Annotated in this window: 32 protein-coding genes and 2 tRNA genes (1 of these 34 running past the window's edge); 25 read left to right on the plus strand and 9 right to left on the minus strand. The window is 44.0% G+C overall.

What is annotated here, in order from left to right; translation table 11 throughout:
• From tssH to VCHENC03_RS17855, 10 genes are all read left to right on the plus strand, one after another.
• Positions 1-1,135 carry the 3' end of a type VI secretion system ATPase TssH gene (tssH, locus tag VCHENC03_RS17890; protein ID WP_009705306.1) on the plus strand. Its footprint begins 1,430 nt before the window's first position, so the window shows 1,135 of its 2,565 coding nt (coding positions 1,431-2,565); the start codon falls outside the window, past its left edge; its stop codon occupies positions 1,133-1,135.
• A 207-nt stretch (positions 1,136-1,342) separates the two neighbouring features.
• Complete coding sequence (locus VCHENC03_RS17885) at positions 1,343-1,822, plus strand: Hcp family type VI secretion system effector (RefSeq protein ID WP_005426862.1); 480 nt, start codon at positions 1,343-1,345, stop codon at positions 1,820-1,822.
• Between the two features lie 50 nt (positions 1,823-1,872).
• Positions 1,873-3,708, plus strand: coding sequence for a type VI secretion system tip protein TssI/VgrG (tssI, locus tag VCHENC03_RS17880; protein WP_009705307.1), 1,836 nt, complete (start codon positions 1,873-1,875; stop codon positions 3,706-3,708).
• A gap of 12 nt (positions 3,709-3,720) precedes the next feature.
• Positions 3,721-4,011, plus strand: coding sequence for a PAAR domain-containing protein (locus VCHENC03_RS0125535; protein ID WP_032802378.1), 291 nt, complete (start codon positions 3,721-3,723; stop codon positions 4,009-4,011).
• Entirely contained in the window at positions 4,012-4,842 is an 831-nt protein-coding gene (locus VCHENC03_RS17875) for a hypothetical protein (RefSeq protein ID WP_009705308.1), read from the plus strand.
• 8 nt (positions 4,843-4,850) lie between these two features.
• Positions 4,851-9,041: an RHS repeat-associated core domain-containing protein gene (locus VCHENC03_RS17870; RefSeq protein WP_009705309.1), complete on the plus strand. Its 4,191-nt coding sequence runs from the start codon at positions 4,851-4,853 to the stop codon at positions 9,039-9,041.
• The gene (locus VCHENC03_RS0125540) at positions 9,031-9,363 is read left to right on the plus strand and encodes a hypothetical protein (protein WP_032802379.1); all 333 of its coding nucleotides are present in this window, start codon (positions 9,031-9,033) and stop codon (positions 9,361-9,363) included. Before VCHENC03_RS17870 ends, VCHENC03_RS0125540 begins: the two co-directional genes overlap by 11 nt.
• Positions 9,364-9,812: 449 nt before the next feature.
• Positions 9,813-10,106: a hypothetical protein gene (locus VCHENC03_RS17865; protein ID WP_009705310.1), complete on the plus strand. Its 294-nt coding sequence runs from the start codon at positions 9,813-9,815 to the stop codon at positions 10,104-10,106.
• A 195-nt stretch (positions 10,107-10,301) separates the two neighbouring features.
• Positions 10,302-11,438, plus strand: coding sequence for an exonuclease SbcCD subunit D (locus VCHENC03_RS17860; protein WP_009705311.1), 1,137 nt, complete (start codon positions 10,302-10,304; stop codon positions 11,436-11,438).
• 12 nt (positions 11,439-11,450) lie between these two features.
• Positions 11,451-14,507 carry an AAA family ATPase gene (locus VCHENC03_RS17855; RefSeq protein WP_009705312.1) on the plus strand — a complete coding sequence of 1,019 codons (3,057 nt, stop codon included), beginning with the start codon at positions 11,451-11,453 and terminating at the stop codon, positions 14,505-14,507.
• Between the two features lie 86 nt (positions 14,508-14,593).
• Here the strand turns inward: VCHENC03_RS17855 and VCHENC03_RS0125545 are convergent, their stop codons facing one another.
• Entirely contained in the window at positions 14,594-14,974 is a 381-nt protein-coding gene (locus tag VCHENC03_RS0125545) for a cystatin domain-containing protein (protein WP_032802381.1), read from the minus strand.
• Between the two features lie 375 nt (positions 14,975-15,349).
• Here VCHENC03_RS0125545 and VCHENC03_RS17850 point away from each other — a divergent pair, with 375 nt between their 5' ends.
• The 7 genes from VCHENC03_RS17850 (at position 15,350) to VCHENC03_RS17820 (ending at position 20,403) form a co-directional block, all read left to right on the plus strand.
• Positions 15,350-17,035, plus strand: coding sequence for an immunoglobulin-like domain-containing protein (locus VCHENC03_RS17850; protein WP_009705313.1), 1,686 nt, complete (start codon positions 15,350-15,352; stop codon positions 17,033-17,035).
• Positions 17,036-17,225: 190 nt separating this feature from the next.
• Entirely contained in the window at positions 17,226-17,768 is a 543-nt protein-coding gene (locus VCHENC03_RS17845; RefSeq protein ID WP_009705314.1) for a (d)CMP kinase, read from the plus strand.
• A gap of 117 nt (positions 17,769-17,885) precedes the next feature.
• Positions 17,886-18,131 carry a hypothetical protein gene (locus VCHENC03_RS17840; protein WP_009705315.1) on the plus strand — a complete coding sequence of 82 codons (246 nt, stop codon included), beginning with the start codon at positions 17,886-17,888 and terminating at the stop codon, positions 18,129-18,131.
• A gap of 70 nt (positions 18,132-18,201) precedes the next feature.
• Positions 18,202-18,855 (plus strand): amino-acid racemase, encoded by a 654-nt coding sequence (locus VCHENC03_RS17835; RefSeq protein WP_032802382.1) that lies wholly within the window; start codon positions 18,202-18,204, stop codon positions 18,853-18,855.
• Positions 18,842-19,270: a hypothetical protein gene (locus VCHENC03_RS17830; RefSeq protein ID WP_009705317.1), complete on the plus strand. Its 429-nt coding sequence runs from the start codon at positions 18,842-18,844 to the stop codon at positions 19,268-19,270. Before VCHENC03_RS17835 ends, VCHENC03_RS17830 begins: the two co-directional genes overlap by 14 nt.
• Before the next feature lie 27 nt (positions 19,271-19,297).
• Positions 19,298-19,825, plus strand: coding sequence for a histidine phosphatase family protein (locus VCHENC03_RS17825; RefSeq protein ID WP_009705318.1), 528 nt, complete (start codon positions 19,298-19,300; stop codon positions 19,823-19,825).
• A gap of 56 nt (positions 19,826-19,881) precedes the next feature.
• Positions 19,882-20,403: a lipocalin family protein gene (locus VCHENC03_RS17820; protein WP_009705319.1), complete on the plus strand. Its 522-nt coding sequence runs from the start codon at positions 19,882-19,884 to the stop codon at positions 20,401-20,403.
• Positions 20,404-20,420: 17 nt separating this feature from the next.
• On the opposite strand, the gene VCHENC03_RS17815 is transcribed toward VCHENC03_RS17820, so the two are convergent.
• Positions 20,421-21,200: an AraC family transcriptional regulator gene (locus tag VCHENC03_RS17815; RefSeq protein ID WP_009705320.1), complete on the minus strand. Its 780-nt coding sequence runs from the start codon at positions 21,198-21,200 to the stop codon at positions 20,421-20,423.
• 128 nt (positions 21,201-21,328) lie between these two features.
• Between VCHENC03_RS17815 and VCHENC03_RS17810 the strand changes: the two genes are divergently transcribed.
• The gene (locus tag VCHENC03_RS17810; protein ID WP_009705321.1) at positions 21,329-22,450 is read left to right on the plus strand and encodes a multidrug effflux MFS transporter; all 1,122 of its coding nucleotides are present in this window, start codon (positions 21,329-21,331) and stop codon (positions 22,448-22,450) included.
• 112 nt (positions 22,451-22,562) lie between these two features.
• On the opposite strand, the gene VCHENC03_RS17805 is transcribed toward VCHENC03_RS17810, so the two are convergent.
• From VCHENC03_RS17805 to VCHENC03_RS17785, 5 genes are all read right to left on the minus strand, one after another.
• Entirely contained in the window at positions 22,563-23,558 is a 996-nt protein-coding gene (locus VCHENC03_RS17805) for a succinylglutamate desuccinylase/aspartoacylase family protein (RefSeq protein ID WP_009705322.1), read from the minus strand.
• Positions 23,559-23,704: 146 nt separating this feature from the next.
• Positions 23,705-25,237: a putative basic amino acid antiporter YfcC gene (gene yfcC, locus VCHENC03_RS17800; protein ID WP_083481817.1), complete on the minus strand. Its 1,533-nt coding sequence runs from the start codon at positions 25,235-25,237 to the stop codon at positions 23,705-23,707.
• Between the two features lie 218 nt (positions 25,238-25,455).
• Positions 25,456-25,782 carry a c-type cytochrome gene (locus VCHENC03_RS17795; protein WP_009705324.1) on the minus strand — a complete coding sequence of 109 codons (327 nt, stop codon included), beginning with the start codon at positions 25,780-25,782 and terminating at the stop codon, positions 25,456-25,458.
• A gap of 78 nt (positions 25,783-25,860) precedes the next feature.
• Positions 25,861-26,865, minus strand: coding sequence for a low-specificity L-threonine aldolase (ltaE, locus tag VCHENC03_RS17790; protein WP_009705325.1), 1,005 nt, complete (start codon positions 26,863-26,865; stop codon positions 25,861-25,863).
• A gap of 24 nt (positions 26,866-26,889) precedes the next feature.
• The gene (locus tag VCHENC03_RS17785) at positions 26,890-27,405 is read right to left on the minus strand and encodes an NUDIX hydrolase (protein ID WP_009705326.1); all 516 of its coding nucleotides are present in this window, start codon (positions 27,403-27,405) and stop codon (positions 26,890-26,892) included.
• Between the two features lie 271 nt (positions 27,406-27,676).
• Between VCHENC03_RS17785 and VCHENC03_RS17780 the strand changes: the two genes are divergently transcribed.
• The 6 genes from VCHENC03_RS17780 (at position 27,677) to VCHENC03_RS17755 (ending at position 38,124) form a co-directional block, all read left to right on the plus strand.
• Positions 27,677-29,338, plus strand: coding sequence for an ATPase RavA domain-containing protein (locus VCHENC03_RS17780; RefSeq protein WP_009696114.1), 1,662 nt, complete (start codon positions 27,677-27,679; stop codon positions 29,336-29,338).
• A gap of 9 nt (positions 29,339-29,347) precedes the next feature.
• Positions 29,348-30,802, plus strand: a complete 1,455-nt coding sequence (viaA, locus tag VCHENC03_RS17775) for an ATPase RavA stimulator ViaA (RefSeq protein ID WP_009705328.1) — start codon at positions 29,348-29,350, stop codon at positions 30,800-30,802.
• A gap of 234 nt (positions 30,803-31,036) precedes the next feature.
• Positions 31,037-31,110: transfer RNA gene (locus VCHENC03_RS17770), tRNA-Cys, on the plus strand.
• Between the two features lie 218 nt (positions 31,111-31,328).
• On the plus strand, positions 31,329-32,231 hold the full coding sequence (locus tag VCHENC03_RS17765; protein WP_009705329.1) for a LysR family transcriptional regulator: 903 nt from the start codon (positions 31,329-31,331) through the stop codon (positions 32,229-32,231).
• A 447-nt stretch (positions 32,232-32,678) separates the two neighbouring features.
• Positions 32,679-34,385: a D-lactate dehydrogenase gene (gene dld / locus VCHENC03_RS17760; protein WP_009705330.1), complete on the plus strand. Its 1,707-nt coding sequence runs from the start codon at positions 32,679-32,681 to the stop codon at positions 34,383-34,385.
• Between the two features lie 913 nt (positions 34,386-35,298).
• Complete coding sequence (locus VCHENC03_RS17755) at positions 35,299-38,124, plus strand: NEW3 domain-containing protein (RefSeq protein WP_032802410.1); 2,826 nt, start codon at positions 35,299-35,301, stop codon at positions 38,122-38,124.
• An 81-nt stretch (positions 38,125-38,205) separates the two neighbouring features.
• Here VCHENC03_RS17755 and VCHENC03_RS17750 read toward each other — a convergent pair whose 3' ends face one another.
• A complete protein-coding gene (locus VCHENC03_RS17750) occupies positions 38,206-38,988 on the minus strand; it encodes a DsbA family protein (RefSeq protein WP_009705332.1) in 783 nt (260 codons plus the stop codon).
• A gap of 83 nt (positions 38,989-39,071) precedes the next feature.
• Entirely contained in the window at positions 39,072-41,435 is a 2,364-nt protein-coding gene (locus tag VCHENC03_RS17745; RefSeq protein WP_009705333.1) for a DUF7507 domain-containing protein, read from the minus strand.
• Positions 41,436-42,038: 603 nt separating this feature from the next.
• Between VCHENC03_RS17745 and VCHENC03_RS17740 the strand changes: the two genes are divergently transcribed.
• Positions 42,039-42,125 (plus strand) — tRNA-Leu (locus VCHENC03_RS17740).
• Positions 42,126-42,285: the final 160 nt, after the last annotated feature.

The following is a 42,285-nucleotide window of genomic DNA, read 5'->3' on the forward strand; positions in this document are numbered from 1 at the left end:
AACGTGGGTTGAACAAGCGATAGCGTTACGCGAAAAAATTGCTCTAGAACCATTAAGTGAAGATAAGAAAAAATTAATGGAAATCGAAAGCGACTTAAACGCGAGTGCGCAGCCTTTAGTGTTTTCCCATGTTAGCGAGGCTCTGATTGCTGAAGTGATATCAGACTGGACAGGGATTCCACTAGGCAAACTGCAAGATGATGAAATAAAAGCCGTTTTAAATCTAAAAGAAAGTTTAATCGAGAGGGTTGTTGGTCAAGACCACGCGCTAGAAATCATGTCTGAGGTGATCAAAACGGCGAGTGCGCAATTGACTGATGAATCCAAGCCAAACGGTGTGTTCCTATTAACTGGTCCAAGTGGTGTGGGTAAAACGGAATCTGCGTTAGCGATTGCGGAAAAAGTGTATGGTAGTGAGGACAACGTTACCACAATCAACATGTCGGAGTTCAAAGAAGAACACAAGGTCTCATTGTTGTTAGGTTCTCCTCCAGGATACGTGGGTTATGGTGAAGGTGGTGTATTAACCGAAGCCGTCAGACGTAAGCCGTATAGTGTAATACTGCTGGATGAAATGGAAAAAGCACACCCAGGAGTTCAAGATATTTTCTACCAAGTCTTTGATAAAGGGATAATTAAGGACGGCGAAGGCAGAGACATCGATTTTAAAAATACGATTATCATCATGACGGCGAATACAGGGACGGATACCACCATGTCACTGTTCGATGACCCAGAACTTGCTCCTGATCCAAGTACACTAAAAGGCGCACTACACGATGACTTACTAAACGACTTTAAGCCCGCCTTTTTGGGAAGAGTGAATGTCCTTCCGTATGTGCCTTTGGATAAGGAAGTACTGGCCCAAATTACACGCCTCAAGCTGAAAAAAGTGTCAGACAGGATCGAAAAACACTATTCGGCTGAACTTCATTTCAGTGACGCCCTTATAACCGACATAGTGAATAGCAGTAACGAGTCTGGGAGTGGGGCAAGAGTCGTGCAAACAACCATTGAAAATACGCTATTACCGAAGGTTTCTCATGAAATATTGAACGCTATTCTTAATGGTAAGACATTTGAAATAATTAATGTCGAAGGTTCTGTTAATTCATTAAATGTCTCACTTGTTTAACACTTTTTCTAAAGTGAAAATTATTTGAGAGTCGCTTCATAATAAACATTTTTGATCAGAAATAGCGCTTAATTAAATTCTTAATTAGAGATATAAAAGAGCGTATTTAAAATGAAGTTTTTGATACATCAATCATTAATTATCAAAATAGAATAGATAATTAAAACATTAAGCAATATGTCATTAATAATGCTATAGGAGATTAGCATGCAGTCTAACACGTATCTTAAATATGCAGATATTAAAGGTGAAGCAACTGCTGAGCAGTACAAGGATCTAATTACACTACTATCTGTAGATTGGAGTGTTGGTCGTGAAATTTCATCATTCACTGGTACTGCTATGGACCGTGAAGCAAGTGCAACACGTCTATACGACCTGACAATCACTAAGCTTCAAGACCGCGCGTCACCGGATCTATTTAAAGAAGCGACCATTGGTAAAGGTAAACCAGCTGTATTCCACATCACCAAGCAAGGTGAGAAAGTGGAAGAAATCATGAAAATCGAGCTTACAGATGCAATGATTTCAAACTATTCAGTGTCAATTCAAGATGACCGCCCAATTGAAACTATCACTATTTCATACACTGAAATGATGATGACAGTGACACCAACTGACGATAAGAACAACACATCTGCACCATTAGTATATGGCTACAGCGGTGTGAAAGGTCAACAAATGTAATTGAATTGCGGGAAGTCAACGCTTCCCGCTATTTTATAAAGAAGTATCTAATGAAAAAAGCGACACAGAAAAATAACTTTATTCGTATTTCTACACCATTTGGTACAGATGCCATTATTCTAAATTCATTTGAATATAAGGAAAAAGTATCAGATCTTTTTTCATTACATGCGCAAGCTTATTTCAACGGGCAACACAAAGAGCTGAATAATATTATTGGCCAAGAGGTTGTTATCGCTATGGACAATGATCCAAGTGTTAGCTTTCAACCCCGTTACTTTCATGGTGTCGTCTCACGAGCTAAGTTAACAGGCTCTCGGGTGACCACCGCTCATCAAGGTGAAAACTATCGAAATATCGATTTACTTATTGAGCCTAAAGTTCGCTTTGCCGATTATCGAGTCCACTCTCGTATTTTTCAAAACAAAGACATTAAAGAAATTGTGTCGGAAGTATTATCTGAGCATGACGTAAGCTTTAGCCTAAAGCTTACCAAGTCGTACTCTAAATATACTTATAAAGTTCAATATGAGGAATCTGATCTGGCATTTATTGAACGACTTCTGTCTGAAGAAGGGATTGCTTACTGCTTCTCACATACAAATTCAGCACACATACTGGAATTGTTTGATGATCTTAACTTTTACATACCAGGCTCAGAGTTTCTTGTCGAACATACGACGGGAACAGGTCAAGCAAGCCACATTTACTCTTGGAATGAAACGCAAATACTGACGACAAAAGCCGCACACAAGTCCGGCTTTAATATGCTCAAGCCTTTATCACCTCCACAGAATCTAACTAGTGGATCTGCACAACTGTTTTCGGTGCCAAATAGTGAGCACTACGAATACTTAGCTGAAGCAGAAACTGACGATGAGTTTGTGTTGCGAAATACACACGCGATCGAATCACTTCAGCAAGACGTTTATCAATGCAGTGGTGAATCGAGCTGCAGAACATTCGCTGTCGGCAAACTTTTTAAATTTAAAAAGCATGAGGATAAGACTCGAGTAGGAAAAGAGTATGTGCTTTCTTCTGTCGCGCTTTCTGCTGCGGTATTTAACCAAACGGGACAGGGCGGTACGTCGTCACAAGGTGTGAGAGTTTCGTTTCATTGCGTTGACTCAAACACCATTCTGCGCCCAAAAATGCAGAGGTTTAAACCGCAGATTAGAGGTTTGCAAACCGCAATTGTGACAGGAAACAAAGATGGCGAAATCTACGTTGATAAATTTGGCCGAATCAAAGTGCAGTTTCACTGGGATCGTGAAGGTCAATATGATGCGAACAGTTCATGTTGGATTCGAGTCGCTCAAGCGAGTGCCGGCAATGGCTGGGGGAGTGTATTCCATCCAAGAGTCGGACAAGAAGTTATCGTCGATTTTGTAAATGGAGACCCAGATCAGCCAATCGTAACCGGGGCTCTTTATAACGGTACCCAGCTAACACCTTATCAATTACCTGCTCAAGCTTCCCAAAGCGGCTATAAGTCCCGTTCAGTACAAAAAGGTAGCGATAAGTTCAACGAGCTACGTTTTGAAGACAAACCCGGCGAAGAACATGTGTATTTGCATGCTGAGAAACTCTTTCAAATGGTGGTAGAAGACAATGCCGATATTGCTGTAGAGAACAATAAAAGTGAAAGGATTACCAATGATTTCATGCAAGAGGTTGGTAATAACGCAAGTCAGAAAGTAGGCAAAAACCAAGGGGTTGATATCGGTGAAGCACTTGTCGTTAATGCAGGTAAGAGCATTGAAATAAAGGTAGGAGGGGCATCTATACAAATGTCGAGTTCTGGGGAGATCAACATTAAAGGCAACAAGATCTCTATTAATGGTTCAGCCATAGCACTTAAAGCTGGTCAAATTTCTCTTAACTAAAGGTGAGCAGATATGGGTAAACCAGCCGCGGTATTGGGGAGTCACCATGTTTGCCCCAAAAAAACAAACAAAGTCTCTCATGTAGGTGGTCCTGTCGTTGTCGGTTCTCCAAACGTGAAGATTTCAGGTATTCCGGCTGCGCGTCAGGGAGACAAGCTGTCTTGTGTGGGGCCTCCAGACACTATTTCATCCGGGTCTTCGAGCGTCAAAATCAACGGAAAACCTGCGGCTAGGCTGGGAGACTCGACTGCGCATGGCGGTAAAATTGTTGCCGGTAACTCTGCAATATTAATTGGTGGGTAAATGGCGCTATTGTTTCAATCCCAACTTTGTATGCTGGGCGATCAAGCGTTTTCTGTAGAGCAATTGGCAAACAATACGCTAAGGCCATCAGAAAAAAATGAACTGATTCCACAAGCCAGGGAAAGCTCAGCCCTACCTGCCTATGACAGATTAACTCACTATTCGAGAGCACTGTCTGAATGTGGTGTCGAAGGGCAAGTTTATCTTCTGTTACCAAAGCTATCGGACAAGGTTGATCTTCAACGTATTACAACGCTGCTTCTTTCGGTGTTTCAACGAGTAGAACCACAACATTTGGCGTTATATCCGTATGGGAACGCGTCTTTTCTGATGGCACTGAGTCGCATCCAACGATCAGTAAAACAAACTAAACCATTATGGATTGTCGCTTTACATGTTGCCGATGCTAAAGGGGAGCATCACTCATTAGTTGTCGCGCGTTGCTCCGAGCAAAAACAAGGGCTTATATTCAATAAGATCGCAATTGATCTTCAATTCGATAATAACAACACCGCTGTTTCAAATGTCGTTAAGCAACTTGGAAAGTCGTGTGTAGAGAAGCTTGATGAATTGATGTTGTCAGCCGAAGGCAATGAGCCTGTGTGGTTGGATTCAATTCAATTCCTTTCTCCTTGGGTTAATAGAGACACCTCCTATCGGCTAATAGGTACTACGACTGGCCCTTTAGGGGCGAATGGAGGGGTATTGAAGGCGATTTGTGCTTGCCTGCAACCGAAAGAAACACACGATAAAAATTATTCAGGTATTCAGCTTGATATTGAGCGTGGTGGGTATGCTGTCGGCGCTACTTACCGCTGGGGTAGTGAGTAACTTACAAAATGAATATACAAAGGATTGTCAAACTCACATCTTTAAACGGAATCACGTTTTACTTTTCCACGCAGCGACTTAGTACCGGATCGGAACAAAGCTTTGCAACCGCTCGAAGTGCAGAAGCGTTTATTGAGCAATTTCATTTTTCCGATTTAGAGGAGCTCAGTGAAATTGCGTCATGGACAAGCATGAGTGCGACTTTTTCACATGAATTCCAGACAAAGACTAAGTCTGAACTTCTTCAAATTATTGCTCAAGGATTACAAGAAAAAATCTTTTTTGCTATTGAGTTGCCTAAGACTGCGCCAAGCACATTTTATCCATCGGCCAACATACCTTCCCAAGTCATAAACCAAGTGGCGAAGGTTGAGCGTAATAACTCGAACGCTACTCATTCAGGTACCAACACTGTCGCAAGTAATGGTGCTCCTCAAGAAGAAAGTAGCAAAAGGCATGTAAAAGCAGGCGATCCTGTTTCCATGGTCACAGGGGAAGAAAATCTCTCATTGTCTGATGTCGGACTGCCTAATGGATTGGTTTGGTCACGAACGTATCGCTCATCGTTGTGCGATTCTGCTACCACGCTTGGCTTTGGTTGGAGACATATTTTTCAATACGAGCTAACAGACGTATTGGATGAAAAATCCAATGTGACGGGGTGGCTGTTCATCGACGAGATGGGGGACACAATCCTATTTCCTAATGTCGCCAAAGGCGGAATTAGTTACCAAACTTATGTAGGTGCAAGTTGTCAGTATCATCACAGCGGTTATCGATTAGTTACGTTAAGTAATGAAGCTCAAATCAAGTTTTTCTTAAAGAATGAGCAATGGGTTGCCACTGAAATCCGTCTAGGTCATATGAAAACGGTAAACCTCGAATACTCTCGAAACCACCGTATCACCCATATATGCGTCAACCGACAAAACCAGCTTGAGCTCCAATACAATCATCAAGGCCAACTAATAGAGATTAGAAACCCAAAGACTCAACATTTGCAAGCCAAGTATGATTTCGATGTTGATGGGCGATTGATCGCTGCTCAGAATGAAAATGGTTTAATCGAACAATACCAATACGATGACACAAACTTAATTGTTAAACGAACGAGAGCTAGCGGACTTTCTCACTACTTTACATGGTCTGGGCGAGGGCCTGATGCGCAATGCATAAAAAATTGGGCGGATGAAAGTGTTTATGATTACTCGTTTGAGTTTGATGGGAGCGAATCCAAATACCGAAATTCACTTGGACACTGTTGGCACTATAAACACAATGAACAAGGCAAGCTGCTTGAGAGTATAAGCCCTGAATCGAGATGTAGGGCATTTGAGTACGACCCACTCGGTAGATTAGTTTGTACTATCAATGCAGATCAGACATACACCCATCATAGCTACAACCCATTTGGTTTGCTCGAGAAAAACACACACTCGTCGGGGGCTACAGAGGGTTTTGAATATAACGAGTTTGGTCAATGCATTAAGCATCAATTTCCTGACGGTGAAATCGAGTTTAAAGAGTTCAATGCACTTGGTCAGCTCGTAAGGCACCAACACAGTAACGGGCTTCAAGAACGCGCCGTATTTGATAAATATGGCAGACAAGTAGAAAAGAGTGCTGATACTGGATCTCGTACACAATGGTGGTGGAATGACTCGCATCAGCTGTTAGCAAAAAAAGTCGATCAAAGCTTGATTCGCTATAGCTATGACGAGCGCGATCGAGTGAACGGAGTCGCTTACCCACATGGCCTCATAAGCGGATTTGAGCGCAACGAAAGCAACTTACTCACACGACTATACTTCCAAAGCTCAGAAGATGGCACGTCTCGGGAGCATCGCTACCAATATGACGAAGTTGGGCGAGTTAAACAAGTTCATACGCCAAGAGGGACAACCCAAATTGTTTGGGGGAACTTTGCTCAACCAACGGAAATTGTTAAACCAGATCATAGCTCTTTTTCCTTCACGTACGATGCGGAAAGGAACCTGATCTCTATTGAGCGTTCTGACGGTTGCCAATACAAGTTTGCATACACTCCAGATGGCCAGATCAGCCAGACAATTAGCTTCGATCAAGTGCAAACAAACTACACCTATGACCGCGCTGAAAGATTAAGTGAAATCTTGCATTGTAGTGGTCGCATCTCTTTTGAGTATGACGAAGTTGGTTGCATCGCTAGGGTGAAAGCCCATGGTAAAAATCGTAGTGTTGAGGACCATTACCAACACACCTTGGGCGGCAAGTTAATCCGTGCGCATAACCGCTTTTCTAACGTTTCCTATACGTATCTAGGTACAAAATTGGTAAGTGAAGAGCAGGGACGCTTTTCTTTCGTCAATCATTACCAAGATACCGGTTTACTCCGCTCTCAACGTTATGACGACGGCACAGAGGTGCTATATGAGCATGACCAATTTGGCACGGTATGTGGGTTAACTATTCATTCAAACGGCTCTGAACGAGAAGATTCAATTAAGTTTGAATACGATGAATTACAACGTTTATCGATAATCACTTATAGCGCGGGAAAAGAGCGAAGAGACTTCGATGGAATAGGTCGCTTGAAGCGCCAAACATGGACTGGTTTCGAGCGTAAATACCATTTCAACGCACAGCATTTTCTTTCGCTTATCATCGACAGTGAGAAGGGAGCTCAACATTATCAATATGATGAGCTCGGCCACTTAGAAAGAGTAAAGACAGAAACCTCTGAAGAGTCATACGTCTATGACAGTTTTGGCAACTTTAATGACGACAGTGCGCAGCGAAAACATGACCGTCTTATTGAATACCATGGTATCAGGTACGACTACGATGAACTAGGAAACAGAACCAGTAGTCAAGGCAATGGACGAGAGCAGTACTGCACTTACGATGCTAAAGGGCAACTGATTGTTGTCGAAAGCGAAGGGCATTTATGCCAATTTGAATACGATGCGCTAGGTCGAAGAACGAGGAAAATCAGCGAAAATGGGACCACCGAATTTATTTGGCAAGGAAGTCATTTAGTCGGTGAGTATTCTCGCTCGGGTTATCGTTGGTATTTATATCAACCAAACAGTTTTGTTCCGCTTGTACTTATTGAAAATGGCAAGTGTTATTTCTTCCAATGCAATCAAATCGGAACTCCAGAGCGTTTGGTGGACTCGAATGGGCAGGTAGTTTGGCAAGCAACATACGATACCTTTGGATTTGCTCACGTTGAAATCGAGACGGTTAAAAACAACATTCGCTTACAGGGGCAGTACTTCGATATTGAGACTGGTCTGCACTACAACTTAGCACGATACTATGACCCTCAAATAGGTCGATTTATCCAACCCGATCCCCTAGGGCTGCTTGGCGGTACTAACCATTATCAGTTTGCCCCAAATCCAGTTTCTTGGGTCGACCCCTTAGGTTTGTGTGCAAAAGAAGATACGCCTGTTGTTCTTGCGGGACATAATGATAACTCGCCTGAGAAGTCGGTGTATGAAAAATCAGTAACTAATATTACTGGACCAACGATTGAGGAGCTCATCGCAGATCCGACATTACAGGGACTTGAACCAGTCAATATAGATCCAATGTCGATGATGGTCGAAGGTATAGAAGATATGATAGATGCTGGTGAAGCGTTTATTAATAATCCTTCGGTTGCCGGCGCAACAAATATAGCCATCTCTGTAATACCCGGTAGATATGCAGAGGATATTGGAAAAGTATTTGGTGCTGTTAAAAGAATCCCTGAAACACAAGACGTTGGTATGTCGGCTCAAATTTTACAGGCCAGACAACGTCAGCACTCAATGTTAGAAGACAACATTGGCTTCAATATAAGCCCTACATCATGGGATGAGTATCCTAGCATAGGCTTAAACGGCACTTTCATTTCTGATCGCAAAGGTATTACTGATGTCATTGGTGATTTCTCTGGTCATTCTAGTGTGTCTATTGAAAAGTCAAAGATATTCGATTTAGAGAAGGCGTTTGGTCTTGAGAAAGGAGCACTTCAAGAAGGTTTTAAGATAAGACAAGTAGATGGTATCGTTGAACAAATGACGAGAAGTCCCTTGGAAGGCAATCAATATTTTCTTGGTCCAGGTAATCACCTGCCAGGGGGGGCTCCTGAAATGGTAATTAATTCTATCCCTACGGTTGATAATGAGAACGTTAAAACGTTATTAGAGGTATTTGTAAATGATGAGTGATTCAATAATGGCATTTGTTACAAAGGCTGACGGTAAACTGGTTCGCGTTAGTTTGCTGGATGACTCATTCAAAAAAGAACTTATTGGACTTGGGTTTTCTTTTGATAATGACTACGATGAGTACACTTTTCTGACTTCTGGAAATGACGCCAAGGCTGAGTTGTTTCGCAAACTCAGAGACTTGGGAGTAGCTTTTTCTGGTGGTAGAGAATGGTGCCCATCAGACGTATTTGAATATTTGAGACAATTAGAACTATTAAAAGGGGGGTACACAAAGATTAGTTGGACCGCCCCAGGAAATTATCGTTGTACTATTGAGTAGTCCCAAGCGCTCTTTCCACGCTATTTGTGATAACGCGTTCCGGATAGAGTTTCATTTATCTAGACTCGTACTGCAATGAACAGAATTCCTTCAGAATTGGTTGTATTTAATGACTTAGTTGAATTTGACCTTTTAAAATCAGCTTTAGACCTGTCTGACGATTTCGTACAGGTCGAGGTTCAAAATCCATACTCTCCGGTGGGTTTAGAGGAATATTGGTACTTGAGCGGGACTAGTCGTGTTATGTGGCGGTTAGTTAGACCAGATCCTCCGTATAGAGGGATTTGGGCCAAAGTATAGATTTATTCAGAGTTATTATCGTAAAAATTAAAAACAATACATGAAGAAAGTCAATTGAGAAGGTATGTAGGAGCTCTATTTCTTAATTAACCCCTTTTGTTTTCGTTAACTCTCTACTCATTTGAATCAACTTTAATTAGGGGGCCTTTATGAAGCTTTTGCTTGTAAAAAGAAAAGCTAAGAGACTGTGGTTCCTGCTCAAACGATACTCTGAGTCAGATACTACGGCAGCAAAAGCGCAAAGTAGCTTAAGGAAACTGTTAGAGAGTGCGATGTCAGGTGAAATAACATCTCCGCTCCGATGGAGTGATGTTCCATGTGGTTACTTATTTGTGGAAGGGGCTTTAGGAAAGTATAAAGATTTAGAAGAAGCTTATGCTGATTTTAAAGTTGAAGTTACCGGAGGTAATGATCCTTTACTGGAAAAGATAAAAAGACTCTAACTTTGGATGTTTTCATGTCTTGTTGGGTGGCAAGGCATGAAACAATTAAGAGTAATTGGCCAGACACGTGGTTAGAAAGAAAAATTGATTCGTTACAGTAGCTGGTCACACAAACCACATGAAAAGCTTACGAACTCACGATATCCTAGGGGGATAATAAGATAACGCCATATAGATGGCAGAAAGTGAATTCGAATGAAGTTTATCCATACCTCAGATTGGCACCTTGGCCGACAGTTTCATAACGTCTCTTTGCTTGACGATCAGCAAGCAGTTCTTGATCAGTTAATCCAATACATTGAAAACAACCCTGTTGATGCGGTTGTAGTTGCTGGTGATATTTATGACCGTTCTGTCCCACCAACTATCGCAATTGAACTACTTAACAAAGTAGTGAAGCGAATCTGTGGTGAGCTAAATACGCCGATGATTCTGATTTCTGGCAACCATGATGGTGCTGAGCGCTTGGGTTTTGGGTCAGAACAGATGAAAAATGCGGGCCTTCACATTATCAGCAACTTCGAAGACATGCTTAACCCTGTTGTAATCGAAACCGAAAGCGCAGGGCAAGTGGCTTTTTATGGCATGCCTTATAACGATCCTGAGCAAGTCCGTTTTGCCTATCAAGAACCCGTTTCGACCCACGATCAAGCGCACAAGTTACTTGCCGAAAAAATCACTGAGCAGTTCCAACCAGAGCAACGCAACGTGTTAGTCAGCCACTGCTTTGTCGATGGTGCCATTGAGTCTGAATCTGAGCGTCCACTTTCGATTGGTGGTTCTGACCGCGTCAGTCACGAGCATTTCCTCAACTTTGATTATGTGGCGTTGGGGCATTTGCATCAGCCACAGAAAAAAGGCGAAGAATACATTCGTTATTCTGGGTCACTGATGAAATACAGCTTTGGTGAACAAAACCAGAAGAAAGGTTTCACGCTGGTGGAAATCGACCAAAACGGGTTTGTCTCGGCCGAGCATGTTGACCTTGCTGCACCTCATGAGATGCGAATCGTTGAAGGTGAGCTTGAACAAGTGATAGAGCAGGGCAAAACCGATCCGAAAAACGAAGACTACGTGTTGGTACGTTTGATGGATAAGCACGCAATCTTAAACCCAATGGAAAAGCTACGTACTGTTTACCCGAATGTTTTGCACCTAGAAAAACCGGGCATGTTAATTGGTGTCGAGCAGGAGATGGCGCAAGCGAAGTTGGCGAGAAGTGAGATAGACATGTTCCGAGACTTCTTCACGGAAGCGCAAGACAGCCAATTATCGCAAGAACAAGATCAAGCGATCAGTGACATCATCAAACAACTTTCCCAGCAGGCTTAGTAAGGACCAAACATGAAACCCATTAAACTGACAATGCAGGCTTTTGGTCCGTTTGCTCAAACAGAAACGATTGAATTCGACAAGCTGGGAACTAACCCTCTGTTTCTTATCAATGGTCCTACTGGTTCGGGTAAAACCTCAATTCTCGATGCAATTTGTTTTGCGCTTTATGGTGAAACAACGGGTAACGAGCGTCAAGGCATTCAAATGCGTTGCGATATGGCAGCACCAACGTTATTGACCGAAGTGACGTTAGAGTTCTCTTTGCACGGTAAGTCTTATCGAGTGATTCGCTCACCAGAACAAGAAGCACCAAAGGCGCGTGGTGAGGGCATGACGGTGCGTAAGCATACCGCAGCTTTGTATGAGATTACGGACGAAGAAAAGCTCATCACCAGCAAAACAACTCAAGTAAAGACAGAAGTGACCAATATCATTGGCTTGAACGAAACTCAGTTCCGCCAAGTGATGGTGTTGCCACAAGGCAAGTTTCGAGAGCTGTTACTTGCGACATCCAAAGAGCGGGAAGAGATCTTTGGTCAGCTATTCCAAACGGATATCTACAAGAAGATTGAATACGCACTGAAAGACAAAGCGAGTGCTATTAGCAAAGCCAAAGACGAGTTTGACAACCAGATTCGAGGCGCACTGCAGGTAGCTGGTGTTTCTTCAGAAGCAGAGTTGACAGAGCTGCGCGAAGCCTTATCCGTTCAATTTGAATCTGTACAAAAGCAAGAGCAAGAATCTCTGGCGCAATTAAATGCGGTAAAAACGGAACTGCAAAAAGCAGAAGCACTGAGCAATGAGTTCAAAAAGCGCGAGCACGCCGAAGTTGCATTGAAGCAACATTTGGAACAGAGTGATGCTGTCTCATCACGTCAATTGAAGTTAGACAATGCGAAGAAGGCAAGTAAGGTTGAGTTGCCTTATGTCACGTTACAAAACGCCTCAAAGCAAACGCAAGAACTTGAGCAAAAGGTGGCTAAGCTATCTCAAGATCTTACTGTGGCAAATGACGCGGTAAAGTCCAAAGAAGGCGCATTGCAAACCGCGAAAGAACAAGCTGCACAATTGCCAAAACTGACAGAGCAGCAATACCAACTTGAAGGCATGAAAGGAAAGTTGGTCGAAAAGTCAGAGCTAGAGAAAGCCATTAACGCAGGTTTGGCGCAAAAGTCGGAGTTTGAGGCAACGCGTAAGAAATATATCGCTCTGAAAGAGAAGTTAACGCTAGAGGCGCAACAAGGTCAGAAGTCACTGGATCAAGCTCGAGTCGATGTTGCAAGTATTGGCAGTGTAGAGGCTGAGATAAAACAGCAACAACGTTTGATGCAAGACCTACAGAAACTAACTGGCTTAAACCAAGAGCTAGCGAAATTGGATGCATTGACGCCTAGCAAGCAAGCTTTGGTTGACCAAGCAAAAGCGCGATACGTAGAACTTCAACGCTCAGCAGATACACTTGAATTGAGCTGGCACAATGCTCAAGCTGCTTTATTGGCTCAGCGCTTACAAGCCGGTGAAATGTGTCCTGTGTGCGGTAGTGTAGAACACCCTCAACCCGCTCAATTTGTTGGTGAAGAGGTAACAAAAGAGCAAGTTCAGCGCGCTCGAAACACGGAGCGAGAAGGGCAAGTTGCGCTCAACCAATTGAGCAATCAATTGGAGCAGCACAATATCGCAGTCGGACAATACAAGCATCAGATTGAGCAACTATCCGTTGAGCTTGGCCAAAACGCATCAATGGATTTAGGCGCGTTGCAAGCGTCTATGCAGCAGCTCAATGAACGTTTACAGCAATTGTCATCGATTAACTTGGTTCAGCTGGAACAAAGCGTCAATGAGTTAAACCAGCGTTGTGTTACTGGGGAAGGTAAGATCAATGATCTGCAAAACCAGATGGTAGCGAATGAATCGACGATAAAAGTGAACCAAGAGCAACTGACTAAACTGTCTGCTTCGTTAGATGCCAAGTACTCATCTCTTGAAGTTCTTGAGCAAGACATTGTTGCGATTCAAAAACAGATTACGGAGTTGAATACCGCATTCGAGTCTGCACAAAACCATTTACAACAAGCCGTGCTGGCGAAGACCAATATTGAAAGCCAACTGACAACCAATCAACAGTGGTTGAATGAGGCACTAGAACGTTTGAACACAGCCAAAACTGATTGGGCGCAAGCGTTGCAGGCGAGCGCATTCGAGGATGAAGCGCAATTCCTAGCAAGTAAAGTTGATGAAGCCGAGATGCAGGTTTGGCAGCAAGAAATTGATGCGTTCAAACAGACTCAAATCAAGCTAGAACAAACATTGGCAGACTTGAATTCAACGTTGAAAGACTTGGTGTTGCCAGATTTAGAAGAGCGTAACGTTAAGTTAAACAGTATTCAGCAAGGTTATGTTGAAGCGCGCAATCAGCTTGATAGCACACGCTCTTTGTTTGAACGTCTAGAGAAAGTCCGTAATGACATCGCGACGTTACACGACAAGAACACCAAGTTAGAAGACGAATACAAAGTGTTTGGGACCTTGTATGACGTTGCAAGCGGTAAAACGGGTAGCCGTATCAGTTTGCACCGATTTGTCCTTGGTGTGTTATTAGACGACGTGTTGATTCAAGCGTCACAGCGTTTAAGCCTGATGAGCAAAGGCCGTTATATCTTGGCTCGTAAAACTGAAGGCTTCAAAGGTGCGGCAGGGCGAGGCTTGGATTTGGTAGTAGAGGACAGCTACACAGGTAAAACGCGCGATGTTGCGACGTTATCAGGTGGTGAATCTTTCATGGCAGCGTTGGCATTAGCGCTCGGTCTATCTGATGTTGTGCAGTCTTACAGTGGTGGTATTCGCTTGGATACGCTGTTTATTGATGAAGGTTTTGGCAGCTTAGATCCGGAATCATTGGATCTTGCGATTCAAACCTTGGTCGACTTACAACAAACGGGTCGCATGATTGGCGTGATTTCTCACGTATCTGAACTGAAAGAGCAAATGGCGCAGCGTATTGATGTTGAACCGTCGCGACTTGGTTCTACAGTTTCTGTGAAATCTCAGATGGTATTTGATTCTTAATCAATACCTGTAAACGTACATAAGCAAAAGCCCCGTTAGATTACGGTGTAAAACAGCGGGGCTTTTGTTTCTCTGTCTCGAAGCATTTATTGTTCGCAGAAGCGGCCTTCTTTCGGTGATTGCGTAATCGCATACTCACCATCAAGGTTGCGGTAAACAACCGTGTTCCAAACTGAGCCATCATTCAATTCAAACTCTATCGCGTAGTTCACACCACTCACAATTTGTGCATGAACGGACAAGATCTGTTTAAACGAAGAGAGAGTTTCCATTTTGTTTAGGACAAAGGCCATTGCCTTTTGAGCGTCTGGGGTAGCATCGAATTCGTTCCACCCACCTGGCATATTTCCTTGTGTACTACATACATCTGCCGAGGTTGTTGGCTGTGTCGCTTCATCTTGAGTTTTTTGCTGACATCCGACAAGCAAAACCAAGATTGCGCAAGCTGACACTGTTTTTAATTTCATAAAAATAACCTCTATTTATGTAAGCCCGCATTATATAAGTTGGCATTCCAGCCCAATGTCTACGTTGTGCAAACTTTTTATATGAACAGGGTTAAATCCTGATTAAATCGTTGCGAGTGACCTCCAAAAAATAGATTTTGGTTAACTTTTTGCGTGATTTTGATAGTAAGTCACGCTTGAGAGCGAACGCTAATTTCCTATTCATTTTGCGTCGTGAATTAAGATCACAATTATAAAATAGACATGGAAAACATAACTTTGCACGTGTATCTGTTTTCTCAATACGGCCATATAATCCAATCAAAATTCATTAGGCACCAATAGAAAGTGCTGAATGATTGTTGTGATGAAGCAAAATGGATGAGAGGTAACACGATGAAGCAAAAAGCGCTATATCTAGCAGTAGCATTGGGTTTGAGTGGTCTTTCAAACGTAGCATCCGCTAATGAAATGGTGAATCCAGATGGTGGTGTCGTAGTTGGTTATTGGCATAACTGGTGCGATGGGGCTGGTTACAAGGGCGGCAATGCACCGTGTGTGACACTGGATGAAGTTGATCCTATGTACAATGTGGTTAACGTCTCCTTTATGAAGGTGTTTAATACCAGTGAAGGCCGTATTCCAACCTTTAAGCTCGATCCAAATATTGGTCTTTCAGAACAACAATTTATTGATCAAATTGGCGGATTAAACCAACAAGGACGCGCCGTTCTTATTGCGCTTGGTGGTGCAGATGCACACGTTGAGCTGAAAACTGGCGATGAGCAAGCATTCGCTCAAGAGATCATCCGTCTGACTGATAAGTTCGGCTTTGATGGTCTGGATATCGACTTAGAGCAATCTGCAGTAACCGCGTCAGACAACCAAACCGTAATCCCGGCTGCACTTCGCCTTGTCAAAGAACACTACCAACAGCAGGGGAAAAACTTCTTAATTACGATGGCGCCTGAGTTTCCATACCTAACAGAAGGTGGCAAATACGTTCCTTATATTACGGGGTTAGAAGGGTACTACGATTGGATCAACCCTCAATTTTACAACCAAGGTGGTGACGGTATCTGGGTTGAAGGTGTGGGTTGGATTGCGCAAAACAATGATGCGCTAAAACAAGAGTTCATTTACTACATTTCAGACTCTCTATCGAACGGTACACGCGGTTTCCACAAAATTCCGCATGACAAATTGGTGTTTGGTATTCCATCTAACATTGATGCAGCGGCAACGGGCTTTGTACAAGACCCTCAAGATCTTTACGATGCGTTTGACCAACTTAAAGCGCAAGGGCAGGCACTTCGTGGCGTAATGACATGGTCGGTGAACTGGGATATGGGCACAGACAAGAATGGTCAGGCGTACGGTGAAAAATTCGTGAAGGATTACGGTCCGTTTATCCATGGCCAGACTCCACCACCGCCAAGTGAAGGCGAACCGGTGTTCAGCGGTATCAGTGATGTTCGCGTACATCACGGTAGTTCATTTGATCCGTATGCAGGTGTTACCGCGTCTGACAAAGAAGATGGCGACCTAACTAACAGCATTACTGTTGAAGGTTCCGTTGATGTGAACACCGTTGGCACATATGTTTTGGTTTACAGTGTAAAAGACAGCGACAACAATGAAACCAAGCAAAGCAGAACAGTTGTTGTTTACAGCCTAGTGCCTGAGTTTGAAGGTGTAACGGATGCGACCATACAGCTTGGTGACGCATTTGACCCAATGGCAGGCGTAAAAGCGACGGATGCAGAAGACGGTGATTTGACTGATCAAGTTCGTGTAGAGGGCAGCGTAGATGTTAACGTGCTAGGTGTCTACGACTTGGTTTACCGAGTAACGGATAGTGCAAATCAGACTACGACAGCTCAACGCTCTGTGATTGTTTCTGATGGCAGCAGTTACCCTCCGTATGAATCTGGAAAAACGTACGAAGCAGGTGACATTGTCACAGGTTCAGATGGCAACTTGTATCAATGTAAACCGTGGCCATACACTGGGTGGTGTTCAAACCCTTCTTATGCGCCTGGTGAAACCGTTTATTGGTCAGACGCATGGGATAAGTTGTAATTAGCTCATGAATTATTGCAAGCCTCCTTAATTGGAGGCTTTTTTATGCGCGTGACTTCACATCTTATTGAATCAACGCTAGAACTTTAAAGCGTAATCATTAGTATCCCGCCTCCGCATTTTCCAGACTTACCTATAGTTGGAATGCGTCGCTCTTTGTCAATTTGGTACGGTCACCTAGGAGGATTTAATGAAAAGGATCAATGTAGTAGGCAGCAGTGGAAGCGGTAAATCGACGTTTTCAAAGCAGCTCGCAATGAAATTAGGTGTCACGTACATAGAAATGGACAGGTTGTTCTGGCTTCCCGATTGGAAAGAACTCGATGATGAGACGTTCTTCGATAAAGTCGTGGACGTAACTCAACAAGACGCTTGGGTACTCGACGGGAATTACAGCCGAACACAACCATACAAATGGCAAAGGGTCGATACCATCATCTGGCTCGATTATTCACGTTCTATCACCACTTATCGCTCCGTAACTCGTGCTATCAAAAGGGCATGGACTCAAGAAGAGTTTTGGGAAGGAACTGGCAATAGAGAAAGCTTTAGAAAAGCGTTTTTGAGTACAGACTCGATTATTTGGTGGTCGGTTAAGAATTATCGAAAGAATCGGAAGCGTTATCTAAAACTGAAAGAGGACTTAAAAGGTTCGCCTATCGAGTTCATCCACATCACTTCGCCCAAAATGGCACAAGATTTTCTTGGTTCTCAAAATTTTATAAATAGATAAGTAACTTATTTAAGTGACTTTTTGGCAACGGCTCGCAGCTGTGTAAATCCTGACATTTCGCCTCCGTTAGATGATGAATACTAACCACGTTCCCGTCGTATTAATTGTGGAGGTATTATGATCGGCTACGAGGAAATGGCGATATCCGGCTACCTAGGTTGGTTACTCGCTGTTTTGTTGGTTTACCCCTTTGCCTATGTTGGTATTCATATCGGAGTATTCGATATAAAAGTTCGTACCAAAGTCAGCCGTTATTTCAATCGCTTTATATTAGCTTTGATTACATTTTTACTGATTATGCATATGCAAACCGAAGTGGTTTATGGCAAGTACTTTCTTGGCCTTTGGGAAGCACAACAGTAACTCTGATCGCATTAATTCCCATCGCCTTGTGCTAAGTTGTCGAAATTGAACTAAAAATCGACAACTTAGCATGAAGCCATACGACCTATATTTTCTTCATACTTCACCCGTACACATTCCACCTTTCTCCGAACTGATGACCGAGCTCGCTCCTGATTTAAAAGTCGCACACTTTGCCGATACTGGCTTGTTGGAGCGTTTGGTTGCCGGAGAGGAAGAATCTAAGGTGGAGCAATCCGTACAAGACAAAGTACGAGAGCTTTCTGAACAAGCAAACTTGGTGGTTTGTACCTGCTCCTCAATTGGTCGCTTTGCTGAATCACTTACGGAGCAAGGAATCAATGTTCAGCGTATTGACCGAGCGATGGGTGACCAAGCTGTCACTCATGAGCGAGTGTTGTTACTCGCGGCATTATCGACAACCATTGAGCCCAGCTTGGCGTTACTTGAGACAAGTGAGGGCAATTGTATCCGTCAGTTAGATACGTTTGTGGTTGAAGGTGCTTGGGAACGCTTTCTCGACCAAGATAACCAAGGTTATTACGACAAGATCAAAGTGGTAATAGAGCAAAAGGCTCGTGATTATGACGTAATCGTATTGGCACAAGCTTCGATGTCAGGTGCCGCATCATTAGTTGATGTCGACATTCCAGTATTAAGCAGCCCACGTTTAGGCGTAAAAAGGGCAATTGAAACCTTAAGGACATTCCATGCAAATAACTAGTTGGATTCAGCTTTGCTTGCGCGAGCTTGAAGGGGCGCCCATAAAAGAACATTCCGATATCGAAGCGTCGTTTGCGGAGTCTGAACGTTTCTCGAAATGGAAGACAAGCAAAAGAGAAATACGCCTCGAAGAAGTGAGTGATCGTTGCTGGATCAAGAGCTGCACGGGTGGCTACATCACAGAGGTACATTTGCATGCGGATGGTTCACTTGATGAATACACCTTGTTTGGACGCCTTCACACCAAAGGGCATTGGGAGCTAGAGGCTGGCGTACTTCATATCACGATCTACAAAGGTGAAAATACTTATGAACTTTCTGTTGTGGGAAACCGTGAACCTTCCATCCACTCTGCGATTGAATACAAAAATGGAGAAGTGCACTCCTATCTAAAACTGACTCCAATTTCTCAATAGCAATTTAACAAGGACGAGCACCACAATATGGACATTGTATTTGTAAGGCATGGCGTGCCAGATTTTACGTTAGCGGATGAGCGGCAGATGACTCAGCTTGAGAAGGACTATGCGCCGCTTTGCCGAGAGCACTTGCCCGTGCTGCAAGAAAAGCTCAATCATCCAGTCTTCAATGATGCTGAAATCATCATCAGCTCTCCTTATACAAGAGCCCTTCAAACTGCAGAAATTCTCAATCGTCACCGCGGTTTGCCTTTGTTTGTTGAGCATGACTTGAGAGAGTGGCGTGCGGACAAAGAAGGCGGTTACATTACCTTGAATGAGAGAGACCGACGCTGGCACGAATACCGCGCGTTGTTAAAAGCGGGGATTCCAATGACTGATAGTCGCTATGAACATGTTGATGAGCTAAAAGCACGGGCTGAGTTGGTGCTGGAGCGTTACCGCCAATATCGAAAGGTTGTTATCGTGAGCCACTTTAATGTGTTTGAAGCACTACAAGGTTTCCAAGACGTAGGACTGTCCTGTGGAGAATTTCGATACATTAATTTCTGATCGAATTTTTATCTTCTATAGTAAAATCAGACACTAAATTAATTTCAGGTTGCTGTATGAAATCTCTTAAAACACTTTTACTTTTGTCCCTTGCAACGTTGTTTGGCTGTACGTCTAAACCGGATGGCGTGGAGCCGGTCAATAACTTTGAACTTCAACCATATCTAGGCAAGTGGTATGAAATTGCGCGTCTTGATCACTCTTTTGAGCGCGGTTTATCGAATGTGACGGCTGAATACGAGCTTCGTGAGGATGGTGGTGTAACAGTTATCAACCGAGGTTATTCAGAAGAAGATAAAGAATGGACGCAAGCTGACGGCAAAGCGTATTTCGTTGATGGTGAAAACATAGGGCATTTAAAAGTGTCGTTCTTCGGTCCGTTTTATTCGTCTTACATCGTATTTGAGCTAGGTGAGAACTACGACTACGCGTTTATCTCTGGTTTCAATCACGACTACCTATGGCTACTGTCACGCACACCAACTGTCGATAAAGCAACGGTCGAGCGTTTCAAACAAGTAGCAAAAGAGAAAGGCTTTGCGTTGGACGAATTAATTCTCGTAGACCAAACCAAATAACACACGAAATGATCGCCTTATAACAACGATCTGTGCTTCATAAAACTCAGTGGTGTCTGTCCGGTTTGTTTCTTAAAGAACGCAATAAATGCGCTATCTGATGACAACTCCAAACAATGGGCAACATCACTGACTTGTCTTTCTTCACATAAGAGCTCAATAGCCTTAAGTAGCCGCCATTGTTGACGCCAATCTTGATAAGACATGCCAGTCTCAGCCTTAAATAGGCGAGTGATAGTTTTGCTGCTCGCGCCAACGGTTTGTGACAGTTGGTTTAACTCAGGAGCTATAAAATCACCCTTGGTCATTGCCTTGCGAAACCCTGTTAAACGCCTATCAGAAGGCAAGGGTAAAGAGAACTCAAACTGCTTCGCTTGGTAAAACTCTTCCCAAAACAAAGCGCTCGTTGCTTGGGTTTTCGTTTCTTCAATATCCCACTCCCACAATGCCATTTTGTCGATCAGTGCTTTTAAAAGATCGTTCACCTCAATCATCACTATCTCATCAGGGCAGGTGTATTTACTGCAATCGAAATAGAGTGAACGGTAAGCTACAACGTTGGTCATGACGGCTCTGTGAGAAGTATGCGGCGGAATCCACACCGCTTTGGTTGGAGGTAATATACAAATAGAGTTATCGAGTGCGAACGTCATGCATCCTTGTGGCGCATAAAGCAATTGTCCTTTCTTGTGTTCGTGCATACCGGAATCATGTTTGCCCACATCCGCTGCGATGCCAACCACACTCGCGGCAATTGCGTCCGCATCAAATCGAGTATTATCTTCAATAATTGCCATTTGTCCGAATCTTGATGTTTTTGGTTTTAATGTTGTTAATGGGTAAAGCATAACGCCTTCTATACTGCACGCCAAGTTAAGTTCGTTACCCACTTAAACATCTGTAGAAGTGGGACAGAGAGGTAAAAATGAAAACGAAACCTTCTATTGGATTGATGGTGGTGATGCTGATGTTTCCGCAAATTGTGGAGACCATATACAGCCCAGCACTTGGCAATATTGCTCAGTCGTTTGCTGTGACGTATTCACAAGCAGCGCAAACCCTATCTATCTACTTTTCTGCATTTGCGATTGGCGTGGTGGTTTGGGGAATCTTGGCAGATAAGTGGGGCAGACGCCCGACCATGCTGGCAGGGTTGCTGGTTTATGGCGTATCTGCTTTGGTCGCTATGCAAACAGAAAGCTTTGATGTGATGATGATAGCTCGCGCGTTCAGTGCCTTTGGTATTGCGGTTGGGTCGGTCGTGACACAAACCATGCTAAGAGACAGCTTTTCAGGCGATGAGCTAAGCAAAGTATTCAGTGTTATGGGCATGGGTATTTCCATTAGCCCTGTGATTGGCATGTTGCTCGGTGGTCAGTTAACAGCACTCGGTGGCTATCAGGTTGTGTTCTTTACGTTGTTTATTTTGGCGCTTGTTTTGCTGTGCTACAACGCGGTTAATCTACCTGAAACACAAACTCAAAAGCAGCCGCTAAACATCGGTTCATTACTTGGACGAATGTTGAAAGATGCTCAAATCTGGCAATCTGCGTTGTTGGTTACGCTCTACAACATTGCTTTATTCGCATACTACCAATTAGGCGCATTCACTTTTGAGCAGCTCGGACTGAGTTCTGAGCAGTTCGGATACAGCGGTGTGATATTGGGCGTTGGTACCTTAATTGGCAGTTTGATGAACAAGTCATTGCTAGCAAAAGGTCGCTCACAAACGCATTTGCTTTGGATTGCATCAGCATTTTTGATCATCGGAGGCTTCGGTGTGTTTATGCTGCAAACATCGATTTGGTTCTTGGTTCCAATGTCATTCATTGTGATGGCATTTGGTATCGCCATTCCAAATGTACTGAGTACCGCTTTGGTTGATTACAAGCAGCAAGCGGGCAGTGCAGGGGCATTGCTAGGATTAATGTACTACTTGATGATTGGTTCGGGTCTAGGTTTAGCTGGAATGATTCAAAACCTTGGATTTGTTCTTATGTCGTGTGCAGCTTTGGTTTTGTTAGTGACATTGTCACGTAAAGTTTAGCTGAAGTATATTGAAGAGACCGACAAAGAAAAGCCCTGCAAGTAATGCAGGGCTTTTTGTTATTGGTTTGAGTCTAACAGTTTGAATTTGTGAACTATTAAATTCAAAGGTATTACTTAATCAGTCGAACAACCAAAGAACCTGGCGCTCGGATCGATTCAATGTTGTGGCTCAGTACCGTGCCTTCTGTTGGCGCTGTGTAACGCTGAATCTCATCACCAAAGCTGTCGTATTGAATCGCAACCAATTGACCTTGCTCTACCTTATCCATCATCTTCACTTGTGGTAGTACAAAACCACCCAATTCAGCGCGAATGCTGATGATGTCTTTGCCTTCTAAGCAAGGAGTGATTTCTGCAACTTCACCAGTTACTACGTCATGGCGAGCAAGGATATTGAAGATGCCAGTCACGGTACGGTCAATCAGGTCCTGTTCTGTGTAACGACCCATGCCCACCTCGATGGTGATGCTTGGAATGCCGCTGTTGTTCCAGACGGTTTCAAGTACACCTGCGTCACCCGGATCGTTAAGAATCACATCTGGGTTAATGAGGCGAGCCATTTCCAGAGATTGCTCGATACGGAAATCGGCAAACACGTACAGCGGGTAAGCAGCACCAGAGGTTTGAGTGTGCAAATCAATCGCCAGTTCTGCGTTCGGTTTAAGAAGGTTATTCCACAAAGCAAATAGGAAGCGGTTTGCTTCGTTGCCGTTTGCATCGCCAGGGAAGAAACGGTTTAAGTTTGCAGGAGATGCATCTGGATCCGCAGAGAAGAAGTCACGGCTGTGGTTCAGCATACCCGTTAGGTTGATGGTCGGAACAACAGTTACAGTACCTGCGATGTCTTTACCAATCAGTTCACGAGCGGTTTTTTGAGCAGCTAAAACACCGTTGTATTCGTCACCATGAACACCTGCTGTGATCATGATTTTCTTACCCGGTTTTTCGCCTTTGAAAACCAACACAGGCAAATGTTGCCACTGAGATAGGGCGTTAGTTGCGATACGGAACCAAAACTTATGCTCGCCTGCAGGCAAGTCTGTTACGTCAAGAGATTGAATGACTTGATGACCTTGAATTACGTCATCCAGAAATTGTGTTGCCATTAAAGTTGTCACTCCAAAACATCTTACTTTGATGCTTGTTTGCCATACGGCTTAAATTAAAAAAGGCGAGAACCTTGTCTCGCCTTATTCTTTATACCCAAACTCCGCTTTCGCGTTTAAGTTGCTTGGGGATATTGGTAATCAGTTTACGCAAAACCCATCACGTGAGCTGCGACGACGACAATGCTCGATAGGGTAAAGAGTAATAGCATAAAGCGCCAGCAGAATTTCGCCCAGTCACCCCAGTCGATACGACATACACCCAGTGTTGCCATTAGAGACGCTGAAGTTGGAACGATAACGTTAGTGAAACCGTCACCAAGTTGGAATGCTAGAACCGCAACCTGACGTGTAACGCCAGCGATGTCTGCAAGAGGAGACAATAGAGGCATTGTCAGCGCTGCTTGACCAGAACCTGAAGTCACGAAGAAGTTGAAGATAGATTGGAAAACATACATCAACCAAGCCGCAGCAACGTCAGGAAGACCGCTGATTACGCCACCAGCGCTGTTCAGGATCGAGTTCAGTACGCTTGCTTCGTCAGTAGTACCGCCACCTAGGATAAGCAATACACCTTTCGCACAACCAACCAATAGAGCAGGGGCAAGCATGATTGCTGCACCTTCTTTAAATGCGTCAGCCGCACAGTTTAGCGTCATGCCGTTCAGACGGAAGATCGTACCGATAATCGCAACGACAAAGCCCATTGTGAAGAATTGAGATGCGATTTCTGGGATGTACCAAGCGTTAGCCACTACGCCCCAAACAACCCATACTGTCGTTGCGATAACCGTAAGGATAACTAGGGTGTCACCTAGGTTCCAACGAGAATCGTGGTCACCTAGCTCTTGCTGACGGAAGTATTTGTCAGTACGACGGCTGTAAGAAAGCTCAGGGTTTGCTTTGATACGCGCTGCGTAAATCATAGTGAAAGCAATACCGATAAGTGTAAAGCCAGCCCACAGACCCATACGTACAGTCATACCAGACAGAACCGGAATACCAGCAATACCTTGCGCGATCGCTACCGAGAATGGGTTCATCCAAGACGTTGCAAAACCAATCTGAGTTGCAACGTAGGTCACCATTACTGTAGTAATACCATCGTAGCCAAGGCGAACCATTAGTGGCGCGATAATAATCGCAAATGCAACGGCTTCTTCACCCATACCAAATACTGCGCCGCCCAAAGAGAACAGCAAGAACAGAACTGGAATGAATAGCGCTTCGTTACCTTTGGTCTTGTCGATAAGACGTAAGATACCGTTGTCGATTGTGCCTGTGCGCATTACCACACCAAATGCACCACCGATAACCAGCATGAACATGATAACGCCAATCGCGCTGCCCCATTTAGAGCCTGAAACCAGACCTTCGAATGGGAAGTTCATTAGACCAATACCACCGCCTGAAGCGAACAGTCCAACCTTGTTGTAAACCAATTCACCGTTTTCGTCGGTTGCATAAGAGAAAGAAGATGCATCGATAACAGTACGAGTTTTTTCTGCACCGTCGACCATGTAGGTCACCTGTTGGCTATCGAAATGACCAGCAGGGATTAAGTAGGTAAGAATCGCAGCAAGAATACCAACAATGAAGATCAAAATGAGGGTATCAGGCATCTGCCATGATTTTGGGGTTGCCGCCGATTCCGATGGCTGAGCGTGTGTGTGAGACATAACCTATTTCACGTCGAATTATAGAAAGCATGAAATATCGATAAAATAGAATAAAAAGTCAATATTAACTGACTTGATGAACTATAAATTCATCAATAATTTGATCTGAAGAGGGTTGAGTTGCTTATCAATGATTTAATGGTTAATTGTTTTGGTTAGATGTTGTGCGAATGAAAATGGAGTTAGGACTTGTGGTGATTCACAAGTCCCATAATTATTCACTTTTCTGCATGAGGTGTTTGTTCTGAATAAAACGCGGCAACATCGCGCAAATCTTCATCATTCAGCATGCGTAACTGGGCTGCCATCATTTCTGCCAAAGGACCTAAGCGAAGCCCATCTTGATAGGCTTTCATAGAATCATACAGGTACTGAGCATTCTGACCGGCTAGGTTAGGGTAAGCGTCGTTTGTCGTCATGCCGTTCGAACCATGACAGTAAACACAGCTTGGTGATTTAAGTTTGCCTTTATCAACGTCACCGAAAGGTTTCGCCACAACAGAGGAAGAGATAAGAAGAGACGTTAGAAACACGTATCTAAGCATGAAATGCACTCATTGTAGTTCTTTAAAGCGCATAGAATAAAGCTTCCCCTTAGGGGAAGCTCAATGATCAAAATCAAGTTAAAGCAGAGATTTAAGGCTAGATAGGAAGGTATCGATGTCTTGTGCCGAAATATCTTTGTGCGTCACGAAGCGGATTGGGTTTCCTGGCGTAATCGTGATGCCTTGCTCCTTCATCTTTTCAGCAATACCAGCTATATCCACTTGTGGATCAAGCTTGGCAAAGACGATGTTGGTTTGAACAAATTCTGGATTAACAGAGAAACCTGGCAATTCCGCTAAACCTTCCGCCAAGGTTTTTGCGTTGACGTGGTCTTGTTTTAGCTGTTCTACTTGCTCGGTAAGGGCGAGTTTACCGGCTGCAGCAAGAATACCCGCTTGGCGCATACCACCGCCGACCATTTTTCTTAGGCGGCGTGCTTTTGCGATGTACTCTTTGCTACCAAGCAGTAGCGAACCAACAGGGGCAGCCAATCCTTTCGACAGACAGATAGTCATTGAATCAAAGTACTGACCAATCTCTTTCACTGGAACATCAAGCGCGACAGCTGCGTTAAATACGCGAGCGCCATCTAGGTGCATCTGCAAGTTATGTTTGTTTACGAACTCACGAGCCTCTGCAAGGTAAGAAAGAGGAATCACTTTACCGTTGATGGTGTTCTCTAAACTAAGTAGGCGAGTACGTGCAAAGTGCGCGTCATCTGGCTTGATAGCAGCTTCTAGCTTATCGAATGGCAAAGTACCGTCTGGGTTGTTTTCAATCGGTTGAGGTTGAATAGACCCCAGTACCGCAGCGCCACCAGCTTCGTACTTGTAGTTATGCGCTTGCTGACCACATAGGTATTCGTCACCGCGCTCACAGTGTGCCATTAAGCCAAGTAAGTTTGCTTGTGTACCAGAGGTCGTGAACATTGCCGCTTCAAAGCCCGCAAGCTCAGCCGCAAATTGCTCTAACTCGTTAACGGTTGGGTCATCACCGTACACATCATCGCCGACAGGAGCGGTAAACATTGCTTCACGCATTGCTTGGGTAGGTTGCGTAACGGTATCTGATCGAAAGTCCATAATTCTCTCCTCGGTCGAAAAGACCTAAATATAACCGCAAAGACGAGCTTTGCTTAGGCAAGCGATAGTTTTGGCATCCGTAATAATGCCTTGAATAATTTGTTGTTCGAGTTCGTCTCGTGACAATGTCACTACTTCAATGACTTCGTCATCGTCACACTCGTATCGATTGGTTTTGTTCAGTTGTTCGGCAACAAACAAGTACTGGATTTCATCACAGAAACCAGCAAGAGGGGTAACTTGACCAAGCGATGTGAACTTTTCGGCGCTGTATCCTGTTTCTTCTTCCAACTCTCTTTGAGCACAATGCAATGGATCTTCATCGCCTTCACGTGTGCCAGCAGGCAATTCAAGCAGCCATTTGTTAAGAGAGGGACGGAATTGATTAACAAGAACGATGTTGCCATCTGAAGTAATAGGTAAGATAACGGCAGCACCGGGGTGTTGGATAGTTGTATGTGTGATCATCCGACCAGTTGGTAGTTTAACTTCCTCTTCGACCAGAGAAATCTGCTTCCATTTATGAATTGTATTGCTCATGCAGTTGTGGATCCTAGCTGTAACCGCGCATTGACGTGTTTTGCACATTAACCACAAACCACCGGAAACAAAAGAAGAAAATGGTTTCATACTCTTGCGAAACCAGCGCATTCAGTGAGTTATGTCTCATAAATGAAAACTATGGTTGCTCGCGCACGCGCGCGAAGAGCATCTGGTATAAACGAGGTTCACTAAAAAATACACTTGTAACAAAGTGATAACAAATGTATAAAATTATATATACAGCCTCAGTTCAACAGCCGGAGCTTCTATGATTCAACCATCTTTCGCATCTAATGCAGAAAAGGCGCTTCTTTCAGAGCGTATCAACAAGCTAGCGAAAGCGTTAACTGATGGCGTTTACGAACGCGAACACACCATCAAACTTTGTCTTCTTGCCGCTCTTGCCGGCGAAAGCGTCTTCCTTCTTGGTCCTCCAGGGATCGCAAAAAGCTTAATCGCAAAACGACTTATCCAAGCTTTTGATAATAGCAGTTATTTTGAATACCTCATGACGCGCTTCTCAACACCTGAAGAAGTGTTCGGTCCATTGAGCATTCAAGAGCTAAAAGACAACGGTCGTTATGTCCGTCTTACTCAAGGGTACTTACCAACGGCGCAAGTGGTTTTCCTTGATGAGATTTGGAAGGCGGGTCCTGCGATTCTGAACACGCTATTGACCGTTGTGAACGAAAAGACATTTAAAAACGGCAGCGATATCGAACGTGTACCGATGCGTCTTTTGGTTTCTGCATCAAACGAGCTGCCAGATGAAGACAGCGGCTTAGACGCACTTTACGACCGTATGTTGGTGCGCGTGTTTGTAAACCGCATTCAGGATAAACAAAACTTCAAATCCATGCTGACGGTGGGTACGTCTCAAGAAGCGCAAGTTCCAGAGGGCTTGGCGATCACAGACGAAGAATACCACCGCTGGCAACAACAGCTCGACAAACTCACTCTGACCGACAACGCATTCGAAAAACTATTCCAACTAAAAACGATGTTGGAAACCAAAGTCGAGTCTGAGTTTGGCGACGCATCATTAACAGACATGTACGTGTCTGACCGCCGTTGGAAGAAAGCGGTCAAACTGCTTAAAGCAAGTGCGTTCTTCAATGGGCGTGACGAGATCAACCCACTTGATCTTCTGCTACTTCAAGATTGTTTATGGAACAGCCCTGAGTCACGCGATGTCGTTCGCGGTGTGATTCAAGAGTTTGCACTTAAACATGCCTTCGACCAGCAAGAAGCAGAGCAAGAGATCGAATACTGTCGTGAATCTTTGGTTGATGTTCAGCATGAGCTTGAAGACAAATATCGCATGACGCTAAACGCAGAAGCCGCAACGGGTCTGCTTCGCAAAGAAACCATGAGCTTCGATACATCCAAAGCGAAAACTTACAAAGTAGGCGCGGCGGTGAATCTGGTTAAACTGGTTATTCTGCAGAGCAACATGTCGGTTTCTGAATCAGAGAAGGGCGACAGTCGCTGGGTATACGTGCCAAAAGACGAGCTTGACCGAGTGATCAAAGAAGGTCATGGCGATGTGTATGGCTACGTGAACCAAAACACCAATATGTGTCGTCTGCGTTTTGATGTCGATGCTGCCAACAACCTAGTGATCCGTGACATTGCTAACCGAGGCGTGTTGGTGAGCCTGGTCACCCAACAAGGTTTAGATGTTGAGCTTTACCAAAAATGGTTGGCAGAAAGCGAAAAAGCAGTCAGCCAATTGAGTGAAGCTGAACATCATATGCGTAAGGTTAAAGCCAACTTCCATGGCGCATTGCCGCACAGTTTCGTGGATCCAGAGTTACCACGTCTAATGGAGTCGAGTCTGCAACAAGTGAGCCAGAGACTTGAGTCTATCCAAGGTGAAAGCGAGAAGATCATTCAACGCTTCAAAAACTTACATCAGTTTTTCTCTTAAGGAGACGACATGTTAGGTGCAGACGGACTCAACTTAGCGCTCATGGTGGCGGATTCAGGCATCATTGATAGTGCGGTTAACGATTTAATGGCGCGTTCACAAGTCATGATGATGGCAGAAAACCGAGGCATGAAATCCTCCGTGAAAAACCATCTGCTTAAATGGCGTGGCAACGTGAAAAAGCGCATGACAAAAGTCTGTGAGACAGAACGTTTTCAACAGGAGCTCGCACTCTACCAAGAAGTCATTTATTGGGATGAGAACGAGTTCTTTGAACGCATTGATGATGTGATCAAGAAGCTTGAATGGCACTCAGCGTTTTACATGCAAGCGCGTCGCATGATGGAGAAGAACAAGGGGGTGAATAACCCAATGTTCCCTCATTACTTCTGTGACCAGTGGTATCAAAGCCTTGGAGAAGCGATCAAACAAGCGCAAGTTTCCGAGCTTGAAGAGAACAAAGAAAAAGTCCTCAACGATCTTTATCAACGTATGGAAACCATGCGTAACATGGATAAAGTGACGGAGTCCGGTGACGAAGAAAGCGTCGGGCGATTATGGGATATGGCGTCAGCTAAGTTGAGTAAAACCGACTTAACCGTGATGAAGCGCCACGCAGAGTTCCTTAAAAAGCACAAAGGCTTACAAGAAATTGCAGAACAGCTTGGTCGCATGGCGGGACAAGTGAATGATCCTGACCTCAACCGCGCACCAGCAGAAGAGCTGCAAATGGTTGAGGAAAAGAGTGACGAAGCGACAGACGATATCGTCGGTATTCATGAAAGTGACGATCTCAACAAACTGCTACCTAACGAAACCATGTTTTTGGCGTACCCAGAGCTGGAAGTCGTGTTCTACAAGCATTTGGTTGATAAACGTTTGATGAACTACCGCACGCAAGGTAAGTCTCGCACACTACGCAAAGTGAAAGCGCACAAACCCGATCATAAAGCGGTCGACGTTGAAAAAGGGCCTTTTATCGTTTGTGTTGATGCGTCAGGCTCGATGAGTGGCTTCCCAGAGCAATGTGCCAAAGCCATGGCTTATGCACTGATGCAAATCGCTCTGGCTGAACAACGTGACTGTTATGTGATTATCTTCTCCACTGAGCACATTACTTACGAGTTAACGCGTCAGGATGGCTTACGTGAAGCTGCCGACTTTTTAACTTACAGCTTCCATGGTGGTACAGATTTGGAGCCAACGTTGATTAAATCCATCGATTTGATGAACAGCGACAAATACAAGAACGCCGACATGGTTGTTATTTCAGACTTCATTGCGCCAAAACAGCAAGATGAATTGCTTGCAAAAGTCGATGCGCTAAAAGCGAAGAAGAACCGCTTCCATGCCATTAGCTTGTCGAAGTACGGCAACCCAGCGTTAATGTCGATGTTTGACCACACTTGGTCTTACCATCCAAACGTAGTAGGACGCTTGTTTAAACGCGTTGCCAACGGTTAATCGCGTGAATAGAGATACAAAAGCGGCACCGATTGCCGCTTTTCTTTTGTCTATCTGTTTTGATTTGTCTTAACCAAAGTGAGTAAATCTGGACGGTGTAGGTCGAATTAACATCGGATTGGTTTAAAACAAAGCAAACAAACAGAAATTTTGGATTTTTGTTTGACTATATTTCCTGAATCCGTAAAGTAGCAACCAACGCAACGGGGCAGAGCCTTTAAGCGTAAACAATTTGGCGCCTTGGCAGAGTGGCTATGCAGCGGATTGCAAATCCGTGGACCTCGGTTCGACTCCGGGAGGCGCCTCCATATTTTTGGGTATGGCAATGGCGATATCCAGATGCGAAAGCATCACCAATAGACCAGCGAAAGCTGGTTTTTTTGTATCTGATGCTTGGCAAGCTGAACAAGCACTCGCTGGGTGTTTGCATACAGATAAATGCGCTTCTCAAGTGTGACTTCTCAGCCAGCATTTAGCTTTAAAGCCCTTTACAATATGTTCTTCAACAAGGAAGCAGTGAAGACACATGAGAAATACCGACGACTACATTATTTTCTATCATTTGGTTGAGCAAGGTTCATTCAGCGCCGCTGCAAGACAAATGGAACTCACGAAGTCAGTCGTCAGTAAGCGCATTGCCAAATTAGAGCAGGAGATAGGTGTTCAACTGCTTTATCGAACCACACGCACGCTTAAACTGACAGAAGCAGGGCACTCCTTCTTCGAACATGCTCGCAGCGTTTACCAAGCCGTCGCAACTGCAGAAGAATCCATTGTTGGTTTAGGTAAGAGCCTATCCGGCAATATCAAGATTACCGTTCCGACCATCTCTGGTGAACTTATCCTTCCTACCGTTATTTCTGAATTCAACCAAGCTTATCCAGATATCAACATTGATATGGAGCTGGACAATCGATTCGCCGACATCGTCAACGAAGGTTTTGACCTTGCCATTCGTACTGGGGTTTTGCCTGACTCAAGCTTGATTGCGCGTAAGCTGGTTGATGCAAACTGGATTGTGTGTGCATCGCCTAAGTACGTCGCCAAACATGGCAAACCAAAAACGCCGGACGATCTCACTAAGCACAACTGCTTGGTTTACGCCTATCAAGAGACAGGGGCTCGTGAGTGGGCTTTCAAGCGTGATGATGAGGTGTATCAGGTTAAGGTGGATGGGAATCTATGTACCAATAACTCATCTGCGTTACGTAACGTCGCTTTGCTGGGGCAAGGTATCATTTATGTGCCTCGGGTACTGGTTTATGAAGACTTGCAGCAAGGGAAGCTGATTCAGTTGTTTAAAGACGAAACGGCTAAGTGCTTGGGTATTTATGCCGTGTACCCATACACCCGCCAGCAACCAGAAAAGATTAAGATCTTTATCGAGCATCTGTATCAGTGCTTTCAACGTCGTAGCCATCAATTCTAGTGGCTCAACTTTTCTCAAAGGAATGATTCTTCTTTGATGGAAGGAATTCGCTCTAAATTTTAAACTCTCCAATCTATCGATTTTCTTCATTAACCGGCAATGTCACAGCCATATAACGCTGCTATAACGTCATGGTGTTCACATGTTGTGGTTTTGTTTTGACTGAATACTTAGTCGAGGTCGGGTATATAAGGCCTTATTGACCCTTTTGACTTTCTTTTTCTTCGATATCGTGCACATTTGTTAACAATGTACTTTGCTATTGTTTCTTTTTGGAAACGATAAGTTTCTTTGTTGATTTTATAGTTCTGAGAAGTTTAAGTGATTGAATATATGGGTAATTAATGTAGTTAACTTTATCTGGGCGTTGTTATCGGACTTTGGTGGCATGGACGTTCAGATTCGGACTACTTATATTGGCTGGGCATAATAACTAGAGATACGGATATGAAACAGAAGCAGCTCATCGACGCGTTTGTCACCATTGTCGGGGAAGAAAATGTCCTTACCGATCAAATCAAAACCAAGTATTACCGTAGCGGTTTTCGCTCAGGAAGCGGCACGGCATTGGCGGTGGTTTTTCCTAACACTCTGTTAGAGCAGTGGAAGGTCATTCAACAGTGTGTCGACAATAATTGCATCATTATCATGCAGGCGGCTAAGACGGGCCTGACCGAGGGCTCAGCGCCAAGTGGTAGTGATTATGACCGCGATGTGGTGGTGATCAATATCACCAAGATGAAGCAAATCTATCTGTTAGACGGCGGTAAGCAAGCGGTTTGTCTTCCGGGAGCAAGTCTGCATTCGCTGGAAAAAGAGCTGCGAGCGGTTAATCGTGCGCCGCACTCAGTGATTGGATCTTCCTCTCTTGGCGCAACCGTCGTGGGCGGTATTGCAAACAACTCTGGTGGCGCTTTGGTTAAACGTGGCCCTGCTTATACAGAGTTAGCCATATTCGCTCAGGTGGACAAAGACGGTAAGCTCAATCTTGTTAACCACCTTGGTATTGAAGGATTAGGCTCGACGCCTGAAGAGATCTTACAGAACATTCAGGATGGTAACTTCGACCCAGACAAAGTGATTCATGATGAACGTATGGCGTCGGATAAAGAATACGACGAACGTGTTCGTGATGTGACTTCTGATATCCCATCGCGCTTTAATGCCGACGAACGCCGCCTGTACGAGGCGAGCGGTTGTGCAGGTAAGCTTGGCGTGTTCGCTGTTCGAGTCGATAGCTATCCAATCCCTGAGAAAGAGCAAGTGTTCTACCTAGGTACTAATGATCCAGATAAATTGACCAAGCTGAGAAAAGACTTCCTTACTCAATTCGAAAACTTACCAGAAATGGGTGAGTACCTTCACCGTGATATTTTCAACATGGCAGAAAAGTACGGTAAAGACGTTTTCCTTTCTATCGATTTATTAGGCACAGACAATCTGCCTAAGATGTTCTCGCTTAAAGCTAAGGTTGAAAACTTTTTAGAGCGTGTTCCGTTGGTCAGCAAATACCTGCCAGATACTATTCTCTACTATGCGAGCAAGTTATTCCCGCAGCATCTTCCTAAGCGCATGTTGGAATACCGTGATAAGTACGAGCACCATCTTGTACTTAAAATGAGTGACGGCGGCATTGCCGAAGCGCAGAAATACCTAAAAGAGGTGTGGGCGGCTGAGCACGATAGTGACTTCTTTGAATGTACACCAGAAGAGGGCAAGAAAGCGTATCTACACCGTTTTGCAGCAGCAGGTGCAGCAATTCGTTACGAAACCATTCACCGCAAGGAAGTAGAAGACATTGTGGCTCTTGATATTGCGTTACGACGTAACGATGAAGAGTGGTTAGAAACATTACCTGAGGAAGTAACTAAGAACCTTGTTAAGTCTCTCTATTATGGACACTTTATGTGCTATGTTTTCCACCAAGACTATGTTTTCAAAAAGGGCACCGACACCAAGCTGATGAAGAAGCTAATGTTGGAACACCTGAACAGTCGCGGCGCTAAATACCCAGCAGAACACAACGTAGGGCATCTGTACGAAGCGGAAAACTCGCTGCAAAAGTTCTACCATCAACTTGATCCAACCAACACCTTTAACCCAGGCATAGGTAAAATGGATCGCTACAAGCGCAACTGTAACTGCTGTGCTTAGAAGGTAAGAGTTTTGATTCTAAGAGCCGCTGACATACGCGGCTCTTTTTATTTGTTCCTTTACAATCCACCAGAGATGACTGTTTAGAGGTAGATCACATGGAATCCAGCCTTTCGAATTAATAATTCAGTATTGTGTGGCTTTCTATCATTATGATTTAAAAATGCATTTTAAAAACTATCAGTTTGAGTTATGAATTGTTTGGTTTTTAATCGTTCTGTTTGGTAATATTTCCTTCGCTAAATATTTAAAGGAAGTAATAATTATGAAATTGAATTAATAATTATAAGGATTTTATATCCGCATCGTTGCATTGGTTACTTACAGCGTCCTCCAAAATTAAAGTTAAGGTTAAATATAACTCAACATAACCTTGGGTCACTTACGCTTTAAATTTAATAACTATTACGTTCTATTTCTTTATATGTGCTTAGATACGCCATGTGAAGTTATAGTAATGTGCGTCACCCTTAGCTGATTTACATTCTGTAAAAATAGGTGAGGCTTTTATTGCCCATTGATTTTAGCAATGTCGTGCTTGGTCGGAAGACCCTCTGTAGTAAAGATGCAAGCAAATCAGTAACCCGTTTTGACTTGAATCATAAGTCACAAGACGTTGTTGTTTTCTATCCATAATAAGATATAAATCTAAAATATAATTATGTTTAATTTTAATAATTACTTACCAGTTAATGGTGTCAATTTAAATAATAGAATCGTTCTAAAACTTGCTGTTATATCCCTCGTTATATTTTCGTCAAACACCTTGGCTGCATATATAAATGATGTAACGAACCAAAGTACTCATCAACATCACCACCACATACATTCTGATGTACATGAATCAAAAGAGAAATTGTTTGCTGATAAGAAAAATCTAAAACGAAAAATACAGCAGAAGAACTCAGACCTATTGGTCGCAATTGATAATTACAAGAATAATGATGGCGAAGCTAAATTACGTTATTTTTCAGAAGCATTAATGTTGCTCAAGTCGAGACAGGAAACCATTGCACAATTGGCTGACATCGACTCAGACCTTGCAACAAAAGTCGCTTTTAACAACAAGCAGCGCAAGCTTATTCCATCAGAACTTCAAGGCTTTGTTGAGCAAGAGCAGCAGTTAGAAGGCGCTTTGGAAGTGTTTTATGAAGATGACGAAAAAACGCACTCCAGTCGCCTTCGTTATATCTTGAATTCTGGTAACGCACGTACCGAAATCAAATTTCCCCTTCATGCGTACGCGAAGCGCTTAAAGGATGGCGTCAAAGTACGCGCTAACGGCCTCAGCATCAAGCAAACGGGTAAGAAATTAGATGTATTAGCATTGAACGAGGAGCCATCTAATTTATTGGTTTTGGCCGATGGTAGTAACACGATTTCTACAGCCGGAACTGATTCGACACAAGTGACCGCGAATTCATTTGGTGAACAGCGTACTTTGGTGATGCTATTGAACTTTCTGGATAACACGCAGACACCGTGGTCAGTCGAAGAAACGCGAGAGCTTGTGTTCGGCCAAGTTAATGACTTTTATAAAGAAAACTCTGATAACCAAGTATGGTTAACGGGCGATGTCGCTGGTTACTATACCTTGCCAATGAATGCTACGTGCGACACTTGGAAAATTCACACTACCGCTGAAGATGTTGCCCGAGACAATGGCATTAACTTTGGTAATTATGCTCGGATTGTTTATGTGTTTCCTGAAAACTCTACATGCGGTTGGACAGGCAAAGGAACCGTTGGTGGCAATCCATCAAAAGCTTATGTGAATGGCTCTTTAACTCTGCGCACTGTAGGGCATGAACTTGGACACAACTTTGGTTTACATCACGCCAAAGATCTCGATTGTGGTTCTGACATTATTGGTGATCGATGTGCATCGGCAGAATATGGTGATGCGCTTGATATCATGGGTATGTCAGGCATTACTGGTCATTTTAATGCCTTTAGCAAGGAGTTCTTAGGCTGGATTAGTACAGACTCAGGAAACGTTGTTTCTGTTGAGGCTGATGGCAGCTATTTACTTGAACCTGTTGAAACACCGCGTAGTGGTGGTGCCAAAGGATTGAAAATTAGACGTGGCACAGATGAAGTAACGGGTAAACCATTGTGGTATTACCTTGAGTATCGCCAAGCAATTGGGTTTGATAGCTTTGTTGAAGGCAAATCGGGCATTACGGATGGGGTAATTTTCCACTTAGCGACAGAAGATGACCCACAAAGTAACTTGATGTTAGATATGATTCCAAATAGTGGTCTGAGAGATCTTGAAGAATCCGCTCTGCTTGTCGGCCAAACATATACTAATGTTCAAGCAGGTATTACCATTACGACAGAATGGGCAAATGCCAATGCAGCCAGCGTACATGTGACCTTTGATAATGAACAGTGTGTGCAAGCAAGCCCTTCAATTGCTCTTGCTTCCAGTCAAGCGGTGAGCGGCGTTGCTGGTTCTTCAGCCTCTTATAAGTTGAACGTGACGAACAACGATACGAATGCTTGCTCGTCAACGTCATTTAATGTGAGCACAAATGTGCCATCTGGTTGGTCATCGACGCATGAGTCTTTGACACTGGCTTCTGGTGAGACTAAATCGGTAGAAATTAGTGTAACGTCGAGTGATTCAGCACAAGAAGGCAGTTACGACATTCTGCTGAAGGCGGAAAACAGCACTGATTTAGCATTGGCCACCAGTATTCCTGCTGTTTATCAAATTGAACCAAGCGTTCAGACATGTGAGATGGCTAATCCAACGTTAACGCTCGTTGCAAACTCAGCGGCGGAGTTCGAACCGGGAGCAATAGCTAACTACACCGCAACGATTACCAATAATGATAACCAAGCGTGTGAGTCAGCGAATTTTCAAATCAGAGCGAATGTGCCTGAAGGGTGGGTTACGACTAGTAGCGTTGCTTCACTTGCTTCGGGTGAAACGACATCTATTAATTTGAGTGTTACTTCTGACGTTTCGGCCGAAGCAGGAAGTTACAGCATTGACGCGATAGCAACCAACACGCTAGACGCAAGTTATAATGCGCGAGCGAGCAGTGTGTACAAAGTGGCTGAAGTGACGCCTACTTGTGAGCTAAGCCCTCCGTTGTTGACGTTTTCTTCTTTGATTCAAGAGGGGAATGCCGGTGACACCTTGGTGTATTCCGCGACGTTGACGAGCCAGAATGGTCCTGAATGCGACTCTGTGTCGTACACAATCTCTGCGGATGTACCAAGTGGGTGGAGTAGCTCGACTCGCCAGCTATCGCTTGAGTCCGGACAGAAGGTGAATGTTGAGGTGATGGTTACTTCTGCAGAGAATGCAACCGAGGGTGAGTATTCGATTCAAGTTCATGCGTTATCAACGGAGAGCGGTGAAGGCGTGGCTAATGGCGTTGTCGAATATCGCATCCTAGCGATCGCAAACTTATCTCCCGTCGCTAATGATGATTCAGTCGCGTTGACGGCAAAAGAGGTGACCGAGATTGATGCGCTTGCAAATGACAGTGATCCTGATGGAGATAAACTGCAAGTCGTTGGCTTTACTCAAGGCTCTAAGGGATCAGTCAGTTTAAACAGTTCTGGGCGCTTAGTGTATTCACCGGCGAAGAATTTTAAAGGGAGCGATAGCTTTAGCTACACCATATCTGATGGTCAAAATACAGCGACCGCACTGGTTTCCATCCAGTTAAGCAGCACAAGTGGGGGCGGTGGTAATAAAGGAAAAGGAAACAGTAAATAGAGTTTGTTGAGCTGCGCGATAGAGGAGGCAATAGCGAAAGTTATTGCCTCTTTTGGTTTATATTAGCGCTAAGTGAAACGGCTATTTAGGCACTTTAAGAAGATCGTCAAACAGCGCGGAGAATACGTGATAATCTTGCGCACCAACAACCAGTTGCGCGCCTACTAATTGGCCATCTTCAATACGTCCGACAACAAAACTTGGCGTCCCCCGAATACCAAGAGTGGATGCAAGGGCAATGTCGTTTTCTACATTTTTTGCCATTTGAGGATCTTCAAGACACGCAGAGAACTTGTCGATATCCAGTTTTAAGTCACTTGCAGTTTTTTGGTACAAAGCGGTATTTAAGTTACGCATATTTGAAAACAAAGCGTGTCGCATTGGCCAATACTCGCCTTGCTTAAAGCTACAATTGGCAGCAATTGCGGCACCTTTAGCTTGTGGATGGAATCCAAGTGGAAAGTCTCTTGTTAAGTACTTAACCTTTCCTGAGTCGACATAGTTTTCTTTGATCTTTGCGAATGTATTGTCGGTGAAGCGTTTGCAGTAAGGGCATTGGTAGTCAGAAAACTCGATGATCGCGATTGTCGCGTTGTCAGCGCCCATAGACGGAATGGTTCCATTGCCATCAAAGTCTTTTTGATCGGGCAAAGTCCTGAATTTTGGTTTGGCCGCTTTGGCTGCATTTTCTTTAGCTAACTCAATGTCTGAGTTAATGCTTTCAACCTGCGCTTTTAAGTCTTTTACTTCTTGTCTTAATGCGGCTAATTCGGATTCAACTTTCTCATCATTGGCTGGTTGACAACCAATGACCAGCGCAACCGACAGCAGCATAACGTAAATGCTTTTTCCATACTTCAACATAGTGATATCCCCTTGTATGGATTGAGAAAAGGGGCAATGACGCTGCCCCTTTAATGTTAAGAACGTGAAGTTCTCTGTGTTGGTTACTCGACAGTGTTGACTTCGATAGATACGAAGTTGGTTAACGCATCACCATCATCGTCTTCAACCGTTGCTACAATACCGTCTAGTACACCTTGCGCTTGGAAGGTAATAGGATCGGTATTTTCCAGGCCAGGTCGAAGTTCTACGGTAAACGCACAGGTGTAAACGTTGTTGCCTGAACCGCTGTAACCGAGCTCTTGTCCGATGTTACAAGGTGGATATGTCATACCACTGTGGGTGCCGCCTTGAGTATTAAAGATGGTAAAGTTGGCATTGCCATTACCATCGATAATATCAACGCCACGCAGAGTCAAACCAGTTAACTTGACATTGTCTACTTCAGACGCGTTGGTAAGTTGAATAATAACCAAACCACTCAGTGCGAATGCAATATCCGTATCTGGAGCAAGTGGATCAAACGTTACTGTTGCATCATCCATCGCGCTTACACCTAGGCCGTCCTCGTCAGTACCATTAATAGTGGCAACGTTAACGTGGCTATCACCGGCATTACCTTGGACTTGTAATGTGATGGTACAGCTTGCTGTTTCGCCTGGGTCTAACTCAAACCCGTTTAACCCGGTTGGCGTGATAGCGCCGCCATTTTTCATGTCTACCATACAGTCGTCAGTGAGTGTTCCGAAACGGTCGTCATTCAGGCTAGAGAAGACCACAGTGTCGGATGTTGAGACGTCATCTATTGTGTCTTTGACCGTGAAGTAGAAGGTGTAATCAACATCTCTGAACAGGGTTGGATTATCGCCCGTCTCAAACACTGATGTTGGATTGGCTGTTTTTTCTAGCGTAATCATAGAAGGAACATCCAGAACCATGATGGTGTGAGAATCCATAGCATTGGCTGTGTCATTCTCGTTGTCTCTCGCGGTTGCTGTGACGGTATTTGTGAAACTATCACCAGCATCGCCAGCGACATAGACACTTAGCGTACAGCTGTATGTTGCACCAAATGCTATCGTTACTGGGTTATCAAGACAGTCACTCTCAGCCCCAATAGCGCTCAAATCTCCATAGATGGTATCGACTAAGCTCACGAGTTCGATAGGAGAATCAAATGTGCCAGAGTCGTTAGTCACTTCGAACGTAAATGTGACATTTTCTCCTGGTTCCAGTACTTCATTTTTATCCGCTGACTTAACAACGCTAATCGCTGGTGGGATATTGGTAATCTGGACTTGTCGTTCGACACTACAACGATCGCCAAGTGCCGCGTTGCCAACCCCAACGGGACAAGTATCGCCGTTCACAACAGGATCGCCGTTCTTGTCTTGTAACGTTACTTTGACAACGTCTTTATAGAGTTCAGGGTTTGGTATATCCGGAAGGTCACTATCTACGACAAAGACTTTGAACTCACAACTGTAGGTTGCGCTCGGAGCCACTTCATACAGAGGTGTACCGACTGGACAGTTAGTCGATGTCAGATAAACACCGTCAGCCATAGCAGGGCCTGAGGTCGCTCCCCAAAGATCGAAGCTAACGTCATAAGTGCCATCGCCGTTGATGTCGATTTCATCGGTTAATGCGCTAATGAATAACGATGTTTGAGCGTTAGGGTTAGTGAAACTTAGATTAAAGGTAAACTCGCCGCCTGCTTCTGGGTGAGAGCTAGGGGCACCTTCAGATTTTACGATATCTGGTGGTGATGGTTTGATGAACACATCAATATTAAAGGTGTCACAGTTACATTTAGATTTGGTATTTGGGATCTGACCAGCATATGGGTCTTCTTCCGTTGTACAGTTATCACGCTCCTGGTTATCCCAAGCGGCACAGTAGGTGAAGTCAGCTCGGTTATCGCCATCGTCATCAGTACAAAGCATGGTAATGGTTTCGTTTAAAAGCGTGTACTCGTCTGGCCCTAATGCTTTGGTAATGTCACCACAAGCATCGCCATCTAACTGAGCATCTGCTGGTTCACTGCTGCCATCGGGGACAGGCAAAATCATACTACAGTTTCTAAAGTTACCCTGAACGACCTGAGGGCTGGCCTCAGTTAAAGGAAGATAAAAAGTGGTGTCGTATCGTTCGTTAGCGTTGGTTCGTACAGTTACATCGGCTTGGAATGAAAAAGTTTCCCCGAGGTTACATTCTGCGTTTGGGTCGGTTGGAATCACTCGAGTGATTTCAACGTCATTAGCTGTACAGTTTAAAGCATCTTGAGGTAGCGAGTTACCTGGCTCTAACAAATATGCATCCGCCATACAGAGTTTTTCCGTTGGCGAGAGATTATATGCCTCTGCTTGAGCTGGCGAATGACTCGTTACGCCATACAATGCCGCCGAGCTAACAAAGATAACACTCATCACTTTGCTTAATCGGCTGTGTATTAATCGTTCCATCATTGACCTTCTTTTTATTCGAAAGTTTGAACAAGAGGGCTACATGAACGCTGAACACACCATAGTGTCTAAGGCATAACTGACACTTCATCAGCGACTTAAGTAAAGAACCCTCATTCCTTGACCAAAAAAGTCTTCGAGGTGACGCTAGCAATATTCACCTAAGAGACTATCCATTGGTTGCCCACTTAAGAGCAAGAAATGAACCAAACCTTAAGTTATTGAATTTGTTTATTAACTAATGAGCTTGTAGCCAAAATAACTGTTAAGAGGTGTACACAGTGTTCACTTCATTGAGACAGTTATTTAAGAGATGAATAAAAGTTGATGTTTATCTGATAGATAGCGAATTTGGGGCAGTTGTTCTATGAGTGAACACTGGTTAACAGGTTCGTTGACTTAGCTCGATGATGGAACAAGTTAAGTATTCATGGACAATTATTGGACTGAACGATGGTGATTTATCCGAAAAGAGCACTTAGTGTTCACTTGATTGATAAATATAAGAATTTTTGTTGACCTAAAATCTTAATCCGTTAAAGTACGCCTCGTTCTCACGGCGAAGGTCGTTAGAACAGATGGTGTTACCATCGCATTGATTGCGTTGCCCTGGTGGTGGAATTGGTAGACACAAGGGATTTAAAATCCCTCGACGTTCGCGTTGTGCCGGTTCAAGTCCGGCCCGGGGCACCATCCGAAAATTGAGTGGGTGAATTTAATATCCCGCCGTCGAGTTGACCGGCCGAGTGTCGGAGCATCAATTCCGGCTCGGGGCACCATCTCAAATTATGCGACACTAGCTCAGTTGGTAGAGCGCAACCTTGCCAAGGTTGAGGTCACGAGTTCGAACCTC

The organism is Vibrio sp. HENC-03 (genome assembly GCF_000305755.2).
GTDB classification, from domain to species: domain Bacteria; phylum Pseudomonadota; class Gammaproteobacteria; order Enterobacterales; family Vibrionaceae; genus Vibrio; species Vibrio owensii.

Bases quoted from the DNA above. Each gene is read 5' to 3' on its own strand.
- VCHENC03_RS17885 (WP_005426862.1), top strand. From the start codon at position 1,343: ATGCAGTCTAACACGTATCTTAAATATGCAGATATTAAAGGTGAAGCA.
- tssI (WP_009705307.1), top strand. From the start codon at position 1,873: ATGAAAAAAGCGACACAGAAAAATAACTTTATTCGTATTTCTACACCA.
- VCHENC03_RS0125535 (WP_032802378.1), top strand. From the start codon at position 3,721: ATGGGTAAACCAGCCGCGGTATTGGGGAGTCACCATGTTTGCCCCAAA.
- VCHENC03_RS17875 (WP_009705308.1), top strand. From the start codon at position 4,012: ATGGCGCTATTGTTTCAATCCCAACTTTGTATGCTGGGCGATCAAGCG.
- VCHENC03_RS17870 (WP_009705309.1), top strand. From the start codon at position 4,851: ATGAATATACAAAGGATTGTCAAACTCACATCTTTAAACGGAATCACG.
- VCHENC03_RS0125540 (WP_032802379.1), top strand. From the start codon at position 9,031: ATGATGAGTGATTCAATAATGGCATTTGTTACAAAGGCTGACGGTAAA.
- VCHENC03_RS17865 (WP_009705310.1), top strand. From the start codon at position 9,813: ATGAAGCTTTTGCTTGTAAAAAGAAAAGCTAAGAGACTGTGGTTCCTG.
- VCHENC03_RS17860 (WP_009705311.1), top strand. From the start codon at position 10,302: ATGAAGTTTATCCATACCTCAGATTGGCACCTTGGCCGACAGTTTCAT.
- VCHENC03_RS17855 (WP_009705312.1), top strand. From the start codon at position 11,451: ATGAAACCCATTAAACTGACAATGCAGGCTTTTGGTCCGTTTGCTCAA.
- VCHENC03_RS0125545 (WP_032802381.1), bottom strand. From the start codon at position 14,974: ATGAAATTAAAAACAGTGTCAGCTTGCGCAATCTTGGTTTTGCTTGTC.
- VCHENC03_RS17850 (WP_009705313.1), top strand. From the start codon at position 15,350: ATGAAGCAAAAAGCGCTATATCTAGCAGTAGCATTGGGTTTGAGTGGT.
- VCHENC03_RS17845 (WP_009705314.1), top strand. From the start codon at position 17,226: ATGAAAAGGATCAATGTAGTAGGCAGCAGTGGAAGCGGTAAATCGACG.
- VCHENC03_RS17840 (WP_009705315.1), top strand. From the start codon at position 17,886: ATGATCGGCTACGAGGAAATGGCGATATCCGGCTACCTAGGTTGGTTA.
- VCHENC03_RS17835 (WP_032802382.1), top strand. From the start codon at position 18,202: ATGAAGCCATACGACCTATATTTTCTTCATACTTCACCCGTACACATT.
- VCHENC03_RS17830 (WP_009705317.1), top strand. From the start codon at position 18,842: ATGCAAATAACTAGTTGGATTCAGCTTTGCTTGCGCGAGCTTGAAGGG.
- VCHENC03_RS17825 (WP_009705318.1), top strand. From the start codon at position 19,298: ATGGACATTGTATTTGTAAGGCATGGCGTGCCAGATTTTACGTTAGCG.
- VCHENC03_RS17820 (WP_009705319.1), top strand. From the start codon at position 19,882: ATGAAATCTCTTAAAACACTTTTACTTTTGTCCCTTGCAACGTTGTTT.
- VCHENC03_RS17815 (WP_009705320.1), bottom strand. From the start codon at position 21,200: ATGGCAATTATTGAAGATAATACTCGATTTGATGCGGACGCAATTGCC.
- VCHENC03_RS17810 (WP_009705321.1), top strand. From the start codon at position 21,329: ATGAAAACGAAACCTTCTATTGGATTGATGGTGGTGATGCTGATGTTT.
- VCHENC03_RS17805 (WP_009705322.1), bottom strand. From the start codon at position 23,558: ATGGCAACACAATTTCTGGATGACGTAATTCAAGGTCATCAAGTCATT.
- yfcC (WP_083481817.1), bottom strand. From the start codon at position 25,237: ATGTCTCACACACACGCTCAGCCATCGGAATCGGCGGCAACCCCAAAA.
- VCHENC03_RS17795 (WP_009705324.1), bottom strand. From the start codon at position 25,782: ATGCTTAGATACGTGTTTCTAACGTCTCTTCTTATCTCTTCCTCTGTT.
- ltaE (WP_009705325.1), bottom strand. From the start codon at position 26,865: ATGGACTTTCGATCAGATACCGTTACGCAACCTACCCAAGCAATGCGT.
- VCHENC03_RS17785 (WP_009705326.1), bottom strand. From the start codon at position 27,405: ATGAGCAATACAATTCATAAATGGAAGCAGATTTCTCTGGTCGAAGAG.
- VCHENC03_RS17780 (WP_009696114.1), top strand. From the start codon at position 27,677: ATGATTCAACCATCTTTCGCATCTAATGCAGAAAAGGCGCTTCTTTCA.
- viaA (WP_009705328.1), top strand. From the start codon at position 29,348: ATGTTAGGTGCAGACGGACTCAACTTAGCGCTCATGGTGGCGGATTCA.
- VCHENC03_RS17765 (WP_009705329.1), top strand. From the start codon at position 31,329: ATGAGAAATACCGACGACTACATTATTTTCTATCATTTGGTTGAGCAA.
- dld (WP_009705330.1), top strand. From the start codon at position 32,679: ATGAAACAGAAGCAGCTCATCGACGCGTTTGTCACCATTGTCGGGGAA.
- VCHENC03_RS17750 (WP_009705332.1), bottom strand. From the start codon at position 38,988: ATGTTGAAGTATGGAAAAAGCATTTACGTTATGCTGCTGTCGGTTGCG.
- VCHENC03_RS17745 (WP_009705333.1), bottom strand. From the start codon at position 41,435: ATGATGGAACGATTAATACACAGCCGATTAAGCAAAGTGATGAGTGTT.